Annotated in this window: 53 protein-coding genes; 20 read left to right on the top strand and 33 right to left on the bottom strand. The window is 72.3% G+C overall.

All coding sequences use genetic code 11. The features are described from left to right. Positions 1–674 precede the first annotated feature (674 nt). A complete protein-coding gene (locus ABZ215_RS17180) occupies positions 675–2,228 on the bottom strand; it encodes an acyl-CoA synthetase (protein ID WP_354950247.1) in 1,554 nt (517 codons plus the stop codon). 90 nt (positions 2,229–2,318) lie between these two features. Here ABZ215_RS17180 and ABZ215_RS17175 point away from each other — a divergent pair, with 90 nt between their 5' ends. Genes ABZ215_RS17175 through ABZ215_RS17165 form a run of 3 tightly spaced genes read left to right on the top strand, consistent with a single transcriptional unit; the run spans position 2,319 to position 5,497 of the window. Further along, positions 2,319–3,275 (top strand): OB-fold domain-containing protein, encoded by a 957-nt coding sequence (locus ABZ215_RS17175; protein WP_354950246.1) that lies wholly within the window; start codon positions 2,319–2,321, stop codon positions 3,273–3,275. 12 nt (positions 3,276–3,287) lie between these two features. Beyond that, complete coding sequence (locus ABZ215_RS17170) at positions 3,288–4,337, top strand: thiolase domain-containing protein (protein ID WP_354950245.1); 1,050 nt, start codon at positions 3,288–3,290, stop codon at positions 4,335–4,337. A gap of 2 nt (positions 4,338–4,339) precedes the next feature. Continuing rightward, entirely contained in the window at positions 4,340–5,497 is a 1,158-nt protein-coding gene (locus ABZ215_RS17165; protein ID WP_237338134.1) for a thiolase domain-containing protein, read from the top strand. On the opposite strand, the gene ABZ215_RS17160 is transcribed toward ABZ215_RS17165, so the two are convergent. Beyond that, complete coding sequence (locus ABZ215_RS17160; protein WP_354950244.1) at positions 5,494–6,438, bottom strand: sigma-70 family RNA polymerase sigma factor; 945 nt, start codon at positions 6,436–6,438, stop codon at positions 5,494–5,496. The genes ABZ215_RS17165 and ABZ215_RS17160 overlap by 4 nt on opposite strands. An 82-nt stretch (positions 6,439–6,520) precedes the next feature. Here ABZ215_RS17160 and ABZ215_RS17155 point away from each other — a divergent pair, with 82 nt between their 5' ends. Further along, positions 6,521–7,093 (top strand): dihydrofolate reductase family protein, encoded by a 573-nt coding sequence (locus ABZ215_RS17155; RefSeq protein WP_354950243.1) that lies wholly within the window; start codon positions 6,521–6,523, stop codon positions 7,091–7,093. Here ABZ215_RS17155 and ABZ215_RS17150 read toward each other — a convergent pair. Both ABZ215_RS17150 and ABZ215_RS17145 read right to left on the bottom strand, forming a co-directional pair. Beyond that, complete coding sequence (locus ABZ215_RS17150) at positions 7,051–8,571, bottom strand: amidase (protein WP_354950242.1); 1,521 nt, start codon at positions 8,569–8,571, stop codon at positions 7,051–7,053. The two genes, ABZ215_RS17155 and ABZ215_RS17150, sit on opposite strands and share 43 nt — an antisense overlap. Before the next feature lie 43 nt (positions 8,572–8,614). Continuing rightward, positions 8,615–9,841 carry a cytochrome P450 gene (locus ABZ215_RS17145; protein WP_237338130.1) on the bottom strand — a complete coding sequence of 409 codons (1,227 nt, stop codon included), beginning with the start codon at positions 9,839–9,841 and terminating at the stop codon, positions 8,615–8,617. Positions 9,842–10,062: 221 nt separating this feature from the next. On the opposite strand from ABZ215_RS17145, the gene ABZ215_RS17140 reads away from it, so the two are divergent. Beyond that, on the top strand, positions 10,063–11,226 hold the full coding sequence (locus tag ABZ215_RS17140) for a steroid 3-ketoacyl-CoA thiolase (RefSeq protein WP_354950241.1): 1,164 nt from the start codon (positions 10,063–10,065) through the stop codon (positions 11,224–11,226). A gap of 235 nt (positions 11,227–11,461) precedes the next feature. Here ABZ215_RS17140 and ABZ215_RS17135 read toward each other — a convergent pair whose 3' ends face one another. Beyond that, the gene (locus tag ABZ215_RS17135; RefSeq protein WP_354950240.1) at positions 11,462–11,905 is read right to left on the bottom strand and encodes a pyridoxamine 5'-phosphate oxidase family protein; all 444 of its coding nucleotides are present in this window, start codon (positions 11,903–11,905) and stop codon (positions 11,462–11,464) included. Between the two features lie 72 nt (positions 11,906–11,977). Between ABZ215_RS17135 and ABZ215_RS17130 the strand changes: the two genes are divergently transcribed. Further along, positions 11,978–12,703 (top strand): class I SAM-dependent methyltransferase, encoded by a 726-nt coding sequence (locus ABZ215_RS17130; RefSeq protein WP_354950239.1) that lies wholly within the window; start codon positions 11,978–11,980, stop codon positions 12,701–12,703. Here the strand turns inward: ABZ215_RS17130 and ABZ215_RS17125 are convergent. Next, a complete protein-coding gene (locus ABZ215_RS17125) occupies positions 12,700–13,557 on the bottom strand; it encodes a TIGR03620 family F420-dependent LLM class oxidoreductase (RefSeq protein WP_354950238.1) in 858 nt (285 codons plus the stop codon). The genes ABZ215_RS17130 and ABZ215_RS17125 overlap by 4 nt on opposite strands. Positions 13,558–13,647: 90 nt before the next feature. On the opposite strand from ABZ215_RS17125, the gene ABZ215_RS17120 reads away from it, so the two are divergent. After that, positions 13,648–14,508 carry a LysR family transcriptional regulator gene (locus ABZ215_RS17120; protein WP_354950237.1) on the top strand — a complete coding sequence of 287 codons (861 nt, stop codon included), beginning with the start codon at positions 13,648–13,650 and terminating at the stop codon, positions 14,506–14,508. 11 nt (positions 14,509–14,519) lie between these two features. Here the strand turns inward: ABZ215_RS17120 and ABZ215_RS17115 are convergent, their stop codons facing one another. Next, the gene (locus tag ABZ215_RS17115; RefSeq protein ID WP_020418768.1) at positions 14,520–14,918 is read right to left on the bottom strand and encodes a helix-turn-helix domain-containing protein; all 399 of its coding nucleotides are present in this window, start codon (positions 14,916–14,918) and stop codon (positions 14,520–14,522) included. 121 nt (positions 14,919–15,039) lie between these two features. Between ABZ215_RS17115 and ABZ215_RS17110 the strand changes: the two genes are divergently transcribed. Beyond that, the gene (locus tag ABZ215_RS17110) at positions 15,040–15,891 is read left to right on the top strand and encodes an SDR family oxidoreductase (RefSeq protein WP_354950236.1); all 852 of its coding nucleotides are present in this window, start codon (positions 15,040–15,042) and stop codon (positions 15,889–15,891) included. Between the two features lie 49 nt (positions 15,892–15,940). Here ABZ215_RS17110 and ABZ215_RS17105 read toward each other — a convergent pair whose 3' ends face one another. Continuing rightward, positions 15,941–16,591, bottom strand: a complete 651-nt coding sequence (locus ABZ215_RS17105) for a hypothetical protein (protein WP_354950235.1) — start codon at positions 16,589–16,591, stop codon at positions 15,941–15,943. Positions 16,592–16,664: 73 nt separating this feature from the next. Here ABZ215_RS17105 and ABZ215_RS17100 point away from each other — a divergent pair, with 73 nt between their 5' ends. Further along, positions 16,665–17,468: an alpha/beta fold hydrolase gene (locus ABZ215_RS17100; protein WP_020418771.1), complete on the top strand. Its 804-nt coding sequence runs from the start codon at positions 16,665–16,667 to the stop codon at positions 17,466–17,468. A 203-nt stretch (positions 17,469–17,671) separates the two neighbouring features. On the opposite strand, the gene ABZ215_RS17095 is transcribed toward ABZ215_RS17100, so the two are convergent. Together ABZ215_RS17095 and ABZ215_RS17090 are read right to left on the bottom strand one after the other, a co-directional pair. Beyond that, positions 17,672–18,892 carry an amidohydrolase family protein gene (locus tag ABZ215_RS17095; RefSeq protein ID WP_354950234.1) on the bottom strand — a complete coding sequence of 407 codons (1,221 nt, stop codon included), beginning with the start codon at positions 18,890–18,892 and terminating at the stop codon, positions 17,672–17,674. Then, on the bottom strand, positions 18,889–20,088 hold the full coding sequence (locus ABZ215_RS17090) for a M20 family metallopeptidase (protein WP_354950233.1): 1,200 nt from the start codon (positions 20,086–20,088) through the stop codon (positions 18,889–18,891). The genes ABZ215_RS17095 and ABZ215_RS17090 overlap by 4 nt, the downstream gene beginning before the upstream one ends. Before the next feature lie 134 nt (positions 20,089–20,222). On the opposite strand from ABZ215_RS17090, the gene ABZ215_RS17085 reads away from it, so the two are divergent. Then, positions 20,223–21,596, top strand: a complete 1,374-nt coding sequence (locus tag ABZ215_RS17085; RefSeq protein ID WP_354950232.1) for an MFS transporter — start codon at positions 20,223–20,225, stop codon at positions 21,594–21,596. Here the strand turns inward: ABZ215_RS17085 and hsaB are convergent. The 5 genes from hsaB to ABZ215_RS17060 form a co-directional block, all read right to left on the bottom strand. Continuing rightward, entirely contained in the window at positions 21,565–22,095 is a 531-nt protein-coding gene (gene hsaB, locus ABZ215_RS17080) for a 3-hydroxy-9,10-secoandrosta-1,3,5(10)-triene-9,17-dione monooxygenase reductase subunit (protein ID WP_020418775.1), read from the bottom strand. The genes ABZ215_RS17085 and hsaB overlap by 32 nt on opposite strands. After that, entirely contained in the window at positions 22,092–22,994 is a 903-nt protein-coding gene (gene hsaC / locus ABZ215_RS17075; RefSeq protein WP_354950231.1) for an iron-dependent extradiol dioxygenase HsaC, read from the bottom strand. The genes hsaB and hsaC overlap by 4 nt, the downstream gene beginning before the upstream one ends. A gap of 1 nt (position 22,995) precedes the next feature. Further along, positions 22,996–23,841, bottom strand: a complete 846-nt coding sequence (gene hsaD, locus ABZ215_RS17070) for a 4,5:9,10-diseco-3-hydroxy-5,9,17-trioxoandrosta-1(10),2-diene-4-oate hydrolase (RefSeq protein ID WP_237338119.1) — start codon at positions 23,839–23,841, stop codon at positions 22,996–22,998. A gap of 1 nt (position 23,842) precedes the next feature. Continuing rightward, the gene (gene hsaA / locus ABZ215_RS17065) at positions 23,843–25,021 is read right to left on the bottom strand and encodes a 3-hydroxy-9,10-secoandrosta-1,3,5(10)-triene-9,17-dione monooxygenase oxygenase subunit (protein ID WP_237338118.1); all 1,179 of its coding nucleotides are present in this window, start codon (positions 25,019–25,021) and stop codon (positions 23,843–23,845) included. 69 nt (positions 25,022–25,090) lie between these two features. Beyond that, positions 25,091–26,674 (bottom strand): FAD-binding protein, encoded by a 1,584-nt coding sequence (locus ABZ215_RS17060; protein ID WP_354950230.1) that lies wholly within the window; start codon positions 26,672–26,674, stop codon positions 25,091–25,093. Between the two features lie 99 nt (positions 26,675–26,773). On the opposite strand from ABZ215_RS17060, the gene kstD reads away from it, so the two are divergent. Genes kstD through ABZ215_RS17035 form a run of 5 tightly spaced genes read left to right on the top strand, consistent with a single transcriptional unit; the run spans position 26,774 to position 31,715 of the window. Further along, positions 26,774–28,438 (top strand): 3-oxosteroid 1-dehydrogenase, encoded by a 1,665-nt coding sequence (kstD, locus tag ABZ215_RS17055; RefSeq protein WP_354950229.1) that lies wholly within the window; start codon positions 26,774–26,776, stop codon positions 28,436–28,438. Then, the gene (locus tag ABZ215_RS17050) at positions 28,438–29,571 is read left to right on the top strand and encodes a Rieske 2Fe-2S domain-containing protein (protein WP_354950257.1); all 1,134 of its coding nucleotides are present in this window, start codon (positions 28,438–28,440) and stop codon (positions 29,569–29,571) included. The genes kstD and ABZ215_RS17050 overlap by 1 nt, the downstream gene beginning before the upstream one ends. After that, complete coding sequence (locus ABZ215_RS17045; protein WP_020418782.1) at positions 29,568–29,834, top strand: hypothetical protein; 267 nt, start codon at positions 29,568–29,570, stop codon at positions 29,832–29,834. Before ABZ215_RS17050 ends, ABZ215_RS17045 begins: the two co-directional genes overlap by 4 nt. Then, complete coding sequence (locus ABZ215_RS17040) at positions 29,824–30,846, top strand: ferredoxin--NADP reductase (RefSeq protein ID WP_354950228.1); 1,023 nt, start codon at positions 29,824–29,826, stop codon at positions 30,844–30,846. The genes ABZ215_RS17045 and ABZ215_RS17040 overlap by 11 nt, the downstream gene beginning before the upstream one ends. 11 nt (positions 30,847–30,857) lie before the next feature. After that, a complete protein-coding gene (locus ABZ215_RS17035; RefSeq protein WP_354950227.1) occupies positions 30,858–31,715 on the top strand; it encodes a MaoC/PaaZ C-terminal domain-containing protein in 858 nt (285 codons plus the stop codon). Here the strand turns inward: ABZ215_RS17035 and ABZ215_RS17030 are convergent. After that, positions 31,702–32,271: a DUF5134 domain-containing protein gene (locus tag ABZ215_RS17030; protein WP_354950256.1), complete on the bottom strand. Its 570-nt coding sequence runs from the start codon at positions 32,269–32,271 to the stop codon at positions 31,702–31,704. The genes ABZ215_RS17035 and ABZ215_RS17030 overlap by 14 nt on opposite strands. Before the next feature lie 87 nt (positions 32,272–32,358). Between ABZ215_RS17030 and ABZ215_RS17025 the strand changes: the two genes are divergently transcribed. Continuing rightward, a complete protein-coding gene (locus ABZ215_RS17025; protein ID WP_354950226.1) occupies positions 32,359–32,766 on the top strand; it encodes a hypothetical protein in 408 nt (135 codons plus the stop codon). 80 nt (positions 32,767–32,846) lie between these two features. Further along, positions 32,847–33,074: a hypothetical protein gene (locus ABZ215_RS17020; RefSeq protein ID WP_354950225.1), complete on the top strand. Its 228-nt coding sequence runs from the start codon at positions 32,847–32,849 to the stop codon at positions 33,072–33,074. Between the two features lie 172 nt (positions 33,075–33,246). Here ABZ215_RS17020 and ABZ215_RS17015 read toward each other — a convergent pair whose 3' ends face one another. Genes ABZ215_RS17015 through ABZ215_RS16990 form a run of 6 tightly spaced genes read right to left on the bottom strand, consistent with a single transcriptional unit; the run spans position 33,247 to position 39,278 of the window. Then, entirely contained in the window at positions 33,247–34,416 is a 1,170-nt protein-coding gene (locus ABZ215_RS17015) for a lipid-transfer protein (protein WP_354950224.1), read from the bottom strand. Then, on the bottom strand, positions 34,413–34,799 hold the full coding sequence (locus tag ABZ215_RS17010; RefSeq protein WP_027935023.1) for a MaoC family dehydratase: 387 nt from the start codon (positions 34,797–34,799) through the stop codon (positions 34,413–34,415). The genes ABZ215_RS17015 and ABZ215_RS17010 overlap by 4 nt, the downstream gene beginning before the upstream one ends. Continuing rightward, on the bottom strand, positions 34,796–35,662 hold the full coding sequence (locus ABZ215_RS17005) for an OB-fold domain-containing protein (RefSeq protein WP_354950223.1): 867 nt from the start codon (positions 35,660–35,662) through the stop codon (positions 34,796–34,798). The genes ABZ215_RS17010 and ABZ215_RS17005 overlap by 4 nt, the downstream gene beginning before the upstream one ends. Beyond that, positions 35,659–36,801 (bottom strand): acyl-CoA dehydrogenase family protein, encoded by a 1,143-nt coding sequence (locus ABZ215_RS17000; protein ID WP_354711754.1) that lies wholly within the window; start codon positions 36,799–36,801, stop codon positions 35,659–35,661. Before ABZ215_RS17000 ends, ABZ215_RS17005 begins: the two co-directional genes overlap by 4 nt. Further along, positions 36,801–37,823, bottom strand: a complete 1,023-nt coding sequence (locus ABZ215_RS16995; RefSeq protein WP_354711753.1) for an acyl-CoA dehydrogenase family protein — start codon at positions 37,821–37,823, stop codon at positions 36,801–36,803. Before ABZ215_RS16995 ends, ABZ215_RS17000 begins: the two co-directional genes overlap by 1 nt. A gap of 57 nt (positions 37,824–37,880) precedes the next feature. Beyond that, on the bottom strand, positions 37,881–39,278 hold the full coding sequence (locus ABZ215_RS16990; RefSeq protein WP_027935986.1) for a wax ester/triacylglycerol synthase family O-acyltransferase: 1,398 nt from the start codon (positions 39,276–39,278) through the stop codon (positions 37,881–37,883). A 38-nt stretch (positions 39,279–39,316) separates the two neighbouring features. On the opposite strand from ABZ215_RS16990, the gene ABZ215_RS16985 reads away from it, so the two are divergent. After that, the gene (locus ABZ215_RS16985; protein WP_237338108.1) at positions 39,317–40,561 is read left to right on the top strand and encodes an alpha/beta hydrolase; all 1,245 of its coding nucleotides are present in this window, start codon (positions 39,317–39,319) and stop codon (positions 40,559–40,561) included. A gap of 159 nt (positions 40,562–40,720) precedes the next feature. On the opposite strand, the gene ABZ215_RS16980 is transcribed toward ABZ215_RS16985, so the two are convergent. Together ABZ215_RS16980 and ABZ215_RS16975 are read right to left on the bottom strand one after the other, a co-directional pair. After that, the gene (locus tag ABZ215_RS16980) at positions 40,721–43,378 is read right to left on the bottom strand and encodes a DEAD/DEAH box helicase (protein ID WP_354950222.1); all 2,658 of its coding nucleotides are present in this window, start codon (positions 43,376–43,378) and stop codon (positions 40,721–40,723) included. 23 nt (positions 43,379–43,401) lie between these two features. Next, on the bottom strand, positions 43,402–45,396 hold the full coding sequence (locus ABZ215_RS16975) for an acyl-CoA dehydrogenase (RefSeq protein ID WP_354950221.1): 1,995 nt from the start codon (positions 45,394–45,396) through the stop codon (positions 43,402–43,404). A gap of 117 nt (positions 45,397–45,513) precedes the next feature. Between ABZ215_RS16975 and kstR the strand changes: the two genes are divergently transcribed. Together kstR and ABZ215_RS16965 are read left to right on the top strand one after the other, a co-directional pair. Further along, complete coding sequence (kstR, locus tag ABZ215_RS16970) at positions 45,514–46,152, top strand: cholesterol catabolism transcriptional regulator KstR (RefSeq protein ID WP_354950220.1); 639 nt, start codon at positions 45,514–45,516, stop codon at positions 46,150–46,152. Between the two features lie 128 nt (positions 46,153–46,280). Further along, positions 46,281–47,228, top strand: coding sequence for a hypothetical protein (locus ABZ215_RS16965; RefSeq protein WP_354950219.1), 948 nt, complete (start codon positions 46,281–46,283; stop codon positions 47,226–47,228). On the opposite strand, the gene ABZ215_RS16960 is transcribed toward ABZ215_RS16965, so the two are convergent. The 9 genes from ABZ215_RS16960 to ABZ215_RS16920 all read right to left on the bottom strand — a co-directional run. Then, entirely contained in the window at positions 47,221–48,030 is an 810-nt protein-coding gene (locus ABZ215_RS16960) for an LLM class F420-dependent oxidoreductase (RefSeq protein WP_237338104.1), read from the bottom strand. The genes ABZ215_RS16965 and ABZ215_RS16960 overlap by 8 nt on opposite strands. Then, a complete protein-coding gene (locus ABZ215_RS16955; RefSeq protein ID WP_020418800.1) occupies positions 48,027–48,857 on the bottom strand; it encodes an LLM class F420-dependent oxidoreductase in 831 nt (276 codons plus the stop codon). The genes ABZ215_RS16960 and ABZ215_RS16955 overlap by 4 nt, the downstream gene beginning before the upstream one ends. 61 nt (positions 48,858–48,918) lie before the next feature. After that, positions 48,919–50,592 carry a phosphoenolpyruvate--protein phosphotransferase gene (gene ptsP, locus ABZ215_RS16950; protein ID WP_354950218.1) on the bottom strand — a complete coding sequence of 558 codons (1,674 nt, stop codon included), beginning with the start codon at positions 50,590–50,592 and terminating at the stop codon, positions 48,919–48,921. Continuing rightward, the gene (locus tag ABZ215_RS16945) at positions 50,585–50,851 is read right to left on the bottom strand and encodes an HPr family phosphocarrier protein (protein ID WP_017983790.1); all 267 of its coding nucleotides are present in this window, start codon (positions 50,849–50,851) and stop codon (positions 50,585–50,587) included. Before ABZ215_RS16945 ends, ptsP begins: the two co-directional genes overlap by 8 nt. A gap of 18 nt (positions 50,852–50,869) precedes the next feature. Beyond that, positions 50,870–52,354 (bottom strand): fructose-specific PTS transporter subunit EIIC, encoded by a 1,485-nt coding sequence (locus ABZ215_RS16940; RefSeq protein ID WP_354950217.1) that lies wholly within the window; start codon positions 52,352–52,354, stop codon positions 50,870–50,872. Beyond that, complete coding sequence (locus ABZ215_RS16935; RefSeq protein WP_020418803.1) at positions 52,351–52,803, bottom strand: fructose PTS transporter subunit IIA; 453 nt, start codon at positions 52,801–52,803, stop codon at positions 52,351–52,353. Before ABZ215_RS16935 ends, ABZ215_RS16940 begins: the two co-directional genes overlap by 4 nt. A gap of 5 nt (positions 52,804–52,808) precedes the next feature. Continuing rightward, the gene (gene pfkB / locus ABZ215_RS16930; RefSeq protein WP_020418804.1) at positions 52,809–53,750 is read right to left on the bottom strand and encodes a 1-phosphofructokinase; all 942 of its coding nucleotides are present in this window, start codon (positions 53,748–53,750) and stop codon (positions 52,809–52,811) included. 109 nt (positions 53,751–53,859) lie between these two features. Continuing rightward, a complete protein-coding gene (locus tag ABZ215_RS16925; RefSeq protein ID WP_354950216.1) occupies positions 53,860–54,621 on the bottom strand; it encodes a DeoR/GlpR family DNA-binding transcription regulator in 762 nt (253 codons plus the stop codon). 122 nt (positions 54,622–54,743) lie between these two features. After that, the coding region (locus ABZ215_RS16920; RefSeq protein ID WP_354950215.1) for a methylmalonyl-CoA mutase family protein at positions 54,744–55,285 on the bottom strand (542 nt) is incomplete at its 5' end.

Genomic DNA, 55,285 nt, shown 5'->3' with positions numbered 1-55,285 from the left:
CGCTGACCTGGGAGAAGCACCCGCGCGCCGACGGTTCGTGGTGGGCGTCGGTGCGCTTCGCACGCTCCGGCGAGGTGGTGACGGACGAACGCAGCCAGCGAGACCTGCGGCCACGCCCAGCCTGAGCGGGTGCCGGGTCGCGCGCAGCCTGAGCGGGCCCGCATTACGCCCAGCGTGAGCGGGCGCGCGCAGCCTGAGCGGGTGTCCGCATCGCGCCCAGCGTGAGCGGGCGCGCGCATCACGCCCAGCCTGAGCGGGCGCCCGCATCGTGCCCAGCCTGAGCGGTGTCCGCCTCACGCCCAGCCTGAGCGGGTGTCCGCATCGCGCCAGCCTGCGCCGGCAAACGCATCGTGCCCAGCCTGAGCGCCCGATCACCCCACGCTGGGGGTAGGTCGGCGGGGAGCCACGCGCACGGAACCGCGCCCCGCGGGCAGCCCGCAGGGCACTGGCAGTCCGCGGGGCGCTGGCAGTCCGCAGGGCGCTGGCAGTCCGCAGGGCGCGGGAAGCCCCAGGGCGCTGACAGCACGCGGCGCGCGGCTGCCCGCAGGGTGCGGGCAGCCCACGGGGCGCGCCCATTTCCGGAACACCGAGCCGAGCCGTGCCCGGCCGTCCGCCCGCCCGCTACGGCCCGCCCGCCCGCTGCGGCCCGCCCGCCCGCGCGGGCCGCAGGAGGGTCAGATCTTCCGGTCCGTCCAATAAGGATCCCGCAGCTTGCGCTTGTACAGCTTCCCGTTGGGATCCCGCGGCAGCTCCTCGGCGAAGTCCACACTCCGCGGCCACTTGAACTTCGCCAGCCGGCCGCGCACCCAGTCCAGCAGCTCCTCCGCCAGCTCGGGCCCCGGCTGAACTCCAGGCGCCGGCTGGACGACCGCCTTGATCTCCTCGCCCCAGTCCTCGTGCGGGATGCCGAACACCGCCACGTCCGCGACCTTCGGGTGCATCACCAGTTCGTTCTCGATCTCGGCCGGGTAGATGTTCACCCCACCCGAGATGATCATGTCGTTCTTGCGGTCGTGCAGGAACAGGTAGCCGTCCTCGTCCAGGTAACCCACGTCGCCGAGGGTGAACAGGTTCCCGACCCGCGCCTTGCGCGTCTTCTCGGCGTCCTTGTGGTACTCGAACGTCGACGAGCCCATCCGCATATAAACCGTGCCGGGCTGGCCCGCGGGCAGCTCGTTGCCGTCGTCGTCCAGGATCTTGATCACCGAACCCGGCCACGGCAGCCCCACCGAGCCGGGTTTGCGCAGCCACTCCTCGCCGGTGATCATCGTGCCGCCGCCCTCGGTCGCGGCGTAGTAGTCGGTCACCACCGGGCCCCACCACTCCAGCATCCGCCGCTTCACCTCGGGCGGGCACGGCGCCGCGCCGTGGATCATGTTCCGCAGCGTCGACAGGTCGAACCGCGACCGCACCTCCTCCGGCAGCGCGAGCAGGCGCCGGAACTGCGTGGGCACCATGTGGCTGTGCGTGACGCGGTACCGCTCGATCAGCCGCAGCATCTCCTCCGGGTCCCACCGGTCCATCAGCACGACCGTGTGCCCCAGCTGGATCGAGATCGACGCGAAGTTCAGCACCGCCGTGTGGTAGAGCGGCGAACCGCACAGGTGGACGTGGTCGTCGAACGGCTTCAGCCCGAAGATCCCGAAGAACCATGTGGACGCCGCCGGCACGCTGTCCGGATCTGCCCCGCTCAGCGGCCGCCGCACACCCTTGGGCCGTCCCGTCGTGCCGGAGGTGTAGAGCATCGGCGACCCTGCCGTCCGCCCCTCCGGGCGCCCGCTCCCCCCGGCGCCCAGCTCGGCCACGGCGCGGAACCCCTCGATGCGCCCCACCGCGAACCGGCCGGAAGCGGGCACCCCGGCTTCGTCCGCCGCGGCGATCGCCACGTCGGCGAACCGCTCGTGCGCGAGGAACGCCTTCGCCCCCGAATCGGACAGGATGTAGGCCACCTCGGGCCCGACCAAGTGCCAGTTGACCATCACCACGTACAGCCCGGTCTGCAGCGCGGCGAAGTACGCGGCCAGCAGCTCGTCGCTGTTGGGCTGCAGCACCACCACGACGTCGCCGGTCTCCAGGCCCAGCTCGCGCAGGCCGCGCGCGTAGGCGTTGGCCTTGTCGGCGAGCGCGCCGTAACCGACCTCGCTGCCGTCGGGGTTCACGATCGCCGTCCGGTCCGGCTGCCCGGCCGCGATGTTCCACAGGCCGATCGTCTCCAGTGCAGTGGTCATGCACCCGAATCTAGAACTTGTTCCACTTACCGCGCAACCTTCCGGCAGAGCGTCTTGCCGCCAGATCGAGAACGTGTTTCACTTCGATTCGTGAGTACACCGCTGTCCGCGCCGCTGGATCTCGCCTTCGACTACACCCGCTCCCTCGGGCCCGTGCTCGGCCGGTTCGCCGCCGGACTGCGCGAACGCCGCATCGAGGGCGTGCGCGGCTCGGACGGCCGCGTGCACGTGCCGCCGGTGGAGTACGACCCGGTCACCGCCGCGGCGCTCACCGAGTTCGTGCCGGTGTCCGACGAGGGCACCGTGCTGAGCTGGTCCTGGATCCCCGAACCGCTGGCGGGCCAGCCGCTGACCACGCCGTTCGCCTGGGCGCTGGTCCGGCTGGACGGCGCCGACACCGCGATGCTGCACGCCGTGCACGTGAACAGCCCCGCCGACATGCGCACCGGCATGCGGGTGCGCGTGCGCTGGGCCGACGAACCCGCCGGCCACATCCGGGACATCGCCTACTTCCTGCCCGTCGGCGCCGGCGACGGCCCCTCCCCCGCGCCACCGCCGAAGTCCGAACAGGACGGTGTGATGGTCACGCCGATCGAGCTGCACTACCAGCACTCGGCGTCGCCGGAGGAGAGCCGTTACCTGCGCGGCCTCGCCGAGGGCAAGCTCATCGGCCAGCGCTGCCCGAAGTGCGAGAAGGTCTACATCCCGCCACGCGGCGCCTGCCCGACCGACGGGGTGCCCACAGTGGACGAAGTGGAGCTGCCGGACACCGGGATCGTCACCACGTTCTGCATCGTCAACGTGCCGTTCCTCGGCCAGCGCATCAAGCCGCCCTACGTCGCGGCCTACATCCTGCTCGACGGCGCCGACATCGCGTTCCTGCACCTCGTCCTCGGCTGCGACGCCGCCGATGTCCGGATGGGCATGCGGGTGAAGGCGAACTGGAAACCACGTGACGAGTGGTGGACGAGCCTGGAGAACATCAGCCACTTCGAGCCGACCGGCGAGCCGGACGCGCCCTACGAATCCTTCGCCCACCACCTGTAGAGGGGAACTGCCATGCGAGACGTCGCGGTGGTCGGGTTCGCCCAGGCCCCGAACGTGCGCTCCACACCGGGCACCACGAACGGCGTGGAGATGCTCGTGCCCATCTTCGCCCAGGTCTACGAGCAGACCGGGCTGTCCAAGTCGGACATCGGGTTCTGGTGCTCCGGCTCGTCGGACTACCTGGCGGGCCGGGCGTTCTCGTTCATCTCCGCGATCGACGCGATCGGCGCGTTCCCGCCGATCCACGAGTCGCACGTGGAGATGGACGCGGCCTGGGCGCTGTACGAGGCGTGGCTGAAGATCCGCACCGGCGAGGTCGACACCGCGCTGGTCTACGGCTTCGGCAAGTCCTCCGCCGGGCAGCTGCGCCGGGTGCTGGCGCTGCAGCTCGACCCGTACACCGTCGCGCCGCTGTGGCCGGACTCGGTGAGCATCGCGGGCCTGCAGGCGCGACTCGGGCTGGAGGCCGGCCTGTGGAGCGAGAAGGACCTGGCCGAGGTGGCCGCGCGCAGCCGCGCCGACGCCACCCGCAACCCGCACGCCCAGTTCTCCGGCGCCAGCGAGATCGCCGACCTGCTGGACGCGCCCTACGTCGCGGATCCGTTGCGGGCGCACGACATCGCGCCGGTGACCGATGGCGCCGCGGTGATCGTCCTCGCCGCCGCCGAGCGGGCGCACGAGTTCGCCGAGCGGCCCGCGGTCATCACCGGCATCGAGCACCGGGTGGACACGCCCGTGCTCGGCGCGCGTGACCTGACCCGGTCGCCGTCCACCGAAGCGGCCGGGCAGGCGGTCGGCACCGGTGACGTGGAGGTCGCCGAACTGCACGCGCCGTTCACCCACCAGGAGCTGATCCTGCGGACCGCGCTCGGGCTCGGCGACGACGTCCGCGTCAACCCCTCGGGCGGTGTGCTCACCGGCAACCCGATGTTCGCGGCCGGGCTGGCGCGCATCGGCGAGGCCGCCACCCGGATCCTCACCGGCCAGGCCTCGAAGGTGCTCGCGCACGCGACCAGCGGCCCGGCCCTGCAGCAGAACCTCGTCGCGGTCCTGGAGGCGTGAGAATGGCGAAGCAGCTCGCCGCGGTGCTCGGCACCGGGCAGACCCACCACCGGGCCAAGCGGACCGACGTGTCCATGCCCGGCCTGCTGCGGGAGGCGATCGACCGCGCGATGGCCGACGCGCAAGTGGAGTGGCCGGACATCGACGCGGTGGTCATCGGCAAGGCGCCCGACCTGTTCGAGGGCGTGATGATGCCCGAGCTGTTCCTGGCCGACGCGCTCGGCGCGACCGGGAAACCGTTGCTGCGCGTGCACACCGCCGGTTCGGTGGGCGGGTCGACGGCGCTGGTGGCGACGAGCCTCGTTCAGTCCGGCATCCACCGGCGGGTGCTGACGGTGGCGTTCGAGAAGCAGTCCGAGTCGAACGCGATGTGGGCGCTGTCGATCGCGCCGCCGTTCACGATGCCGGTCGGCGCGGGCGCGGGCGGGTACTTCGCGCCGCACGTGCGGTCCTACATCCGGCGGTCCGGCGCACCCGAGCACGTCGGGGCGATCGTCGCGGCGAAGGACCGGCAGAACGGGGCGCTGAACCCGTACGCGCACCTCAAGCAGCCGGACATCACGGTGGAGAAGGTACGGGCCTCGCAGGTGCTGTGGGACCCGATCCGCTACGACGAGACCTGCCCGTCCTCGGACGGCGCGTGCGCGATGGTGATCGGCGACGAGGCCGCCGGCGACGCGGTGCAGGGCGCGGCGTGGGTGCACGCCACCGCGATGCGCACCGAGCCGACCACGTTCGCCGGCCGCGACCAGGTGAACCCGCAGGCGGGCCGGGAGGCCGCCGCGGCGCTGTGGCGCGAGGCGGGGATCACCGATCCACTGTCCGAAATAGACGCAGCCGAGATCTACGTGCCGTTCTCCTGGTTCGAGCCGATGTGGCTGGAGAACCTCGGTTTCATGCCCGAAGGCGAGGGGTGGAAGCTGACCGAGGCCGGGGAGACCGCGCTGACCGGGCGGTTGCCGGTGAACCCGTCGGGCGGGGTGCTGTCGTCGAACCCGATCGGGGCGTCCGGGATGCTGCGGTTCTCCGAGGCGGCGAAGCAGGTGATGGGCCGGGCGGGCGACTACCAGGTCGATGGTGCGCGCCGCGCGCTGGGCCACGCGTACGGCGGGGGCTCCCAGTACTTCGCGATGTGGGTGGTGGGCTCGGAGAAGCCCTAGACGGCGGTGGGCAGATCGAAGGCCGCGAACACCGCCGGGTCCTGGAAGACGACCGTGCGGGTGATCCGCTCGCCGGCGACGGTGAACACCTGCAGTGTGTGCAGGCGGTGCCCGCCCGCGGGATCCGGGGCGTAGGCGGCCGCGGCCGGCTGGCCGTTCGCCCCGGTCGGGACCATCCGCCAGCCCACGCCGCGCATCGCGAACACCCGCCGGATGAACGCGGCGTAGTCGTCGCGGCCGCGGTACCACAGGGGCACCGGCGGCATCTCCAGCACGGCATCGTGGGTGAGCAGCTCGACCAGCGCGTCCACGTCGGCCGCCTCGAACGCTCGGACGTAAGCCTCCACGGTGCGGCGCGCAGCGGGGTCGCCGGACGGGGCGACGTCTTCGAGGGCCGCGACGGACAACCCCGCCCGCGCCCGCTGCAGGGCGCTGTTCACCGAAGCGACCGACGTGTCCAGCAGTCCGGCCACCTCGGCGGCGCTGAAAGCCAGGACCTCGCGCAGCACCCAGACGGCCCGCTGCCGCGGCGGCAGCGTCTGCATGGCCGCGACCAGCGCCAGCCGCATGCTGTCCCGCCGCACGGCCTGGTCCGCCGGATCGCCGAGCCGGGCGTCGGGGAAGGGCTGCAACCAGGGCACGTCGAAGGCCGGCCGCAGCGGCTCCTCCGGGTCGGTGCTGGGCGCGCCCAGCCCGGACGGGAGCGGCCGGCGCGCCCTGCCCGCCAGCGCGGTCAGGCACGCGTTGGTCGCGATGCGGTACAGCCAGGTGCGGATCGACGCCCGCCGCTCGTCGTAGCGCTCGCGGGACTGCCACGCCCGCAACATGGTCTCCTGCACCAGGTCCTCGGCCTCGTGGACCGACGCGAGCATCCGGTAGCAGTACGCCAGCAGCTCCGCCCGGTGCGGTTCGGTCAGCGCTGCGAAATCCACCCTGGCCATCGCGATGAGTATGGCGGCACCCACCGGTATGTACCTCCGCCGGGCCACACCGGGGCCGGCGGAGGACAACCGAGGAGTCCACATGGGCACGTTGATCGTCATCGAGTTCGTCACGCTGGACGGCGTCGTCGAGGACCCGGACGGATCCGGCGGCACACCGGGCGGCGGCTGGGCGTTCCGGCACGGCCCGGAGGCGGTGGCCGGCGACAAGTTCGGGCTCGGCGCGCTGCTCGACACCGGCGTGCTGCTGCTGGGCCGCGTCACGTGGGAGCTGTTCGCGAAGCTCTGGCCGGGCCGGACCGACGAGTTCTCGGCGAAGATGAACGCCATCCCGAAGCTCGTCGTGTCCCGCTCGCTGACCAGCGCGGACGCGTGGCAGAACTCGTCCGTGCTCGACGGGGACCTGGCCTCGGCGGTGCGCGGGACGGACCGGGACCTCATCGTCACCGGCAGCATCGGCGTCGTGCACGCCCTCGCCGCCGAGAACCTCGTCGACGAGTACCGGCTCCTGGTGTTCCCGACGGCGCTCGGCACCGGGCGGCGGCTGTTCACCGCGCCCGCGGATCTGCGGCTCCACGCGGTCCGGCAGCAGGGCGCCGCGGCGCTCCTGACCTACCGGGCGGCGACCGGGAAACCGCCCACCTCCCGCTCATAAGCAGCCGCCACCCGGAGGCACATCGCGTCGTCGAAGCGGCGTCCCGCGATCATCAAGCCCGTCGGCAAGCCGTCCACCGGCGCGGCGGGCACCGAGATCGCCGGGTGGCCGCTCGCGTCGAAGGGTGCCGTGTTGCCGACCATCCCCAGCGCGTTGACCATCCGCTCCTCGCGCGTCGCGTCCGGGCCGGGCAGGGGCTTCGCCACGTACGGGACCGTCGGCAGCACCAGCACGTCCACCTCGGTCAGCGCCGCGTCGTAGCCGGCGCGCAGCTCCCACGCCAGCTCGCGCGCCATCGCGTAGTGGCGCATGTCGTAGCGTTCCGCGGCGTACGCGCCGGTGAGGATCATGGTCTTGAGCGTGTCCGACATGTCGTCGGCGTGCACGCGCCGCCCCTGCGCGAAGTGCACCATCAGCTCCGGGTCGTACCGGCCGGGCACGTTCATGCCGTAGCCGTTGCCGTCGATCATCTGGCGCGCTGTGCCGTCCGTGCCGATCACGGTCCACACGTCCAGCCCGTCGCGGTGCCACGGCACGCTGACCTCGGACACCACGGCGCCCGCCGCCGCGAGCCGGTCGGCCGCGGCGCGGACCGCGTCGTCGACGCCCGGTTCGGACATCGGCAGGCCGAACCCCTCGGTGAGCACGCCGACCCGCACGCCGCGGATGTCCTGCTCGACCGCGGCCAGGTAGTCCGGCGGCTCCGGCGTGCGGAACTGGCGCGGGTCGAACCCGTCGTCACCGGCGAGGACGCTCAGCAGCAGCGCGGCGTCCCGGACCGTGCGGGTCATCGGGCCGAGGTGGTCGATCGTGGTTTCGATGGGGAACGCGCCGGTGTAGGGCACGAGCCCGTGCGTCGGCTTGTGCCCGACCACGCCGCAGAACGCCGCCGGCATCCGCACCGAACCGCCCTGGTCGCCGCCGATCGCGAAATCGGCTTCACCGGCGGCGAGCAGGGCCGCGTTGCCGGACGACGAGCCGCCGGCGTGCCGGGTGGGGTCCCACGGGTTGCGCACCGGACCGGAGGCGGACGTGAAGCTGGACCCGGAGTAGCACAGGTCCTCGCACACCGCCTTGCCGACGATCGTGCCGCCCGCCGCGAGCACCCGGCTCACGACGGTCGCGTCCCGCCGCGGCACGAATCCCTCCACCGCACGGGATCCGTTCATCATCGGCACCCCGGCGACCGCGATGTTGTCCTTGATCACGACCTCGCGGCCGCTCAGCGGACCGTCGCCGGTCGGCGTGATCCGGGTGCGCACGTACCACGCGCCCAGCGGGTTGTCCTCCGGCCACTCGTAATCGCGGTGCGGGGCGCTGGGCGCCGAGCGGGTGTACAGGCGCTCGACGGCCTCGTGGGCGGCGAGGTTGGCCTCCACGAGACCGGCGAAGGACTTGCGGTCGGCTTCGCCGAGGCGGAAGCCGTGACGGGCGGCGAGCTCGGCGAGTTCTTCCGGGGTGGGCGGGACGACGGGCACCGGGCACCTCCTGGCGACGAGGACCAGAGGTGCAGCGTAACCCCTATTCGTAGGCGACCCGGTAGTGCTTGATGCCGTTGAGCCAGCCCGACCGCAGCCGCTCCGGCGCCGCGATTTCGCGGATACCAGGCATTTCGTCGGCGATGGCGTTGAAGATCAGGTCGATCTCCAGGCGCGCGAGATTCGCCCCGATGCAGTAGTGCGAGCCGGTGCCGCCGAAGCCGACGTGCGGGTTCGGATCCCGCAGCACGTCGAACTTCTCGGGCTCGTCGAACACCTCGGGGTCGAAGTTGGCCGAGCTGTAGAACATGCCGACCCGGTCGCCCTTGCGGATGTGCTGGCCGCCCAGCTCGGTGTCGGCGGTCGCGGTGCGCTGGAAGGCGATCACCGGGGTGGCCCAGCGGACGATCTCGTCCGGCGCCGTCTTCGGTCGCTGCTCGCGGTAGAGCTCCCACTGGTCGGGGTGGTCGAGCATGGCCTTCATGCCGTGGGTGATGGCGTTGCGGGTGGTCTCGTTGCCCGCCACGGACAGCAGGATGACGAAGAACCCGAACTCCTCCGAGCTGAGCGACTCACCGTCCACATCGGCCTGGACGAGCTTGGTGACGATGTCGTCCATCGGGCACTTCCGGCGTTCCTCGGCCATGTTCCACGCGTAGCCGACGAGTTCGGCGGAGGCGGCGATCGGCTCGACGTCGTACTCCGGGTCGTCGTAGCCGATCATCTGGTTTGACCAGTCGAAGATCTTGCGGCGGTCCTCCTGCGGGATGCCGATGAGCTCGGCGATGGCCTGCAGTGGCAGCTCGCACGCGACGTCCTCGACGAAGTCGCCGGAGCCCTTCTTCTTCGCCTCGTGCACGATGCGCGCGGCGCGGTCGCGGAGGGTGTCCTCCAGGCGCGCGATGGCCCGGGGCGTGAAGCCCTTCGACACGATGCGGCGCAGCTTGGTGTGCTGGGGCGCGTCCATGTTGAGCAGGACGAGGCGGTTCGCGTCGAGACCCTCGTCGGTCATGTTCTCGTCGAACCGGATGATCGCGAGCTTCTCCTGCGAGGAGTACAGCTCGCTGTCCCTCGACACGGTCTTGACGTCCTCGTGCCGGGTGACGACCCAGAACCCGTCGTCGCGGAAGCCCGCCCGGTTGTGCGGCTGCGCGTTCCACCAGACCGGCGCGGTCTTGCGGAGCTCGGCGAACTCCTCCAGCGGAAGCCTTGCCGCGATCAGGTCGGGGTCGGTGAAATCGAAGCCGGCGGGGATCAGGGGCGTGGCCACGGCTACCTCCCGAGGTGCCTCACGTCGTCGTGGAACACGTTCTAAACCCGATTAGAGCATACGGTGTTAACTAAGTCGAGAGTTTCAGTGAAACCCGTTTACTCGATCTTGAAAGCCCTGGTGGTCCGATTGGTCACCAAATGGCGGTTGACCTGCGTCACACTTGCTCAATATTGAAACGAGTTCTACTTTGAGCGAGAGCCGAGTGGAGGAGAGCTGCCGTGGGTGAACCCGTCATCGTCGAGGCCGTGCGGACCCCGATCGGGAAGCGGCGTGGCTGGCTGGCCGGGTTGCACGCGGCCGAGCTGCTGGGCGTGGCGCAGCGGGCGCTGGTCGAGCGGGCCGGGCTGGACGCCGCGATCGTGGAACAGGTTATCGGCGGTTGCGTCACGCAGGCGGGTGAGCAGTCGGGCAACGTGACGCGCACGGCGTGGCTGCACGCCGGCCTGCCGGAGACGACCGGCGCGACGACGATCGACGCGCAGTGCGGGTCGGCCCAGCAGGCCGCGCACCTGGTGGCCGGGTTGATCGCGGCAGACGCGATCGACGTCGGCATCGCGTGCGGGGTGGAGGCGATGAGCCGCATCCCGCTGGGCGCGAACCGCGGCGTGGACGCGGGCGCGCCGAAGCCCGCCTCGTGGGCGATCGACATGCCCAACCAGTACGGCGCGGCCGAGCGGATCGCCGAGCGGCGCGGCATCACCCGGGAGGACGTCGACCGGTTCGGGGTGGCGTCGCAGACCAAGGCGGCGACGGCGTGGGCGCAGGGCCGGTTCGACCGCGAGGTGGCGCCGGTGAAGGCGCCGGTGCTCGACGCGGAGGGCAGGCCAACCGGGGAGACCCGGCTGGTCACCCGCGACCAGGGCCTGCGCGACACCACGCTGGAGGGGCTGGCCCGGTTGAAGCCGGTGCTCGACGGTGGCGTGCACACCGCCGGCACGTCGTCCCAGATCTCCGACGGCGCGGCGGCCGTGCTGATCATGGACTCCGCGCGGGCGGCGGCGCTGGGCCTGCGTCCCCGGGCGCGGATCCGCGCGCAGGCACTGGTCGGCGCCGAGCCGTACTACCACCTGGACGGCCCGGTGCAGGCGACGACGCGGGTGCTGTCGCGCGCCGGGATGGCGGTCGGTGATCTCGATGTGTTCGAGGTCAACGAAGCGTTCGCCTCGGTGGTGCTGTCGTGGCAGCAGGTGCACGAGCCGGATCCCGAGCGGGTGAACGTCAACGGCGGCGCCATCGCGCTGGGGCACCCGGTGGGCAGCACCGGCGCGCGCCTGTTGACGACGGCCCTGCACGAGCTGGAACGCCGCGACGGCACGACCGCGCTGGTGACGATGTGCGCGGGCGGAGCGCTGTCGACGGCGACCATCCTGGAACGGCTGTAGGGCGCCTCGAGCCGAACCGACGGAGTGGTCGCCATGACAACCAACCCGGGGCCGCTGTAGCGCGGGCACGGGCTCCAGAGGCAACGCTCGCCCTGACCCGCATCCCGCGGCATTCGCACGTCCCCGGCGCGGGAAAGGCCAACAGTGCACCACCGGCCCGGCCGCCCACGGCCCGCCGACGGGCATTCCGCCAACCCTCACGTCGGCCGCGTGCGGGGTGTCCTCGTACCTGATCTCACGTGCGCTCGAAACGCACCACCTCCCGGCCCGGCCACCAGGTGGTCGCCACCAGCTTGTCGCCCTCGACCGTCGTCAGCACCGCCTGCCGGAGGTCCAGCCGGAAGAGGTGGCTTGGTTGCATGTCGCCCTGGATGGCGTCCAGGACGGCCTTCTCGGTGACCTCGATCGCGACCCCGGACAGCTTCGCGTCGCCCTCGGCGGACGGGAAGGCGTGCAGCGCGAACCGGCCGTCGCGCTGCAGGTCGCGTGCCTTGCGCGCACCCCACATCGACCCGATGTACAACTCGGGCTCCCGGAGGTCGACCTCGGAGCCGCTCACCCGGGGCGACCCGTCCCGTCGCAGAGTCGCCAGCACGTGCGTCTCCGCAGCCGTCAACCGCTCACGCACCGCCGCCGCCAGCGCCGGTGCCTGCTCTTCGAATTCCCGCCAGTTCGCCACGTCCGCAGTGTGACAGGGGGCACCGACAAAAACGGGACGCGCGGGGACCGCCGCCCGGCTAAGGTGCGTGCCGTGCCCGACGCCATCTTCGCCCACCCGCGCCTCGCCCAGGTCTACGACACCTTCGACGGCGAGCGCGACGACCTCGACCTGTACCTGTCGATCGCCGACGAGCTCAAGGCCGAACGCGTGCTGGACGTCGGTTGCGGCACGGGCAGCCTGGCCGTGCTCCTCGCCGCGAAGGGACGCACCGTCGTCGGCGTCGACCCGGCGGAGGCGTCGCTGGCGGTCGCCCGGACGAAGGACCCGGACGGGAACATCACCTGGATCCACGGCGACGCCACGGATCTGCCCCCGGCGGCCGGTGATCTCGCTGCCATGACGGGGAACGTCGCGCAGGTGTTCCTCACCGACGAAGACTGGGGCCGGACCCTCGCGGGCATCCGGACCGCGCTGCGCCCCGGCGGCCACTTCGTGTTCGAGACGCGCCGCCCGGAGCGGCGCGCCTGGGAGGACTGGGCCGCGGCGACCGCCCCGCTGGTGCTCGACGTGCCCGGCACCGGCCGCGTGGAGCGCCGCATGGAGGTCACGGACGTCAGCCTGCCGCTGGTGTCGTTCCGCTTCACGTACCGGTTCCTGGCCGACGGCGAAGTGGTCACATCGGACTCGACGCTGCGGTTCCGCGAGCGCGACGAGGTCGAGGAAAGCCTCGCCGCACACGGGTTCCGCGTGGCCGACGTGCGGGACGCCCCGGACCGGCCCGGCATGGAGTTCGTGTTCCTCGCCCAGCGGGACTAGCTCGGGCACCGCGGCCCCGGTTCACCACTGAGCTGCACCGCCTCCGCGATTTCGACGAGCGTGGCGATCGGGTCGTCGCCGAGGGGGTAGACGCCGACGTGGTCCGCGCCCGCCGCTCGATGGGCCAGCAGCCGCGTCGCCGTCGTGGCCGGGTCGCCGTGTGCGACGAGTGCGTCGATGAGCCGATCGCTGCCCGCGCCGGACAGATCGTCTTCGGTGAAGCCGAGACGCCGGAGGTTGCTCGCGTAGTTGTGCACCCCCAGCGCGGTTCCGGGCGGCGCGGACCGGGCGACGCTGCGGGCCCGGTTCACGTCCGGCTCGACGAGGGCGAAATGCCCGGGCAACAGCACCTTCCCGGGGCCGAGGATCGAGCGGGCTCGCCGGGTGTGCTCCGGGGTGACCATGCCGGGAATGGCTCCGGCGGTGCGCTCCCCTGCCATGCGCAGCATCCGCGGCCCGAGCGCGGCCACCACGATGCGGCCGGACGGCACGCCCGCACTGGCGAGCCGGTCCAGGTAGGACACCAGTGTGTCGTACGGGGAGGCGTATTCGGCGTGCACTTCGCGGTGGCCGATTCCGACGCCGAGCAGGAAGCGCCCGGGGTGCCTGGCTTCGATCCGGTGGTAGGAGGCCGCCACGGTGTCCGCGTCGGCGGTCCAGACGTTCACCACGCTCGTGCCGACGGTCAGCCGGCTGGTCGCGTCGAGCAGCTCCTCCGCGAGGGTGAGGTCCGCCGGAGGCGAGGCGTCCAGCCAGAGCGTGCCGTAGCCGGCGCGCTCCACCTCGACGGCGCGGTCCGGGTTCACTTCGTACTCGCGCAGGTGCGCGCCGAGCAGGCCGAGATCGATGTCCATGTCCCGACTCCACCACCAGGGCTCGCCGGGAACCAGAACCAAGGCTGCCGCACAGCGATAACCTCGAAGCATCGTCGCAGAGGAGACCGGGTGGAACTACGGGCGTTGCGGTACTTCGTCACAGTCGCCGACGAGCTGCACTTCGGCCGGGCCGCCGAGCGGCTGCACATCGCCCAGCCGGCGGTCAGCAGGCAGATCGCGGCACTGGAGCGCGAGCTGGGGGTCCGCCTCTTCGACCGCTCACCGCGCCTGGTCCGGCTGACCGAAGCGGGACACCGGGTGCTCGCCGTCGCGCGGGAGGCGCTCGCGGCCGCCGATCGGGTTCGGGTCGCGGCGCGCGAGCGGGCGGGTGTCATGCGCATCGGGACCGGCGCGGGGCAGTTCACCGCGCGGCTGGAACGCGGGATCGACGCGTTGCGGGAGAAGGCCCCGGGATTCGACGTTGTGCTCGTCGACCTGCCCCTGACCGCACGCTTGAACGCTCTGCGGCAGGGGGAGATCGACCTGGCCCTGGCGAGGGAAGTGCGTTCGGCGCCCGGACTGCGGGTGTTGCCGAGCTGGACCGAGTCCCTGTTCGCGGTCGTGTCCACCCGGCACCCCGCCGCCGGGCGCGGGGCCGTCGGCGTTGCGGAACTGGCCGCCGGTCCCTTGAAGACCTCCCAGGACCACGATCTGTCGGTGCTCGGCGCGCTGCCGGACGTCGGACTCCAGGGACCACCGGCGCACCGCGCGGGGACGGTGCAGGACACGATCGTCGAGGTCGGCTCCGATCCACGCAGCTGGACCGTGTTGCCCGCCGACCAGGTGACCGAGATCCGCTCCACCCGGGTGCGCGCGATCCCGCTCGAGCCGCAAACGACGATCACGGGCAGCGTCGTCGTGCCGGACGACCTCCCGTGCTCCTGCGCGGCGGCCCACGTGACGGCCTTCGGCGACGCCACGGCCGCCTGATCCCAGGACGTCTAGCGCGCGACCGCCGACTTCGCCTCGTCGTAGGCCCGGCGCGCGGCCTCGACCTCCGGCACCCGGCCCTCGACCAGCTCGATCAGCTCCCGCAGGCGGCCGGCCACCTCGGCGCCCAGCGGCGTCAGGCTGTACTCGACGCGCGGCGGGATCGTCGGCTCGGCCTCGCGGTGCACGAAACCGTCGCGTTCGAGCGCCTGCAGCGTCTGGGCCAGCATCTTCTCGCTGACGCCGTCCACCTTGCGGCGCAAGGCGTTGAACCGGAACGGCCCCTCGGCGAGCGCGGCCAGCGCGAGCGTGCCCCAGCGCCCCGTCACGTGCTCCAGCACCCCGCGCGAGGTGCACGCGCGCGCGAAGACGTCGGCGACCAGCTGGTCGTGCTCGGCGTCGCAACTCATGGCACCGAGGATACCTGGTGGCCCCCACGATGCCTGGTGACGGTACTCACCCATAGTTGGCACTTTCCAGAAGTTAGTACTAACTTTACTGGGGAGCAGTCGTCCGAGGAGGAGCGAAAACATGACCATCGTCGTCACCGGTGCCACCGGCCAGCTGGGCCGCCACGTCGTCGCCGGGTTGCGGGAGCAGCTGCCCGCCGGCCGGATCGTCGCCGCGGTGCGCAGCCCGGAGAAGGCCGCGGACCTGGGCGTCGAAGTTCGGGAGGCCGACTACGACCGGCCGGAGACGCTCGCGGCGGCGTTCGCAGGCGCGACCAAGGTCCTGCTGATCTCGGGCAACGCCGTGGGCCACCGGGTTCCGCAGCACCAGGCCGTGGTGGACGCCGCGAAGGCCGCCGGTGTCACGCACCTGGTCTACACGAGCGCGCCGCACGCGGACGACACGCCGCTGGTGCTGGCGCCCGAGCACAAGGCGACCGAGGAGATCATCCGTGCGTCCGGCGTGCCGTTCACGATCCTGCGCAACAACTGGTACACCGAGAACTACGTGCAGAACGCCCAGCAGGCCATCACGACCGGCGTGCTGATCGGCAGCGCCGGCGCGGGCCGCGTCGCGAGCGCCACGCGGGCCGACTTCGCCGCGGGCGCCGTTGCGGTCCTCACCGGCGAGGGGCACGAGGGCAAGGTGTACGAACTGGGCGGCGACGTGGCGTGGACGTTCGACGACCTCGCCGCCGAGATCTCCGCCATCGCGGGCAAGGAGATCCGATACCGCAACCTGACCGCCGACGAGCACCGCGCGGCGCTGATCGAGGCCGGGCTGCCCGCGGAGACGGCCGGGTTCGTGGTGGCGCTAGACCAGAACATCGCCGAGGGCACGCTCGCGGAGGTGACCGGCGAGCTTTCGGCGCTGATCGGACGCCCGACGACCCCGCTGGGTGACGGTCTTGCCGCCGCGCTGAAGGAAGCCTGAGGAACGTCCACTGTGGAGGCTCCGGGATGGCGGAGCCCGTCGGAGGCCTCTAGGCCTGGGGAGGCGTGACGTGTGAACCGGTCACGGTGCCGTCCGGCTGGACGCTGATTACCCTGCGTTCGACGGGTTCTGCCTCCGAAACGCGGCGCCCGGTGGGCTCCAGGTCGGGCTCGTCGAAGCAGATGAGTGTGTCCCAGCCGCTCGGGCGGACCGCGTACCCCCACGGGGCGGCGTCGGTCGCCGGTGTGCTGCTGCCACGGACCTCCGCCTCCTCTCCCACCAGACCGTCATCCCGTGCCGCGGGGCAGTCGAGGATCCGCACCAGATCGCCGGGTACGAAGCGGGGCGGCACGGCCGCTTCGGCGGGGCTGACGGTCACCCACTCGAGTTCCGGCTGCAGGAGGGAAACCCGGCCGTGGTCCGGCCGCACCCAGGCCGGCCCGACCGGGCTGCCACGCCATCCCTCGGGCGCGAGCGCTCGGAGCGCCGCGATGCAGTCGCCGACCCGGCCGGCCGGCTCGAGCGTCGCGCGGAACTCCAGCAGTGTCTCGTCCTTGTAGTACCGGCCCAGACTGGAAACATCCACTGCGCCGAACACGGCCAGCGCTCGGCCGAGCTGCTGTCCGACCTCGCCGGTCGGCGACGCGGCCCGGACCATGATCCGGAGAAAGGCCCGCCGGTAGCCGGGAAGGGAAGTCATCTCGGTTCCTCTCCACGGACGGCGACCACCGACCGTTGTCCGTCCATCGCGCCCGTTGTGCTTGACTGCGCCCATGATCTCGGAGAGCGGCGCGTGCCCGGTGCCGGACGGGGAATTGCACGTCGAGCGGAGCGGGGCCGGCCCGGCGCTGCTCCTGGTGCCCGGGGGAACCGGGGCGGCCGCCTCCTACCGGGCCCTCGCCGAGCAGCTCGCGAGCCACTACACCGTTCTCGGGTACGACCGGCGTGGGCACTTCGGCAGCACGGACTCCACGGACGGGCCGCTGACCGTCGCGCGGCACGCTGACGACGCGCGCGCCGTCGTCGAGCACTTCGGCTACAGCAAGGCTCTCGTCTTCGGCAGCAGCGCAGGCGGCCAGATCGGGCTGGAGCTCGCCGTCCGGCACCCGGACGTCGTCAGCGGGCTGGTCGTCCACGAGCCGCCTGCCGTGAACCTCCTGCCGGACGCCGACGAGTGGCTGGAGTTCGCCGAGGAGCAGGCCGCACTCAGCGCGGACGGCGACGTCTTCGCGGCGTTCCAGGGGTTCCTCGGTTCCATCGCGGGCGCCGGGCTGCCCCCGCTGAAAACCGTGCGCCTGCCGCACGAACACGAGTGGCGCCTGCTGTTCGACCGCGAACTCGTCGGCTTCTACCGCTACCTGCCGGACATCGACGCTCTCCGCCGCGGCCCGGTGCCGATCGTGCTCACCGCGGGCGAAGGCAGCCGCGGCTACTACCACTACCGCCCGGCCCGCGCGCTCGCCCTCGAACTGGGCCTGCCGTTCGTCGAACTGCCCGGGGCGCACCTCGCCCCCCAGCGCAACGCGAAAGCGTTCGCCGAGGCTCTGAACACCGTTCTCGCCGACCTGGTCCTCTGACCACCACGCCCGAAACCTGTCGAGTTCCTGTGAAAGCGGTCCGCGCGCCGAAACGCGCGCTATCCTGACTGCACACGGCCGGTGTCATCCTCCCCAGTTTCACACCGGCCGGTGCTCCGGCGCTTACCTCCCCCTCGGGCGCTGGAGCGAGGCCCCCGGGCCGCGCCTTCCTCCCCCAGTTTCGGCGCGGCCCGGGGGTCTTCTCACTTCTGCGAGCCGGGCGCGACCACGCGCACGCCGTCCTGCCACACCTCGCGGATCCGCCCCGGCAACGCGGCCAGGTCGTAGGCGTCGCCGGACACGACCACCAGGTCCGCGCGGAAACCCGGCGCCAGCCTGCCCAGCGAGTCGCCGAACCCGAGCAGCTCCGCGGCCGACGACGTGGACGCGGCGAGCACCTCGCCGGGGCTCATGCCTGCCGCCTGCATCAACGGCAGCTCTTCGAGGTTCGTGCCGTGCGGGCCGACGCCGCTGTCGGTGCCCATCGCGATCTTCACCCCGGCTTCGACCGCGCGGCGCATCGACGACGCGTGCACCTCCGCCACGTCCTCGGCCTTGCGGATCATCTCGTCGGTCAGCGCCGCGCCAGCCCTGGCCGCGCGGATGACCGCGATCGGCGCGATCAGCGTCGGCACCAGCCACGTGCCGTGCGCGAGCATCAGTTCGATGGCCTCGTCGTCGAGGTAGATGCCGTGCTCGATGGACCGGATCCCGGCCCGCACCGCGTTCTTGATGCCCTCGGTGCCCTGCGCGTGCGCCATCACCGCCTTGCCCTGCATGGCGGCCTCGGCGACCAGGACGTCCAGCTCGGCCGGGGTGAACTGAGTGTGCCGCGGGTCGTCGCCGGGCGAGAGCACCCCGCCGGTCGTGCACACCTTGAGCACGTCGGCGCCCGCGCGCAGCAGCTCCCGCGCCGCCTTGCGCATCTCGTCCGGCCCGTCGACGACCGTGTGCGGGCGGCCCGGGTGCGGCAGCGTCAGCGGAACGCAGTGCCCCGAGGGCATCCAGTCGTCGCCGTGCCCGCCGGTCTGGCTGATGATGCCGATCGAGATCTCCAGCCGCGGGCCGCTGATCAGCCCGTCCGCCTGTGCCTTCTTGATGCCGAGGTCGGCGCCGCCCGCGTCGCGCACGGTGGTGATGCCCAGTTCGAGCGTGCTGCGCAGGTTCCGCGCCGCCTCGTAGAACTGGTAGGAAAACGGTTTCTGGAACAGCTTGATCAGGCTGATGTCGGACACCGTGACGTGCACGTGGCAGTCGAACAGCCCGGGCAGCAGCGTGGTGCCCGCGCAGTCGACGACCTCGTCGCCGTCCAGGCCGGTGCCGATCGCGGCGATGCGGCCGTCCTCGACCACCACGTCCGCGTCGAACGGGTCGCTGCCGGTGCCGTCGAAGACGCGGCCGCCTGCGAACAGGATCCGGGTCATGCGCGCGCTCCGCTCAACCGCCGCGCGGCCAGCGACGCGAGCAGCGCCGCGCCGTCGGCGACCACGCTGTCGTCGAACGATGCCTCCGGGGAATGGTTGTACGGCGCGGAGTCGGGGTCGTCGGCGAAGGTCGCCCCGAGGAACACGAACGCGCCGGGGACCCGGTCGAGCACGCGGGAGAAGTCCTCCGAACCGGTGACCGGATCCGGCGCCTCCGTGAACCGCTCCTCACCGAACACCTCGCGCACGGTCTCGGCGACGAACTCGTGGCCTGCCGGGTCGTTGACGGTGACCGGGTACTCGGGCGAGTAGGTGACCTCGGCTTCCAGGCCGTGGGCGGCCGCGATGTCCCGGCACAGCGGGACGGCCAGCTCCGCGACCCGCTCCCGCGCCTCCTTCGAGAAGCTGCGGATGGTGGCCTCGAAGCGGGCTTCCGGCGGGATGATGTTGCGCTGGGTGCCCGCGTGGAAGGTGCCGACGGTGACCACGACCGGGTCGAACACGCTGAACCGGCGGGTGACCATCGTCTGCAGCGCCGTCACCATCTCGCACGCGGCGGGCACCGGGTCGAGCGCCACGTGCGGCCGGGACCCGTGCCCGCCTGCGCCGAGGACGCGGACGAACAACCCGTCGGCGGCGGCCATGATCGGGCCGGGGCGGGACACGAACCGGCCGCGCGGGATCATCGCCGACACCACGTGCAGCCCGTAGGCCTCGGCGACCGGGCGGCCCGCGGCCTCCAGGACGCCCTCGGCGATCATGTGCCCGGCGCCGTCGTGGCCCTCCTCGCCGGGCTGGAACATGAACACCACGTCCCCGGCCAGGCGGTCGCGGTGCGCGGACAGCAGCCGCGCGGCGCCGACGAGACCGGCGGTGTGCAGGTCGTGCCCGCACGCGTGCATGCGCCCCTCGTGCCGCGAACTGAAGGCGGCGCCGGTGTTCTCGGTGACCGGCAGCGCGTCCATGTCGCCGCGCAGGAGCACGACATCGCCGTCGCCGCCCTGTCCGCGCAGCACCGCGGTGACCGACGAGAGCCCGGTGCCGGTGCTGATCTCCAGGGGCAGCCCGTCGAGGGCCTGGAGAACCGTCTCCTGGGTGCGGGGCAGGTCGAGGCCGAGTTCGGGCACCTGGTGGAGCGCGCGCCGCAGTGCCACGAGGTCGTCGGACATCGCGTGCGCGTCTTGCCTGAGATCCATTCCGGAAGCGTAACCGGAACGCGGGGTCTGCCCCAGCCACGCGAACACGGCCGCATCCTGGCCCGCATCCTGACACAGGGGACGAATCCGGCAACCGTTGTCAACATCGGCACACGGGGGATAACTTTCCGACCATGACCGCCCCGTCGTCGATGACCGCCCGGCTCGACCGGTTGCCCGTCACGCGCTTCCACCGCCTGCTCATCGCCGTCGTCGGGGTGGCGACCTTCTTCGACCTCTACGACCTCTTCCTCGCCAGCACCGTGAGCACCGTGCTGTCCAAGGAGTTCGGCGTGTCCGGCGCGGAAACCAAGCCGCTGCTGGCGTCGGCCTTCCTCGGCGCCTTCGTCGGCGCCGTGACGCTCGGCAGGCTCGCCGACCGCATCGGCAGGCGCCGGGCCTTCCTGCTCACCCTCAGCGTCTACTCGCTGTTCACGCTGCTCGGCGCGTTCTCCACGGACGTGTGGATGCTGGTGGTCTGCCGGTTCATCGCGGGCATCGGCATCGGCGCGGAACTGCCCCTCGCCGACGCCTACCTGGCCGACCTGCTGCCGGCGCACGCCCGTGGCAAGGCCACCGCCTGGGCCTACACCATCGGCTTCTGCGGCGTGCCCGCCGCCGGGTTCCTCGCGCGCGGCTTGGTCGGCGAGGCGCCGTTCGGCGTCGACGGCTGGCGCTGGCTCTTCGTGATCGGCGCGCTCGGCGCGGCGATCGTGTGGGTGCTTCGCACCGGTCTGCCCGAATCGCCCCGGTGGCTGATCGCGCAGGGACGGCACGCCGAGGCCGAGGAAGTCGTGCAGCGCCTGGAAAAATCCGCGCGCACCACGCTCGACGTGCGACCGGCGAGCCACGAAGAAGCCCAGCCGCAACGGTTCCGCGCGCTGTTCCGCAAGCCGTGGCGCACGCGGACCGCGATGCTGTCCGCGTTCCAGGTCCTGCAGGTCTTCGGCTACTACGGCTTCGGCTCGCTGGTGCCGATCATCCTGACCGCCAAGGGGTTCGACGTCGCCCACTCGCTGACGTTCAGCGCGCTGTCGTTCCTGGGCTACCCGATCGGCTCCGCGCTGTCGATCCCGCTGATGGACCGCTTCCAGCGCAAGTGGCTCATCGTCGCCGCCGCGGCGGGCATGGCGGTCTTCGGGCTCGCCTTCGGCTATTCCACCGGCGGTGCGGCCATCGCGATCCTCGGCTTCTGCTACACCGCGGTCAGCAACGTGTTCTCCAACGCCTACCACGCCTACCAGGCGGAGATCTTCCCGACGAGCCTGCGCGCGTCCGCCGCCGGCTCGGCCTATTCGCTGTCCCGCCTGGCGACCGCCGCGATGCCGTACCTGCTGCTGCCGCTACTGGAAGCCAAGGGCGCGACCGCGGTGTTCGTGGTCGTCGCGCTGGCGATGGTGCTGCTCATCCTGATCACCGCGGTGTTCGGCCCGCGCACCACCGGCCGGTCGGTCGACGAGATCGCCGGCGAGGCGGTCACAGCCAGTCGTCCGGGCCGGCCCAGCTGAGCACGTCCGCCTTGACCGGCGCCGCGCCGGTGTACTGGCCGCGGTAGAACAGCAGCGGCCGCCCGTTCGACGCCTCCCCCAGCGCCGTCACGCGCCCGACCACGACGAAGTGGTCGCCCGCCTCGAACACGGTCTCCACCGCGCAGTCCACCCAGGTCAGCGCGTCCTCCAGCACCGGGCAGCCGGACGGCGCGGGCTCCCACTCGACGGCCGCGAACTTGTCCGCGCCGCGCGCCCCGAACACCGCGCTGACCCGGTGCTGCCCCTCCGCCAGGACGTTGACCGCGAACCGCCCGCTGCGCTCGATCGCCGGCCACGTCCGCGATTTGCGGGCGGGGCAGAACAGCACCAGCGGCGGGTCCAGCGACAGCGCCGCGAACGACTGGCACGCGAACCCGGCTGGCTCGCCGTCGTCCATCGTGGTCACCACGGTGACCCCGGTGGCGAAGTGCCCGAGCACCTGGCGGAAGCGCGCCGGCTCGATCGCGGACGAGATCACTTCCGCATCCCGACGCTGAAGTCGTGGCCCCACAGGCTCACCGCCGTGCTCTCGCGCGCGATCCACGACTCGTCGTCGACCTGGCGGCCCTCGCACCCGAACTCGACGTCGAACCCGCCCGGCGTCTTCATGTAGAACGACAGCATCAGGTCGTTCACGTGCCGCCCCAGTGTGGCCGACATCGGCACGTTGCGCCGCTTCGCGCGGTCCAGCGCCAGCCCGACGTCGTCGGTGTTCTCCACCTCGACCATCAGGTGCACGATCCCGCTCGGCGTCGGCATCGGCAGGAACGCCAGGCTGTGGTGGCGCGGGTTGCAGCCGAAGAACCGCAGCCACGCCGGCGGCCCGTCGGCCGGGCGGCCGACCATCTGCGGCGGCAGGCGCATCGAGTCGCGCAGCCGGAAGCCGAGCACGTCGCGGTAGAACCGCAGCGCCGCGTCGTCGTCGTGGGTGGACAGCACCACGTGCCCGAGGCCCTGCTCGCCGGTGACGAACCGGTGCCCGTACGGGCTCACCACGCGCCGGTGCTCCAGCGCGACGCCGTGGAACACCTCCAGGGTGTTGCCGGACGGGTCGTCGAAGCTGATCAGCTCGGTGACGCGCCGCTCGGCCAGCACCTCGGCGCTGCCTTCCTTGTAGGGCACGCCGTTGGCGTCCAGCCGCGCCCGCACCTCGTCCAGCTCGGCGGCGGTGGCGGCCTCCCAGCCGGCCACCGCGAGCCGATCGCTCTCCCCCGGCACGATCACCAGCCGTGCCGGGAAGTCGTCCATCCGCAGGTAGAGCGCGTCCGGGTGGGAGCCCTTGCCCTCGACCATGCCGAGCACCTTGAGCCCGTACTCGCGCCAGGCGGCCATGTCGGTCGCCTCGATGCGCAGGTACGCCAGTGAGCGGATGCCCATCTCATTCACCTCGCAGGAAGTCGAGGGCCAGGCGGTTGAACTCGTCGAACTTCTCGACCTGGGCCCAGTGTCCACACCGGCCGAACACGTGCAGCTGCGCGCGCGGGATCGTCTTGAGCGCGAGCAGCGCGCCGTCGAGCGGGTTGACGCGGTCCTCGCGGCCCCAGATCAGCAACACGCGTTGCCGCAGCTTGTATGCGTCGCGCCAGAGCATGCCCTGCTCGTAGTCCGCGCCGGCGAAGGACGCGCCCATCGCGCGCATCGCCGCGAGCGACTCGGGCGTGCTCGCGTTGGCGTAGCGTTCCTCGACCAGCTCGTCGGTGATCAGCGCCGGGTCGAACACCATGAGCCGCAGGAACGCCGCGAGCTTCTCCTTGCTGGGCCCCGGCGGCGCGGCGAACCGGCCGAGCGCCTTGACCCCCTCGGTGGGGTCCGGCGCGAACAGGTTGGTGCTCAGCCCGCCCGGCCCCATCAGCACGAGCCGCCCGGCGCGGTCCGGGTGGTCCAGCGCGAGCCGGACCGCGGTGCCGCCGCCGAGCGAGTTGCCGACCAGGTGCGCCTTGCCGACCCCCAGCGCGTCGAGCAGGCCGACGACCGCCGTCGAGCTGTGGGTGAAGTACTGCGGGTGCTCGGTCGGTTTGTCCGACTTGCCGAACCCGGGCTGGTCGACCGCGAGGACCCGGTAGGACTTGGCGAACACCTCGATGTTGCGGGAGAAGTTGCTCCACGCCGAGGCGCCCGGCCCGCCGCCGTGCAGCATCACCACGGTTTCCGCGTGCTCGGCGCCGGCTTCGTGGTAGTGCAGCCGCAGGCCCCCGCCGACCTCGGCGTACTTGCCCTCGGTCACGTCACACCATCGCATTCTCAACGGGCACGCCGAATTCGCCGTTGCCGTACATGATGTAGGCGCGTTCCGGGTCGTTCGCCGCGTGCACGCGGCCGGCGTGCGCGTCGCGCCAGAACCGCTGGATCGGCGTGCCCCGCTTGAGCGCCCGGCCGCCGGAGTTCTCGAAGAGCCGGTCGACGGCGGCGATCGCGCGTTCCGTGCCGCGCACCTGGTCGCGCCGCACCCGCAGCCGCGTGGCGAACGGCAGCTTCTCGCCGCGGCACGCCAGCTGGTACAGCTCGTCGATGTTGCGGGTCAGCTGCAGCCACGCGGCGTCGATCTCGCTGGCCGCCTCGGCGACCCGCACCTTCGCGAAGGGGTCCTCTTTGGACTGCTCGCCCATGTAGGCGGCGCGCACCCGGTTGCGCTGGTGCTCCACGTGCGCCTCGTACGCGCCCTGCGCCATGCCGATGATCGGCGCGGTGATCGTCGACGGGTGCACGGATCCGTACGGCAGCTTGAACAACGGCCCCGGGTTGATCTGCTGCCCCGGGGTGCGGCACTTCGAGGTGGCCTGGAAGCTCAGCGCGCGGTGCGCCGGGACGAACGCGTCCTCGACGATGATGTCGTTACTGCCGGTGCCGCTCAGGCCGACGGTGTCCCAGACGTCCTCGATCCGGTAGTCGCTGATCGGCAGCAGGTAGGTGCAGAAGTCGACCGGCTTGCCCTCGGCGTCGAAGGCGGGCGCGCCGAGGAACACCCAGGTCGCGTGGTCGCAGCCGGAGGAGAAGCTCCACCGGCCGGTCAGCCGGTACCCGCCGTCGACGACGGTGGCCTTACCCATCGGCGCGTAGGACGACGAGATGCGCACGTCGACGTCCTCGCCCCACACGTCCTGCTGCGCCTGCGGCTCGAACAGCCCGAGATGCCACGGGTGCACCCCGAGGATCGAGGCGACCCAGCCGGTGGACCCGCACGCGCTCGCCAGCAGCTTCACCGCGGTGTAGAAGGTCACCGGGTCGGCCTCGTAGCCACCGAAGGTCTTCGGCTGCAGCAGCTTGAAGAACCCGGTCTCCTGCAGCGATTTGATCGACTCGTCCGGAATGCGCCGCGCGTCCTCGGTCTCCTGGGCCCGCTCCCGCAGGACGGGAAGCAGTTCCCGGACCCCGGCCAGCACCCCGCGACCATCCTGATCGGTCATCTGCACGCCCCGTCCGTCATGTCTTTTCTCGGTCACCAGCAAGACTAGAACACGTTCTCGTTTTTGTCATCAGTCGGGCCGTCGAGCTGCGGAAATTCCCGCTCTGCGGCCGGAAAACACGCAGTCGGCGAGCGAGAGCCCGCTCACATAGGACCTGGAACAGATTCCCACCGCGGACCGGCCCGCCGCGTACAGCCCGGCGATGCCGGCGCCGTCGGCGCCCCGCACCTGGCCGGTCGACTCGTCCACCACGAGCCCGCCGAGCGTGAGCATCGGGCACGGGAAACCCAGGCTGGGCTTGATGGAGACGTCGATCAGCGAGAACGGCGCCGTCCGCACCGGCCGCACGTACTCGGCCGGCTTGCCCGCCGGGTCCGCGGCGCCTGAATCCGCGGCTGCGTTGTAGGCCTCGACGGTGGCGGCCAGCCCGGCCGGGTCGACCCCGGCCTTGCGCGCCACCTCCTCCAGGGTCGCCGCGGACACCCGGCCGCGTTGCAGCAGGTAGCGGGCCTGCAGCCACTGGAACCACTGGCTCTCCCGCCGCGCGGTGCGGCGCGCCTCGGCGATCGTCTCGGCGTCGGCGAGCAGCCAGCCCTTGCCGTCGTGCTTGCCGATCATCACCTCGCCGACCGCGGCGCCGTAGCGGGACTCGTCGATGATCCGCCGCCCGGCCTGGTCGACCAGGACACCCTTGAGCATCGCGCTGGGCGGCGTGACGAACCGCCACGCCGAGATCCGGTGCATCTCGCCGGTCGCCGCGCCCACCGCGGTGCCGAGCCCGATGCCGGACCCGTCGTCGGCGATCGTGCCCAGCGCCAGCCCGCCGCGGTAGGCCGGGGCGTGCTCGCGCACCAGCGCGCGGTTGAAGATGAACCCGCCCGCCGCGATCACGACCCCGCGCCGGGCGGTGAGTTCCACCTCGCGCGCGTACCGGCGCTCCAACCGCTCGATCCGGTGCTGCAGCGCCTTGCGCACGCTCGGCACGTAGATCCCGGGCTTCGCGGCGTATCGCGCCATGCGTGCGTGCGCGGCGCGGACCCGGGCGGGCGCGTCGCGCATCGTGCGGACCCGGACGCCGGTCACGACGCCGTTCTCGACGATCAGCGACTCGGCCAGGGTGCCGGGCAGGACCCGCACGCCACGCTGACGCGCCGCCTGCGCGAGCCGGGCGAACAGCAGCTTGCCCGACGTGCCCGGCCCCTTCGTGCGGTGCCCGCGCGCGGCCGGTTTGGCCAGCTCGCGGAACCCGCCCGCGGACTCGCTGCCCGAGTAGTACAGGTAGTAGTCGTCGTTGGGGTAGGACGTCTTGTACGGGCACAGGCTGCCCTCGAACGGCACGCCGTTGCGCTCCAGCCACTCGATCATCGCCGGGCTGGAGTCGCAGAAGCGCCGCAGCGTCTCCTCCGACACCGCCTCGCCGACCTCGAGCCGCAGGTAGTCGTACATCGCGTCGGCCGAGTCGTCGACCCCGGCCTCCCGCTGCTGGGCGGTGCCCCCGCCCGCGTAGACGATGCCGCCGCTCAGCGCGGTCGCCCCGCCACCGCCGAAGCGGTCCAGCACGAGCACGTCCGCGCCCGCGTCGGCGGCCTCGATCGCCGCGCAGGCGCCCGCCGCCCCGAACCCGATCACGATCACATCCGCCGTCTGGTTCACACCCGCTACCCTAGAACTGAAACACGTTCTCGTCTATCGTGACGGACGAGGCGGCGAACAGGCGCGCAGCGAAGTGGAACACGTTCCAGTGGAGGTGGCATGACCGAGTTCGACGTCGTGGTGGTGGGCAGCGGCGCCGCCGGCATGACCGCCGCCCTCGCGGCCGCCGACGCCGGCCTCTCCGTCGTGGTGATCGAGAAGGCCGCCAAGTTCGGCGGGTCCACGGCCCGATCGGGTGGCGGGGTGTGGATCCCGGGCAACGAGGCGTTGCGCGCGGCCGGTGTCGAGGACACGCCGGAGGCGGCGCGGGCCTACCTCGACGCCATTGTCGGCGACGTCGTGCCGGCCGAGCTGCGTCAGGCCTTCCTCGACCACGGCCCCGAGGTGGTGTCGTTCGTGCACCGGGTCACGCCGCTGCGGCTGCAGTGGGTGCCCGGCTACTCCGACTACCACCCCGAAGCCCCCGGCGGGCGGGCCGGCGGCCGGTCGGTCGAGCCGAAGCCGTTCGACGGCAAGCTGCTCGGCGACGAACTCCACAACCTGGAACCGCCGTACAGCGGCGCGCCGCTCGGTGTGCCGATCACCCAGGCGGACTACCGCTGGCTGAGCCTGCTCGCCCGCCACCCCAAGGGCGCGCTGCGGGTCCTGCGCATCGGCGGGCGCTGGCTCGCCGGGCTGGCGCGCGGCAAGCGGCTGCTGTCGATGGGCCAGGCCCTGGCCGCCGGGCTGCGGGCCGGGCTGCTCCGCGCGGGCGTGCCGGTGTGGCTGGACACCCCGCTGACCGACCTGGTGACCGAGGACGAGCGGGTCACCGGAGTGGTGGTCCGGCGGGACGGGCGGGAGGAGACCGTGCGGGCGCGCCTGGGGGTCGTGCTCGCCGCGGGCGGGTTCGAGCACAACGAGGAGATGCGCGCGAAGTACCAGCGCAGTCCCATCGGCACCGAGTGGACCGTGGGCGCGAAGGCCAACACCGGCGACGCGATCCTGGCCGGGCTCAAGCTCGGCGCGTCGGTGGCCCTGATGGACGACGCCTGGTGGGGCCCGACGATCCCGCTGACCGGCGGGCCGTGGTTCGCGCTCGCCGAACGGTCCCGGCCGGGCTGCATCCTGGTCAACGCGCGCGGCGAGCGGTTCGTCAACGAGTCCGCGCCCTACGTCGAAGCCGTGCACGCGATGTACGGGCCGGGCGACGGGCCCGGTGAGAACATCCCCACCTGGCTGGTGTTCGACCAGCGCTACCGCGACCGGTACATGTTCACCGGGGTCGGGCCGCGGCAGAAGCTGCCCGGCCGCTGGTTCAAGGCCGGGATCGTGGCCAAGGCGGCCACGCTGGGGGAACTGGCCGCCCGCATCGAGGTGCCGACCGCGGCGCTGGAAGCCACCGTCGAGCGGTTCAACGGCTTCGCCCGGCGCGGCGTCGACGAGGACTTCCAGCGCGGGCGCAGCGCCTACGACCACTACTACGGCGACCCCCGCCACAAGCCGAACCCCAGCCTCGGCCCGCTCGACAAGGCCCCGTTCTACGCGGTCAAGATCGTGCCCGGTGACCTGGGCACGAAAGGCGGGCTGCGCACCGACACCCACGCCCGCGTGCTGCGCGAGGACGGGTCGGTGATCCCCGGGTTGTACGCGGCCGGGAACACCAGCGCCGCGGTCATGGGACACACCTACGCCGGGCCGGGCGCCACGATCGGGCCGGCGATGGTCTTCGGGTTCCTTGCCTCACGCCACCTGGCCACCCAGAATCGCACTGGAGGTCGATGATGACTGAAGTCCGCACGATCGACGCGGGTGCGCCGCCGGCGCGGTTCGCGCGCGGCTGGCACTGCCTGGGGCTGGCCGAGACGTTCCGCGACGGGAAACCGCACGCCGTCAACGCGTTCGGCACCAAGCTCGTGGTGTTCGCGGGCGAGGACGGCAAGCTCAACGTCCTCGACGCCTACTGCCGCCACATGGGCGGGGACCTGAGCCAGGGCAGCGTCAAGGGCAACGAGGTGGCCTGCCCGTTCCACGACTGGCGCTGGGGCGGCAACGGCAAGTGCGTGTCGATCCCGTACGCCAAACGGGTTCCGCTGCGTGCCCGCACGCGGTCGTGGATCACGCTGGAGGAGAACAAGCAGCTGTTCGTGTGGCACGACCCGCAGGGCAACCCGCCGCCGCCGGACGTCGTGATTCCCCGCATCGACGGCATCTTCAGCGGCGAGTGGAGCAACTGGACCTGGGACTCGGTGCTGATCGAGGGGTCCAACTGCCGCGAGATCATCGACAACATGGTCGACATGGCCCACTTCTTCTACATCCACTACGCGTTCCCGACCTACTTCAAGAACGTGTTCGAGGGCCACATCGCCACGCAGTACCTCAACACCAAGGGCCGGCCGGACGTCGGGATGGCGTCCAACAACGGCGGCGAGGACAACCTGCTGCGCTCGGAGGCCTCGTACTTCGGGCCGTCGTACATGATCAACACGCTGCTGAACACGTACAAGGGCTTCGAGATCGAGAACGTGCTGATCAACTGCCACTACCCGGTGACGCCGACCTCGTTCGTGCTGCAGTGGGGGGTCAGCGTGAAGAAGCTGCCGGGCGTGTCGGACGAGCAGGCGGACAAGATCGCCGGCAAGTTCGCCAAGAGCATCGGCGTGGGTTTCCTGCAGGACGTGGAGATCTGGAAGAACAAGACCCGCATCGACAACCCGCTGCTGTGCGAGGAGGACGGCCCGGTCTACCAGCTGCGCCGCTGGTACGAGCAGTTCTACGTGGACGTCGAGGACGTCACCGAGGACATGACGCGGCGCTTCGAGTTCGAGGTGGACACCACCAAGGCCAACGAGGTGTGGGCGCGGGAGGTGGCCGAGAACCTGGCCCGGCAGCAGGAGGCGGGGGTCGCGGGATGACCACCGCCGAGCGCACCGAGTTCCTGGCCGGCGGCCTGCGGCCGCACGCGTGCGCGTCGTGCGGCACGCGGGTGCTGGTGAAGAAGAACAGCGTGAAGCACACCAGCATCCAGTGGACGACCGACGCGGGCAGCTGCCCGGTGTTCGCGCAGGAGGTGGCCGAGGGGCGCAACACCGCGCTGCTGGACACCTGCCCGAAGCTGGTGGACAGCATCGACGCGGCGGTGCGGGACGGGGAGTTCGGGGTTCTCGATGCCGGATAGCTACACCCTGACCGTCGCCGAGGTGATCGCGGAAACGGCCGAGGCGTCGTCGATCGTGTTCGACGTGCCCGCCGAGCACACTTCGACGTTCGCGTACCGGCCGGGGCAGTTCCTGACGTTGCGCGCTGGTGAGGCGGCGCGGTGCTACTCGTTGTCCAGCGCACCGCACGAGGGCTCGCGGCTCAAGGTGACGGTGAAGCGCACCGAAGGCGGGTACGGGTCGAACTGGTTGTGTGACAACGTCTCTGCTGGTTCCACTGTGGACGTCCTGGCCCCGGCGGGGGTGTTCACGCCCGAATCGCTGGACGCCGACCTGCTGTTGATGGCCGGGGGCAGCGGCATCACGCCGGTGATGTCGATCCTGAAGTCCGCGCTGGCCTCCGGCGGCGGGCGGATCGTGCTGGTCTACGCCAACCGCGACGAGTCTTCGGTGATCTTCGCGTCCGAGCTGGCCGCGCTGGCGCGGGAGCACCCGGAGCGGCTGGTGCTGGTGCACTGGCTGGAAAGCGTGCAGGGTTTGCCGTCGGTGACGCAGCTGCGTGAGCTGGTCCGGCCGTACGCGGAGTTCGAGGCGTTCCTGTGCGGGCCCGAGGCGTTCATGGCGGCCGGGAAGCAGGCGTTGAAGGACCTCGGGGCGCCGCGCAAGCGGATCCACCTGGAGCGGTTCGTGTCGCTGGGCGGGAACCCGTTCGAGGACGCCGAAGACGAGGCAGCCGCAGTGCCTTCTCAGGAGGCCGGGACGACGGCCTTGTCGGTGGATCTGGACGGGTCGCAGCACTCGTTCACCTGGCCGCGGCAGGAGAAGCTGCTGGACTTCCTGCTGGCCCGCGGGCTGGACGCGCCGTACTCGTGCCGCGAGGGCCAGTGCAGCGCGTGCGCGTGCCGGATCGTCGCCGGCGAGGTGAAGATGCTGAACAACGAGGTCCTGGATTCCGAGGACATCGCCGACGGCATCGTGCTGGCGTGCCAGTCGGTACCGTTGACCGACGAGGTGTCGGTCACCTACGAGTAGGAGTTGCCGCGTTGCCCATCGATCCCGACGTCGCCATCGGTGCCGAGCTCGACGAGCTGACGTTCGCCTGGACGCCTTCCGACGTGCTGCTCTACCACTTGGCGCTGGGCGCGGGCGCCCGGACGGCCGACCCGCGGGAGCTGCGCTACACCTACGAACGGGACCTGCGGGTGCTGCCGACCTTCGCGACGGTGGCGGCGAACCTGCGCATCTACGAGCCGCCCGCGGTCTCGTTCCCGGGCATCGAGGTCGACCTGGCGAAGGTGGTGCACGGGACGCAGGCGGTGACCGTGCACCGGCCGATCCCGGTCGAGGGCAAGGCGGTCGCGCGGACGCGGATCGTGGACGTGCTGGACAAGGGCACGGCGGCGGTGATCGTCAACGAGACGTCGGTGGTGTCGACGGACGGGGCGCCGTTGTGGACGGCGCGGTCGAGCATCTTCGCCCGCGGCGAGGGCGGGTTCGGCGGTTCGCGGGGTTCTTCTGCGCGGGTGGAACCGCCGGAGCGCGAGCCGGACGCGGTGATCGACACGCCGACCTTGCCGCAGCAGGCGCTGATCTACCGCCTGTGCGGCGACCGGAACCCGCTGCACATCGACCCGGAGTTCGCCCGGTCGGCGGGGTTCGAGGCGCCGATCCTGCACGGGCTGTGCACGTACGGGATGGTCGCCAAGGCCGTCACGGACGCCCTGCTGGACGCCGACGTCACGCGGGTGGGTTCGTTCTCCGCGCGGTTCGCGGGGATCGTGCTGCCCGGGGAGACGCTGCGGACGCGCGTGTGGCGTACGGACAAGGGCCTGGCGCTGACGACGACGGCCGTGGAGCGGGACGCGCCGGTACTGGCGGACGCGCTGCTCACAAGCCGCTGACCAGCATGTACGCCATGCCGACGCCCATCAGGGCGCGGCAGACCTGGCGGACCGCGCGGTGGTCGCGCAGGCTTTCGGTGCGGGCCCAGCGCGCGCCGAGGATGCCGGAGCGGACGCTGTCGACGGCGAAGTAGCCGATGGCGGCCAGCGCCAGCACGGGCCAGGCCAGCTGGCCGGGCGTCATCGCCATCCAGGGGCCGTCACCGTGGCCTGGCATCGCGGTGATCATGTACAGCATCGCCGCGGCGGACACCAGGTGGTGCACGGCGCAGCACCGCCGCCCCCGCAACGCGGCGACGAGGAACCACCCGGCCGTGAGGACCAGGATGGCCTGCCACCCGGCCGCCGGGATGGGCCCTCCGAGCGGTGAGACCATCGCGAGCATCGCCAGGACCATCAGCAACTCGGCGACGTCCTGCTGGCGGGTGTCCGGGGTGGTCGTGAGGGCGTCCAGGCGCACCAGCCGGACCACGCTGGGCACGGCGAGCAGCGCGAATGCCACCGTCAGGCTCCACGCAACCAGGACCGGTATCTGCACGTCCTCAAGTTCGCTTATGAACGCCAGGTGCGCTAGAGGTCATCGAGGTGAATTCCACACCGCGAGACGGCGCAACCGGTGACGGCCCGGCCGGACGGGAGGCCAGTGGAGGACGACGCCGCAACCGAAATCCTGCGAGGCTGCCTGCACACGTTCCTCTACGCCGTGACCGGATTCGCCTGGTTCTTCGCGGCCCACCAGGCCGTGTGGTGGTACTCGCGAGCGTGCGGCCCCAGCGGCATGGCCCCATTCCCCGGCATCCTGGTTGCGTTGATCATCGACCTGGTGGTCTTGGCCCTGGCCGCCCGTTTGGTGCACCGGCTGCACCGGCGGTTGTGGCCGCGCCTGCGCTGGTGGACACCCGTGCTGCTGATGGGAGTGGTCCTGCTGGTCACCTGGCTCTACTGGGTGGTCAACATCCCCATGTTCGTCGATCCCTACAGCCCCAAGATGTCCTGCTGGTCCGAGCACCCGGACGGCTGGCCGGCCTGGGTCCCGGTTCCCTTCCACTGAAACGAGACGGCGCCACTGCTGGGCGACGCGCAAGGGGGAGACCAGGTGGAACCGGAAGCGCAGGAGGGCGCCTTCGCACGGTGCTCTATGCCCTCATCGGGTTCGCGTGGTTCTACGCGGCGCAGAACGCCGTGTGGTGGTACTCGCGGGCATGCCACATCCCCAACGGCCCCGGCCCGGACCTTCGCATCTTGGCGATGCTGCTCGCCGACTGGCCGGCCATGGTGCTGGCCGTGTACGGGGTGCACCGCCTGCACCAGCGGTTGTGGCCACGCTGGCCCGCCTGGATTCCGGTCCCCGGGTACTGAAAATCGCCGGTGTTTCGGCCCCTCTGTGACGGGAACCACACAGAGTAGGCGACGTCAGGAAAGGACGAAGGACGATGCCGGCCACCGAACCGATCACCGACCAATCCGTCATCGAGGACACCACGTTCGACACCACCGACCTGGTGGACGACGAGAGCCACCTCATCCGCGGCTACGACTGAGCCAGCACCAGCCCGCTGGTCGGCACGCCAGTACCGGCCGTCACCAGCACGTGCGACACCGACGGCACCTGGTTGCACGACGTGCCGCGGATCTGGCGGACCCCCTCGGCGATGCCGTTCATCCCGTGGATGTACGCCTCGCCGAGCTGCCCGCCGTGCGGGTTCAGCGGCAGCGAGCCGTCCAGTTCGAGCGCTCCGGACGCCACGAAACCGGGCGCCTCGCCGCGGCCGCAGAACCCCAGCTCCTCCAGCTGCATCAGCACGTACGGCGTGAAGTGGTCGTAGAGCACCGCGACGTCCATGTCGGAGGGGCCCAGCCCGGCCTGCGCCCACAGCTGCCGCGCGACCACGCCCATCTCCGGCAGGCCCGCGAGCTCGTCCCGGTAGTAGCTGGTCATGATGTACTGGTCCGGCCCGCTCCCCTGCGCCGCCGCGGCGATCACCGCTGGGGGGTGGCGCAGGTCGCGGGCCCGCGCGGCACTCGTGATCACCAGCGCGACCCCGCCGTCGGACTCCTGGCAGCAGTCCAGCAACCGCAGCGGTTCGGCGATCCACCGCGACGCCTGGTGCTCCGCCAGCGTGATCGGCTTGCCGTGGAACCACGCCGCCGGGTTCGTCGCCGCGTGCTTGCGGTCCAGCACCGCCACCCGGCCGAAGTCCTCGGTCGACGCGCGGTACTCGTGCAAGTAACGCTGCGCCACCATGGCCACCGTGGCCGCCGGCGTGGCCAGTCCCATCGGGTAGTGGAACGCGTTGTCCACCCCGGAGGAGTTCACCTGCCCCGCCGCCGCGGACGACACCTGCCCGAACCGGTGCCCGGACCGCTCGTTGAACGCCCGGTACGCCACCACCACCTCGGCCACCCCGGTCGCGACCGCCAACGCCGCCTGCTGGACCGTCGCCGCCGCCGCGCCGCCGCCGTAGTGCACCCGGCTGAAGAACGTCAGCTCCGGGATGCCCAGCTCCCGCGCCACCGCGATCTCGGCGTTGCCGTCCATCGTGAACGACACCAGGCCGTCCACATCGGACGGGCACAGTCCGGCGTCGTCCAGTGCCGCGCGCACCGCCTCGGCCGCCAGCCGCAGCTCGCTGCGTCCCGAGTCCTTCGAGAACTCCGTCGCGCCGATCCCGGCGATCGCCGCCTTGCCCGACAGTGTCATGCCGCCAGCTCCACGGTCACCGTCCCGCTCACGTGCGCCCCCAGCTGCCCGGTCCCGGTCACCTCGACGACCGCGACTCGCCCCTCAACCGAGGCGACCCGGCCGGTGAACACCAGCCGGTCCCCCGCATAGCACGGCACGCCCAGCTTGATCTTGATCGACCGGACCAGCGCGTCCGGCCCCGCCCAGTCCGTCACGAACCGCTGCACCAGCCCGGTGTCGGTGAGGATGTTGAGGAAGATGTCCTTCGACCCGCGCGCGACCGCGGCGTCCCGGTCGTGGTGCACGTCCTGGAAGTCCCGCGTCGCCAGCGCGGTGCTGATCACGAACGTCGGCGTGACGTCGAAGACCAGCTCGGGCAGCTCGGTTCCGGCGGCGGTCATCGCACCACCCGCCAGGCCGGCAACGTCAGATCGTCGTCCACCTTCAGGAACGTCGCGGTCACCGGCAGTCCGATGTGGACCTCCACGGGATCGGCCCCGACCAGTTCGCCCAGCATCCGCACCCCCTCCTCCAGCTCGACCAGCGCGATCACGAACGGCAGCTGCTTGCCCGGCACCGCGGGCCGGTGGTGCACCACGTAGCTGTAGACCGTGCCGCGCCCGCTCGCCACCACCCAGTCCGGCTTCGCGTCCAGGTCGCCGTCCGGCGGCATCGGCCCCGGCGGGTGCCGCAGCACGTCGCCCCAGCGCTGGATCCGCAGCTCGCCGGCCTTCGTGCCCTCCCAGAAGAACTCGGTGTCCCGGCTGATCACCGGCCGCAGCGCGCCCCGCGCGGAGGGCGGCGGGGCGAACTTCAGCACCCGGAACAGCATGTCGGCGACCAGTTCGTCGCCGACGTACCAGGACGTGCGGGTGGTGACGAACCAGCCCTCGCCCAGCGCGGTCCGCTTCGGCCCCACGATCGACTCCAGCGCCGTCGACGCCGACACGTGCTCGCCGACCCGCAGGTAGCGGTGGTAGGTCTGCTCGGAGTTCGTCGCGACCACCGACGTGTAGCCGGCCTCGTCGAGCACGGCCATCATCGCGCCCAGCGGGTCGTCCGCCGCGCGCTGCCCGTGCAGGCCGTTCATCGTCCACACCTGCACCATGGCCGGCGGCGCGACGCCCTCGGCGTAGCGCGGGTTGGCGTCGCCGATCGCCTCGACCCAGTTGTTGATCATCGCCTGGTTCACCGGATCACGGGCCGGGCGGCGCGACGACTCGCCCTGCGCGCGGATCCGGGCGGCCGCCTCTTCGACGCTCATCGCGGCACCCTCGGCAATCCCAGTCCGGCCGTCGCGATCAGCTCGCGCTGGATCTCGTTCACGCCACCCCCGAAAGTGAGCACGATGTTGCGCCGCGCCAGCACGTCCAGCCACTCGGCGAGCGCGGCGGTGCCCGGATCGGACAGATCCCCGTGCCGGGCCACGATCTCCTCCACCAGCCGCGCCACCCGCTGGATGCGGTCCGAGCCGAACACCTTGGTCGCCGAGGCGTCCGCGACGTCCAGCTCCGCGGCCGCGACCTGCCAGTTGAGCAGCTCGTTGATCCGCACCACGGCGAGCGTCTCGCCCAGCGCCCGGCGCACGTCGGGCTCGCCGAGCAGATCGCGCTCCACGGCCCAGGCCCGCACCCGGTCGTAGAGCCCGCCGATCCGCCCGGCCGGGCCGAGCATGACGCGCTCGTGGTTGAGCTGCGTGGTGATCAGCTTCCAGCCCTGGTTCTCCTCGCCCACCCGCATCGACACCGGGACCCGGACATCGGAGTAGTACGTGGCGTTGACGTGGTGCGCGCCGTCGCAGGTGATGATCGGCGTCCACGAGTAGCCGGGGTCGCCGGTGTCGACGATCAGGATCGAGATGCCCTTGTGCTTGGGCGCGTCCGGATCGGTGCGCACCGCAAGCCAGACGTAGTCGGCGTCGTGCCCGCCGGTCGTGAAGATCTTCTGCCCGTTGACCAGGTAGGAATCGCCGTCGCGGACCGCGGTGGTGCGCAGGGACGCGAGGTCGGTGCCCGCGTCGGGCTCGGTGTAGCCGATCGCGAAGTGCACCTCCCCGGCGAGGATCTTCGGCAGGAAGAACGCCTTCTGCTCGGGCGTGCCGTACTCCTGCAGGGTGGGCCCGACGGTCTGCAGCGTCACCGACGGCAGCTGCACGTCGGCGCGCGCGGCCTCGTCGGCGAAGATGTGCTGCTCCAGGTCGCCGAACCCGCCGCCGCCGTACTCCTCGGGCCAACCGACTGCGAGCCGCCCGTCGCTGCCCATGCGGCGCACGATGCGGCGGTAGACCTCGCCGTGCCGCTCGCGCAGCAGCGCCTGCCGCTCCTCCGGTGTGATCAGCCCGGCGAAGTACTCGCGCAGCTCATCCCGCAGTTTCCGTTGCGGCGCGGTCAGTTCGATGTGCATCAGGCCTCCACCAGGTCGCCGAGCCGGTCCAGCCGCTCGCTCGCGCCGCCGGTCAGCGCGGCGAGCTCCTTGACCAGCCCGTAGTGGCGGTGCAGCGGGTAGGTGATGTCGACGCCGAGACCGCCGTGCAGGTGGTGGCACACCGCGAGCGCCTTGGGCGCCTCCTCGGCGAGCCAGTACGCGGCGACCGCCAGGTCCTCGTCCGCGTCGAGCCCCTCGGCGAGCCGCCACACCGCGGACAACGCGGCCAGGTGCAGCGTGCGGGAGGCGATGTAGACGTCCGCGATCTGCTGCGCCACCGCCTGGAACGTCGCAAGTGGACGGCCGAACTGCTCGCGCTGCCGCACGTGCCCGGTGGTCAGCGCCAGCGCTCCGGCCACCGCGCCGTCGCCGAGCGCGACCGCGCCGGCGAGCGCGAACCGGCGCAGGTCCGCGAGCGAGCCGTCGCGCAGCAGGTCCGCCTCACCCACCCGGACGCCGGACAGGCGCAACGACGTGCCGTGCACCTCCGCGCCCTCGGCCCGCGGATCGACGAGGAACACGCCCGGTCCCCACGGCAGCGTCGCGGGCACGAGCACGCATCCGGCCTGCGCCAGCGACGGCACCAGGGTCTTCGTGCCGGTCAGCGCCCAGCCGCCGTCCACGGCGACGGCCTCGGTCGAGGGCTCCGCGGCGAACGGCCTGGACGGCTCGTGCGGCGCGGCGGTGACGACGACCTCGCCCGACGCGATCTCCGGCAGCCACCGCGCGCGCTGCTCCGGGCTGCCCATCCGGTTCAGCGGCAGCACCCCCAGCGCGAGTGCGGCGAGCGCGGGCACCTGCGCGCCCGCCCGGCCGACCTCGGTCAGCACCACCGCGACCTCGGCCGGGCCGAGCCCGTCCCCGCCCAGGTCCTCGGGCAGGGCGAGCGCGAGCAGCCCGGCCTTCGCGAGCGCCTGCCAGGCGTGCTCGGGGTCCCTGGCGAGGACGTCCGCGGTCAGCGCGGCGATCTCGGCCCGGGTCGCGTCCAGGGTGAAGTCCACACCGGCTCCTCGGCTACAAGACTGAAACCTGTTCTAGTCTTAGCCGAGGAGCCACGTTCAGGCAAGGGCCGAGGCCGCGTCCAGCAGTTCCTTCATCTCGTCCCGCATCGCGTCGGCCAGCGCCCACAGATCTGGAACGAGTTCTCGCGCCGCGAGGAGCCCGATGTCGACCTTGCCGGCGTAGGACAGCACGGTCACGTTCAGCCCGGCGCCGTGGAACACCGGGCCGAGCGGGTAGAAGGCCGTCACCCGCGCGCCGACGAAGTACAGCGGCACCGGCGGGCCGGGCACGTTGGAGACGACCAGGTTGTGCACCACCGGGTGCTTGTCGGCCAGCCGCAGCGCCGCGTAGGCCCGCACCGCGAGCCCGAACAGGCCGGGCGCGGCGAACTGGGCCCAGTCCTGCAGCATGTCCGCGTCGATCTCGTGGTGGTGCTCCTTGGCCTGCCGGTTGCTCTCCGCGACCGCGTAGACCCGGGCGGCGGCCTCCGGCAGGTGGGTGGGCAGGGTCGCGAAGAACGCGGACACCTTGTTGTTGCTGTCGCCCTCCTGGCTGGTGCGGTCCAGCGTCGACACCGGGACGGTCGCCACCAGCGGGTCCTTCGGCAGCTCGCCGCGCGCGTCCAGGTAGCGGCGCAGCGCGCCCGCGCACAACGCCAGGACGACGTCGTTCACCTTCACCCCGAAGGCGTTCTTCACGGTCTTGACGTCGTCCAGCTCGACCGTGCTGTAGGCGATGGCGCGGACGCTGGAGATGGTGGAGTTGAACGAGGTGCGCGGCGCGGTGAACGGCACCGGCATGCCCTGGCGGCGCAGGGCGCGGCCGACCCAGCGGGGCGCCATGCTCGCCAGGCCGGGCAGCAGCTTCGCCAGCTCCACCGGCCGCCGCGCCAGCTCGCCGACGCTGGTCTTGAGCAGTTCGAGGTGCGAGGGCGGCGCGAGGTTGGGTTCGGGCTCGGGCAGTGGCGGAAGTTCACCCGGTTCGGTGCCTGCCAGGTAGGCGATCAGGTTCGCGCCGCCGACGCCGTCGACGGTCGCGTGGTGCATCTTGAACATCACCGCGACACCGTCGCCGGGCAGCCCCTCGATCACGTACAGCTCCCACAGCGGGCGGCCGCGGTTGAGCGGCTGGCCGGCGAAGTGGGCGCACAGCTCGGCCAGCGTCTCGCGGTCGCCCGGCGCGGGCACGGCGACGCGGTGCAGGTGGTGGTCGATGTCGAACGCCTCGTCCTCCACCCACACCGGGTGCAGGAAGTTCAGCGGCGAATTGTGCAGTTTCCGGCGGAACTCCGGGATCGCGGCGATGCGCTCGGCGAGCCGCCGCTTGAACTCGGGGAAGCGATATCCGCCCGGTATGGTCGATCCGTCCAGGGTGAGCAGCCCGCACACGTGCAGCACCTGCGAAGACGTTTCCAGGTACAGGAAACTGGCGTCGAGTCCAGACAGCGGTCGCACCCTCCCAGGGTAGGCGAAACTGACTACGATCACGGGGTATGCGACCCCGATTCCTCACCCGCCGGGCGGTCCAGCTCGCCCTGACCGCGAACGCCCTTCGCCCGGTGCCGGGGGTGCGCGCCTCGGTGCCCGCGTTCTTCGCGGGGTGGCTGACCAGCGAGCTGGCGCCGCACCTGCTCGCGCTGACCGCGGCCGACACGGCGGCGCACCTGGCGCGGCACGGGGCGCGGTCCGTGCAAGACCGGGTCGGCCTCGGCCTGGCCGCGGCGTCGGCCGCCGGGCTGGGGTCGCTGATCGTCACGTCGCAGCGGGCGCGGGGCGCGGTCGAGGACGCGCTGGCCGAGGCGCTCGGGCCGAAGTACGTGGCGGACCTGTCGCGGCCGCCGGACGCGAAGGACCTGGCGACGCCGTGGGGTCAGCTGGTGCTGCCGTTCCGGATGCGCAACCCGGACGTGCGGCGGGACCGCAACCTGGCGTACGCGCCGGGCGGCAAGCGGTTCCTGATGGACATCTACCGGCCGCGGGAGCCGGTCGAGGGGCGGCCGGTGCTGCTGCAGATCCACGGTGGCGCGTGGATGATCGACAGCAAGGACCACCAGGGCATCCCGTTGATGCTGCACATGGCGCAGCGCGGGTGGGTGTGCGTTGCGGTGAACTACCCGCTGTCGCCCAAGGCGCACTGGCCGGACCACATCGTCGGCGTGAAGCGGGCGGTGGCGTGGATTCGCGAGCACATCCATGAGTACGGGGGTGACTCGTCGTTCCTGGCCGCGACGGGTGGTTCGGCGGGCGGTCACCTGGCGGCGCTGCTGGCGCTGACCCCGAACGACGCCGGCCTGCAGCCGGGTTTCGCCGACGCCGACACGTCCGTGCAGGCGTGCGCCCCGCATTACGGCGTGTACGACTTCGCCGCGACGAGCGGTTCGACGGCGAGCAAGCAGCGGCTGCACGGGCTGCTGGCGCGGTACGTGGTGGGCAAGGACCCGGTGCGGTTTCTGGACGACTACATCGCCGCGTCGCCGCTGGACCGGATCACCGAGAAGGCGCCGCCGTTCTTCGTGATCCACGGCGCGCACGACTCGCTGGTGCCGGTCCGCGAGGCGCGGGAGTTCGTCCGCCGCCTGCGGGAGACGTCCGAGCAGCCGGTGGCGTACGCCGAACTGCCGGGCGCGCAGCACGCGTTCGACGTGTTCCCGTCGATCCGGTCGGCGCACGTGGTGCGCGGCGTGGAGCGCTTCTTGGACTGGACGTACCTCCGCTGGCTGCGCGACCAGCGCGGGTGATGCCCCAGCCCCGCGAAATCTCGCCCGGCGTCGGCCAACGGCGAATCGGCGCGAGTGGCCGGCCCACCGCCTCGCGCGGGCCCCACATGACGAGCCCATGCCCTCGCTCACCTGCTCTCCGGCTCCCTCTGGTGTGCGCCCCTCCCCCGCGATCGCCCGTCATCCTGGCTGTCCCAGTTGCACGAGCGCCGTGAGCTCGTCGTCGGTCAGGTCGGTGATCCAGTCCTCCCCCGCGCCGACTACGGCTTCGGCCAGGCCGCGTTTCTCGGCGAGCACCGTGGCGATCCGTTCCTCCAGCGTGCCCTCCGCGATGAGCCGGTGGACCTGCACCGGCCGGTCCTGTCCGATCCGGTGCGCGCGGTCGGTCGCCTGGTCCTCGACCGCCGGGTTCCACCACCGGTCGTAGTGGATGACGTGGGTGGCACGGGTGAGGTTCAGCCCCACGCCCCCGGCCTTGAGCGACAGCAGGAACACCGGCGAGTCACCGCGCTGGAACCGTGCCACCATCTCGTCCCGCTGCCGCGCCGGGTCGGCGCCGGACAGCAGCTGCACCGGCAGCCCCCGCTCGGTCAGCCGCGTTTCCAGCAGCCGGCACAGTTGCACGTACTGGCTGAACACCAGCACGCTCTCGCCCTCGTCCAGGATCACGTCCAGCAGCTCCTCGAACGCGGCGAGCTTGCCCGACCGCCCGGCGACCGGCCCGCTCTCCTTGAGGTACTGCGCCGGGTGGTTGCAGATCTGCTTCAGCTCCGTGAGCAGCTTGAGCACCTGCCCGCGCCGCTGCACGCCCCGCGACTCGCGGATCTTCGCCAGGTTCTCCCGCACCACCGCCTCGTACAGGGTGGCCTGCTCGGCGGTCAGCGGCACGTACCGGTCGGTCTCGGTCTTGCTGGGCAGTTCCGGCGCGATGTCCGGGTCGGTCTTGCGCCGCCGCAACAGGAACGGCCGCACCGTCGCCGCGAGGCGCTCGACGCTGCCGGCGTCGCGGTCGCGTTCGACCGGGCGCGCGATCGTGCGGCGGAAGTGGTCGAGCGTGCCGAGCAGGCCGGGCGTCGTCCAGTCCAGGATGGACCACAGCTCGGTGAGCCGGTTCTCCACCGGCGTCCCGGTCAGCGCGACCCGCGCCGCGGCCGGGATCCGGCGCAGTTCCTTGGCCGTCACCGACAGGGGGTTCTTGACGTGCTGCGCCTCGTCCGCCGCGACCAGCCCCCAGTCCACTTCGGACAGCGTGGCCCGGTCGCGGCGCAGCACCCCGTACGTGGCGAGCACGACCTCGTCGGGCTCCAGGTCGTCCAGGTGCCGGCGCCCGCCGTGGAAGCGCCGCACCGGCACCTTCGGCGCGAACCGGGCGAACTCGCGCTCCCAGTTGCCCAGCAGCGAGGTCGGGCACAGCACCAGTGTCGGCCCGGCCCGCAGCGTCCGGCGGTGCAGGTGCAACGCGATGAGCTGGATCGTCTTGCCGAGGCCCATGTCGTCGGCGAGGATCCCGCCGAGCCCCAGCTCGGCCATGCGGGCCAGCCAGGACAACCCCGCGCGCTGGTAGGGCCGCAGCGTGGCCTGCAGGTCGGTGGCCGGCTCGACCGGACCGGCGGGGGCACGCAACCGCTCCACGAGACCGTCGAGCGCGGGCGGGGCGGCGAAGGCCAGCTGCTCGTCGTCGACCTCCAGCTCGCCGGTGAGGGCCGCGGCCAGTGCCTGCGCGCCCGTCACGCTGCGGCTCGCCCGGCGCAGGCGGGCGGACAGGAACGGATCGGCGCGCACCCACTGCCCGCGCAGCCGCACCAGCGGCCGCTTGGCCTCGGCCAGCGCGGCGACCTCGGCCTCGGTGAGGGTTTCGCCGCCCAGGCTGAGCTGCCAGCGGAACCGCAGCAGGTCGGTCAGCCGGAACACGCCGCCGCCCTCGCTACCCGGCGACGGCGTGACGCTCGCCTTGGCCCGCACCGGTTCGCCTGCCATGCCGCGCGGCCACAGCACCTCGACGCCGGCGGCGGCGAGCGCCGCGGACCCGCCGTCGAGCAGTTCGACGACTTCGTCATCGTCCAGGACCAGCTCGCCGGGAACCGCCGCTCCGAGCACGCGGCCGAGCGGGGCCCACGCGCGGGCGCCCCGCCGGAGACCGACGAGCAGCTGGGCCTCGACCTGCTCGCCGAAACGGGACCGGACAGCGCTCGGCGCGTTCCACAACGACGCCGCGTCGACGACCAGGCTGGGGTCGGCGGAACTGCGCAGGGCGACGACTCCGGCGAACGCGAAGCCGTCGTCGGTCTCGCGCACCTCGACGCGGAGCTGGAGCTGCGCGCCGAGCCCCTCGGCGGGACCGCGGACGAGCACGTCGGCGGTGGCGTCCCACAGCGCGCGGACGAGCGTTTCCGGCGAGTGCAGCCGGATGCGTTTGAGGCCGGACAGCGGGAGGGCGTGCGCCTCGGGCGGCAGCGCGGCGGCCAGGTCGCGCAGGAGGTCCTCGTCGGCGGCGTCGAGCGGACCGGCGCGCCAGGAGTCCACTTCGGACGATGACCCGGCGGATCGGAACCGGCCGCGCTCGACGAGGTCCACCCCCGCGGAGACGGCGGCGGACCAGGCGGCCAGCGACGGGCCGGCATCGGTGACGGCGAGCAGGCGCGGGATGGCGTCGGCCAGCGGGAGGACGTGCGCGTCCACCTTGGCGCGGCGGAAGGACTTCCCGGCGCCGGCGGGCAGCACGAGCTCGACCGGCGTCGGCCCCGGCTCGTCGCCCCAGACGGCGAGCACGCCGTCCCGGGGCGGGTCCGAGGGCACGAAGATCGCCCTGGTCGTCTCGGTCCATTCCACGGTGATCACCCTAGGCGGGACCACCGACAGTTTCAGGAGCGCGGCAGCCCCAGCAGGCGTTCCGCCGCCACCGACAGCAGGATCTGCGTCGTGCCGCCGGCGATGCTCAGGCAGCGCGTCAGCAGGAACTCGTGTTGCGCCGCCGCCGTCTCGTCGGTCACCAGGACACCCGGCGGCCCCAGCAGCTCCAGCGCCGTCTCCGCCGCGGCCTGCCGGTGCCGCACGCCGATCAGCTTCCGCACGCTCGACTCGGCCCCCGGGTCCTGCCCGGCCAGGCGCCGCAGCGTCGCCCGCAGGTCGAGCAGAGCGCACGCCGAACCCTCGGCCACCAGCGCACCGAGCCGTTCCAGCACCGCCGGATCCGGCTCACGCACCGCCGCCAGCAGCGACTCCACCGCCTCCCCCACCGACGAGCCGCCGCTCATCGCCACGCGTTCGTTCGCCAGCGTCGTCCTGGCCAGGCGCCAGCCGCCGTTCACCTCGCCGACCACGTTCGCCGACGGCACGAACACGTCGTCGAGGAAGACCTCGTTGAACCGCTCCACCCCGGTGATCTCGCGCAGCGGGCGGACGTCGATCCCGGGTGACGACATGTCGACCAGGAAGTAGGTGATGCCTTGGTGCTTGGGCGCGTCGGGATCGGTGCGCGCGAGGCAGATGGCCCAGTCCGCCTCCCGCGCGAGCGACGTCCAGACCTTCTGCCCGGACAACACGAACCCACCGTCCACTTCGGTCGCCCGCGTCCGCAGCGAAGCCAGGTCGGAGCCTGCCCCTGGCTCGCTGAACAACTGGCACCAGGTCAGCTCACCACGCAGTGTCGGCATCACCAACCGCTGCCGCTGCTCGTCCGTGCCGTGCTCCAGGATGGTCGGCACCGCCCAGGCGCCGATCACCAGATCGGGCCGCGTCACCCCCGCGCGCGCCAGTTCGGCATCGATGACCAGCTGCTGCGCCGGCGTCGCGTCCAGCCCGTAGGGCGCGGGCCAGTGCGGCATCAGGTAGCCACTCGTCGCCAGCCGCTCGCGACGTTCCCCCTCGGGCAGCGCGGCGATCTCCGCCACCGTCGCCCGCACGGCCGGGTCGAAGTGCTCCGACAGGTCGACCCCCAGCTCCCGCCGCACCCCGGCCAGGGCGAGCGAAGCCGCCGAACGGCGCCACCCGGCCGAACCGCCCAGCCACAGCCGCAACGCCACCGCGCGGCGCAGGTACCGGTGCGCGTCGTGCTCCCAGGTGAACCCGATCCCACCGAGGACCTGGATGCAGTCCTTGGCGGTGTCCACCGCCGCGTCCAGCGCCCCGGCGGCCGCCACCGCCGCCGCGAACTCGTGCTGCTCCGGCGACTCGCCGGCAGCCCGGGCCGCGTCCCACGCCAGCGCCCCGGCCAGCTCGGCCCGGCACAGCATCTCCGCGCACAGGTGCTTGACCGCCTGGAACGACCCGATCGGCCGGCCGAACTGCTCGCGCACCTTCGCGTGCTCCGACGCCGTCGCCACGCACCAGCGCGCGATCCCGGCCGCCTCCGCCGCGGCCAGCGTCGCCGCGAAAACCCGCAGCTCGGCACCCTCGAACACGGTGCCGTCACCGTCTGGCACCCGCCCGAACGAGCGGGACAGGTCGAACGACTCGACGGCTTCCGCACCCCGCTCCCGCACGCTCCACGTGTCGCCGTCGGCCACCAGCAGGTGGGTGGCGTCCGCGTCGAGCACCGGCCCGTCCGGCGACAACGCCACGCCCGCGCTCGCGGAGCCGTCCGCGAACGCCGGGAGCAGCTCCTTCGTCGCCGGAGACCCGCCGCGTCGCCCCAGCACCAGCGCCGCCAGCACGGTCCCGAGCACCGGCCCCAGCACGAGCGCGGCCGCCGCCTCCTCGACGGCCACCGCGGCGTCGGCGACCGTCCCGCCCGCGCCGCCCAGGTCCTCCGGCACCCCGATGCCGAACACGCCGATGGCGGTCAGGTCGTCCCGGCTCCTGGCGCCGGAGCGGATCGTCCCGGCGAGCGCGCGCTGCTCCGCGGTGAGGACTGACATGCGGCTCACTATAGAACGTGTTTCAGTTTTGTGGCCAGATCCACTCGATGCGCGAGATCAGGAGGCGGGCCGGTAAGCTGTGGAGTGAAACTGAAACAAGTTCCGGAGCAGGTGCCGATGGCCGCCAAAGCGAAGACGTCCACCCAACCGAAGAACGGGATGAGCGCGTTGTCCAGCGACGAGCTCGGTTCCGCCGCGCAGCGGGACCGGCGACGGCGCATCATCGACGCGACCCTGGCGCTGGCGTCCAAGGGCGGGTACGACGCCGTCCAGATGCGGGCCGTGGCCGAGAAGGCCGACGTCGCGCTGGGCACCCTCTACCGCTACTTCCCGTCGAAGATCCACCTGCTGGTCTCCGGCCTGGCCAGGGAGTTCGAGCGCGCGCACGAGAAGCTGCAGCGGTCGAGCATCCCGGGCGACACGCCGAGCGAGCGGCTCATCTTCGTGCTCAGCCGCAACACCCGGCTGATGCAGCGCGACCCGCACCTGACCGAGGCGATGGTCCGGGCGTTCATGTTCGCCGACACCACGGCCGCCGCCGAGGTCGAGCAGGTCGGCAGGCTGCTGGAGAGCATGTTCGCGCGCGCCATGGGCATCGAGGAGCCGACCGAGCACGACCGCGCGGTCTTCCACCTCATCGCCGACGTGTGGATGGCGAACCTGGTCGCGTGGGTCACCCGCCGCGCGTCCGCCGCCGACGTCGCCAACCGGCTGGAGCTGTCGGTGCACCTGCTGCTGGACAACAACACGCGCTGACACCGATCGGTCGCGATCCGTCGCGGTAGTTGGGAACTCCCTGGCAGCCCGCTGTGAATTCCCTGTAGATCACCGGAATCCGGGATCCGGCTGCAACAAGTCGCGATCATGGCCGCGTTTCTGTGGTCATGAGAAGCAGGACGGCCGGCAAGGTCGTGCTCCCGGCCGCGGTGTTCGGCGCCGTGACCATGCTGATCTTCACGGTCCAGCACCAGCCGCGGGCGTCCTCGGCGAGCCCGGTCGTGCAGGTGAGCGCCCCGGTGACGTCGATGACCACCCCGGAGCCGTCGGCACCGCCGGCCACCCAGGCCGACCCGGCGCCCGCCGGGGACATCCCGCCGGAGTCGGAGCCGGCGGAGGACGACACCGTCGCCAGGCGGGTCCAGGACCTCGCGCAGGCGAGGGTGGCGAGCGCAGAGGTCGGGGTCGAGGTGTACGACCGGCAGACCGGCGTCGTCCTGACGCAGCTCAACGCCGACCGGCAGTTCTACTCGATGTCCGTGGTCAAGCTGCTGATCGCGCTGGACGTGCTGCGGGCGAGCGGGTGGGCCCTGCCGGCGGGCAGCACGCAGACCCAGCTGACCAGGATGATCACCGCCAGCGACGACGGCATCGCCAGCAGCCTGTGGGTCGCCCACGGCGGCACCGGCATCGTGACCCGCATGGCCAAGCTGATCGGGCTGACCGGCACCGAGCCGCCGTCGTCGGCAGGCCAGTGGGGATCGACGAAGATCACCGCCGCGGACGTGGTCAAGGTCTACAACTACATCGAGGACGAGCTGCCGCAGGCCAGCCGCGACCTGCTCTACGACGCGATGTACCACGCCTCCGAACACGGCTCGGACGGCACGGACCAGTACTTCGGGATCCCGGACGGGCTTCCCGGCACGACGTGGGCGATCAAGCAGGGCTGGGGCACCAGCGGTTCGGAGGCGGTGTACAACACGACGGGCCTGCTCGGCGCCGACGCCAGGTACGTCGTGGTCGTCCTGATCGCGGCGCCGTCCCGCTACTACCGCACCCTGCCGATGGCGCTCACCGCCGGCACCGCAGCCCTGCTGCCGCTGGTCAGCTGACGCGCGGCACGAGCGCGGCCAGCGCGTCCAGCCTGCGCAGGGTGTCGCCCTCCGACGCGGCGGGCAGGCCCAGCGTGACGCGCTCGGCTCCGGCCTCGGCGTAGGCGTCGAGCAGCGCCGGGTCCGGTGGCGCGGACGTCGCGGTCACCGGAACCGATCCGGCCTGCGCCACCTGCGCCGCGGCCGCTTCCGGATCGCGCAGGGCGTTGGGCAGCCAGCCCGCTTCCAGCCGCTTCGCGCGGTCCAGCGCCGCGGTGCTGTTGCCGCCGATGTAGACCGGCACCTCACGCGCGGGCTTGGGCCACTGGAACACCGGGTCGAAATCCACGTGCACGCCGTGGAACTCGGCCTCGTCGTTCGTCCACAATGTCCGGAGTGCCTGGATCTGCTCGTCCAGCAGCGCGCCGCGGGTGCGCGGGTCCGTGCCGTGGTTGCGCATCTCCTCGCGGTTCCAGCCGACGCCCACCCCGAACAGGAAACGCCCGCCGGACAACAGGTCGAGGCTCGCCACGGACTTCGCGGTGTGCAGGACGTCCCGCTGGATCAGCAGCGTGATGCCGGTGCCCAGCTTGAGCGTCGTGGTCGCGGCGGCCGCCGCGGTCAGCGCGACGAACGGGTCGAGCGCGCGGTAGTAGGCCCGCGCCATCTCGCCGCCGGCCGGGTACGCGGTCTCCCGGCTGACCGGGATGTGCGAGTGCTCCGCGACGAACAAGGCGTCGAACCCGCGGTCCTCGACCGCCTTCGCCAGGACGTCCGGCCGGGCGGTCTCGTCGGTGACGAACGTCGAAATCCCCAGTTTCACCGGTAGCCCTCCGCGAGGGCGGCGAGCTCGTCCAGCTTGGTGAGCGTCTCCGATTCGGGGCGGGTGCCGAGCATGAACGTCACGCGCTCCACCCCGGCCTCGGCGTACCCGGCCAGCGCCTCCTCGCTGCGGCCGGCGCCGAAGACGGTGAACGGGACGTCGGGGCGGCCCTGCTCGGCCAGCCAGGCGCGGACGCGCTTGATCTCCTCCGGTGGCGTGTGCGACCGCGGCATCCAGCCGTCGGCGTGGTTGAGGAGCCGGGTGAGCGCGGCCTCGCTCTCACCGCCGACGTAGATCGGCGGGTGCGGGCGCTGCACCGGCTTGGGCCACTGCCAGATCGGGTCGAAGTCGACGTGCTTGCCGTGGAACTCGGCCTCGTCCTGCGTCCAGATCGCCTTGAGCGCTTGGATCTGCTCGTCGATCAGGGCGCCGCGGGTGCGCGGCTCGGTGCCGTGGTTGCGCATCTCCTCGCGGTTCCAGCCCACGCCGACACCGAAGGCGACGCGGCCGCCGGAGAGCAGGTCGAGGCTCGCGACCTCCTTGGCGGTGTGGATGACGTCGCGCTGCACCAGCAGGGCGACACCGGTGAAGAGCAGCAGGTCGCGGGTCTCCGCCGCGGCCGCGGTCAGCGCCACGAACGGGTCCAGCGTGCGGTAGTAGACGCGCGGCAGCTCACCGCCGCCCGGGTAGGGGCTTTCCCGGCTGACCGGGATGTGCGAATGCTCGGCGAGCAGCAGTGAATCGAACCCGCGCTCCTCCAGCGCGCGGCCGAGCGCGCCCGGCCGGATGCCTTCGTCGGTGACGAACGTCGAGATCCCGAACTTCATGCTCCGACGTAACTCCCGGACCGGGGCGCGCTATTCCCGCTCGCGTCGTGTGCCGCGGACCTCACCCGGCCCCGGCCGCGGCGGCGACCCGCTCCCTGGCGCTCGCCGCGTCCGGGGCGGACAGGGCGAGCTGCGCGAGCTCCGCGCATTCGGCGGCGGTGTGGGCCGCGAGGGCGAGGCGGACGGCGGGCAGCGCGGACGGCGCCATCGACAGGCTCGTCACCCCGAGACCCACCAGCACCAGCGCCAGCAACGGATCGCTCGCCGCCTCACCGCAGACACCGACCGGTTTGCCCGCCGCGGTGCCCGCCGCACCCGTCAGCCGGACCAGCTCCAGCAGCGCGGGCTGCCACGGGTCGAGCAGGCCGGCCAGGTCACCGGCCATCCGGTCGGCGGCGAACGTGTACTGGCCGAGGTCGTTGGTGCCGATGCTGACGAAGTCGCAGGCGCCCAGGATCGCGTCTGCCCGCAGCGCGGCCGCGGGCACCTCGACCATCGTCCCGGCAATCGACAGCCCGTGCGCGCGGGCGGCGGCGGCGAACTCCGCGGCCTCGGCCGGTGTGGACACCATCGGCGCCATCACCCACACGTCGGCCGTGCTGGCGTCGCGGGCAGCGGCGATCGCGGTCAGCTGGTCCGCCAGCATCCGCGGGTGGCGCCGGGCCAGGCGCAGGCCGCGCACACCGAGCGCCGGGTTGGGCTCGTCGCCGTGGTCGACGAACGCGAGCGGTTTGTCCGCGCCCGCGTCGAGCGTGCGCACCACCACCTTGCGGCCGCCGAACGCCTGGAACACCTCGGCGTAGCTCCGGCGCTGCTCCTCGACCGACGGCTCGTCGGCCCGGTCCAGGTACAGGAACTCGGTGCGCAGCAGGCCCACGCCCTCCGAGTCGACGGCTGCCGCGGTCGCGAGGTCACGGGCCGCCCCGACGTTCACCAGCAACGCCACCGGAACGCCGTCCGCGGTCCGACCCGGGCCGCTGGAGGCCGCCAGCGCGGCAGCGTGCTCGGCCGCCTCGGCCTCCGCCGCCTCGACGAGCGAGTCCGGCGGGTCGACGACCACCTCCCCCGTCGCGCCGCGGACGAGCACCGGCGTCCCGTCGGTCAGCGACGCCGCACCGGCACAAGCCACGACCGCGGGGATGCCCAGCGATTTCGCCAGGATCGCCGTGTGGCTGGTGGGCCCGCCCAGCTCGGTGACGATCGCGCGCACCCGGTCCGCGTCGAGCACCGCGGTGTCGGCCGGCGCGAGGTCCCGTGCGACCAGGACGAACGGATGACCGGGGTCGGGCACGCCGGGCATCGGGACGCCGAGGATCCGCGCCACGGTGCGGTCCCGCAGGTCGTCGACGTCGGCGGCCCGCTCGGCGAGGTAACCGCCGGCCGCGGTGAGCGCGTCGCGGAACCCGGCGAACGCGTCGGCGACCGCGTGCGCCAAGCCCCGTCCGTCCTCCAGACGCGCCCGGATCCGGTCCACCAGCGCGGGATCGGCGACCATCATCGACTGCGCCAGCAGGACGTCCGCGGCCGCACCACCGGCCTGGGCCGAGCGTTCGTCGAGGAACGCGGCCACCTCGGCCAGCGCCGCACGCGCCCGCTCCACGGCGGCGGGCACGTCGGCTTCCGGCACGTCCGCCTCCGGCAGCCGCGGAGGTTCGGCGAGCCGGGCGACCGGACCGTGCGCGACGCCCGGGCTGACGCCGATCCCGGTCACCGGGCGGAGGACGACCTCACCCATCGTGGTTCGCCGCCACGATCGCGGCCAGCTCGTCGAGCGCCTGCTCGGCCTGCGGACCGTCGGCGCTGAGCACGACCTCGTCCCCGCCCCGGGCGCCGAGGCCGAGCACGGACAGGATGCTGCGGGCGTCGACGGGGTCGGCGCCGTCCTTGCCGATGCTCACCGGCACCGGCTGCGCGGCGGCGGCCTTGACGAACAGGGCGGCGGGACGGGCGTGCAGGCCAACGGTGGACCCGACGACGACACGGCGTTCCGGCATGGCAGTTCTCCTCGGGCGTCAGGCCGCGACGGCCTGGGTGGACGTTTCGGGGGTGGCCGCGGCCGGCGCGCGGTCGCGGCCGATGCTCTTGGCGAGCAGCACGCAGCCGCAGGTGACGACCGTGCCGATCGCGACGGCGAGCAGGAACAGCAGCGGGTTGCCGATGAGTCCGACCACCCAGATGCCGCCGTGCGGGGCAGGCGAGGTGGCGCCGAAGGCCGCGACCAGCGCGCCGGTGGTGGCGCTGCCGACCATCAGCGACGGGATGATCCGGAACGGGTCGCCCGCGGCGAACGGGATCGCGCCCTCGGTGATGAACGACAGCCCGAGCAGCCAGCCGGCCTGGCCCGCCTGCCGCTCCGCCGGGGTGAACCGGTTGCGGCGTACCAGGGTGGCCAGCGCCAGCCCCAGCGGCGGCGTCATGCCTGCCGCCATCACCGCGGCCATGATCACGTAGTTGCCGCTGGCGAGCGCGGCCAGGCCGAAGGTGTAGGCCACCTTGTTCACCGGGCCGCCCATGTCGAAGGCCATCATCAGCCCGAGCAGGGCGCCGAGCACCCACGCGCTGCCGCCGGACAGGCCGGACAGCCAGTCGCTCAGGCCGGTCTGCGCGGCCGCGATCGGCTCGCCCACCACGACGACCATGAGGAACCCGACGACCAGCGTGGACACCAGCGGGATCACCACGACGGGCATCACCCCGGCCACCCCGCGCGGCACCTTCAGCTTCTTCAGGCCCAGCGTGACCGCGCCGGCCAGCAGACCGGACACGAGACCGCCGAGGAACCCGGCGCCGGTCGCGGTGGCGAGCAGGCCGCCCACGATGCCGGGCGCGATGCCCGGCCGGTCGGCCATGCCGAACGCGATGAACCCGGACAGGATCGGCACGAGCATCTCGAACGCCAGCGACCCGATCTTGAACAGCACACCGGCGATCCCGGCCTGGCTCATCAGGTCGGACACGTTCTCGATGCCCGGGTAGGTGACGCCCTGGAAGTCGCCGCCGCCGACCTTGGCCGCGACCTCCGGGCCGCCGATCAGGAACGACAGTGCGATGAGGATCCCGCCCGCCGCGACGAAGGGGATCATGTAGGACACGCCGGTCATCAGCCACTGGCGCAACCGGGTGCCGAACCCCGCGGAAGCGTCCACCTTGGACGCCAGCTCGGGCGCGGACGGCGCGGCTGGGGCCGTGCCCTCCTCGGCCGCCTTGACGGCCTGCGCGATCAAGCCGGCGCCGTCGTTGATGGCGGCCTTGACCCCGGCCGTGACCGTGGGCTTGCCGGCGAACCGCTCCCGGTCCCGGACGTCGACGTCGGCGGCGAAGACCACGGCGTCGGCCTCGGCGATCCGGGCGGCGTCGAGCGGCGCGGATCCGGCCGCGCCCTGGGTTTCGACGAGCATCTCGTGCCCGGCGGCCTTCGCGGCCTGCTCCAGGGCCTCGGCCGCCATGTAGGTGTGCGCGATCCCGGTCGGGCACGACGTGACTGCCACGAACTTCATCGTCCGAGCACCTCCTGGCGGACGAGCTGGACGACGGCGTCCGCGTCGGGCGCGTCGAGCAGCGACTGGCGGAACGACTGGTGCACGAGGCGCCGGGCGAGCTGGGCGAGGATGGTCATGTGCTCCTCGCCGCCGCCTTCCGGGGCGGCGATGAGGAAGATCAGGCGGGCGGGGCCGTCGGAGGCGCCGAAGTCGACCCCGGCGGCGGACCGGCCGAACGCCAGCGTCGGTTCGGTGACGAACGCCGAGCGGGCGTGCGGGATGCCGATACCCCCTTCGATGCCGGTCGGCATCTGCTCCTCGCGCTTGCGGATGTCGGCGAGGAAGCCGTCCAGGTCGGTGACCCGGCCCGCGGCGACGAGCCGTCGCGCGAGCCCGGCGGTGACCTCGGCGCGGTCGGCGCCGGGGACGTCGAGGTCGACCAGATCGGCGGTGATGAGTTCGGCCATCGGTATCACTCCTTGAGTTCTCGGTCGGCGTCGACCGAAGGGTGGATCGTGACGCCGATGCGGGCGACATCGGCGGGTGCGGGCATCCGGCTGCCGGGCAGCGCCGCGGCGGCGGCGCCCCAGGCCAGTGCCCTGGCGAGGGCGTCCCGGCCGGCGCCGCCCGCGGCGAGGAACCCCGCGAGCAGCGCGTCACCGGCGCCGACGGTGCTGCGCGCGACCGGCACGGGCGCCTCCCCGTGCAGGGCGGCACCGTCGTCGACGAGCACCGCGCCGTCGGGCCCGAGGCTGGCCAGGACGGTCCGGGCGCCGCGCGACCGCAGCACCCCGGCCGCCACGACGGCGTCGCCGAGCGTGCGCACCGGCATCCCGGCGCACGCGGCCAGCTCCTCCCGGTTGGGTTTGACCAGGTCCGGCCCCTCGGCGAGGGACCGGTCGAGCGCCGAGCCGGACGAGTCGACCGCGACGCGCAACCCGGCCTCGTGACCGCGCCGGACCAACCGGGCGTAGGTGTCCCGCGGCGCGCCCGGCGGGAGGCTGCCGCAACCGGCGAGCCAGACCGTGCCGTCCTCGCACGCGCTGAGGGCCGCGTGCAGCAACGCTTCCGCGTCACCGTCGGAGCACAGCGGGCCGGGCAGGTTGAGCTTGGTGACCACGCCGTCCGGCTCGGCGAGGGTGATGTTCGTGCGGGTGTCGCCGCCGATGGGCACCTGCCGGACCGCGACCCCCTGCTCGTCGAGCAGTTCGGTGAGCCGCCGCCCGTCGGCGCCGCCGGCGAACAGCACGGCCGCGGTCTTGCGACCGTGCGCGGCCAGCGCCCGCGCGACGTTGACGCCCTTGCCGCCGGGGTCCAACCTGGACGGTCCGGCGCGCAGGACTTCCCCGCGCCGCAGGGCATCCACCTCGACGGTGTGGTCGAGGCTGGGGTTGGGGGTGACGGTGACGATCACGCCGCCACCATCCCGAGGCCGGCCGGAGCGGCGCGCAGGACTTCCCCGCGCCGCAGCGCATCCGCGTCGACTGCGTGCTCGAGGTCGGGGCTGGGAATCAAGGTGACGATCACGCCAGCACCACCTCGGGACCCGCCGCGCGCAGCTCCTCCGCAAGGCCGTCGTCCAGCCCGGTGTCGGTCACGAACTTGTCCACGTCGGACAGCTCGCCGAAGCGGGCGAGGCAGTCGTTGCCGACCTTGGTGTGGTCGGCGAGCACGACCGTGCGGCGGGCGGCGCGGATCATCGCGCGCTTGACCGCCGCCTCCCCGATGTCGGGCGTGGTGAGCCCGCGCTCGGCGGAGATGCCGTTGGTGCCGACGAACGCGACGTCGACGAAGGTGTCGGCGAGCGCGCGCAGCGTCCAGTCCTCCACCGCGGCGAGCGTGCGGCCGCGGACCCGGCCGCCCAGCAGCAGCACGGTGAGCTGCGGGCGGAGGGCCAACTGCGGGACGACCGACACGGCGTTGGTCACCACCGTCAGCTCCCGATCGGACGGCAGGATCTCGGCGAGCCGGGCCGTGGTGGTGCCCGCGTCGAGCAGGATCGCGCCCTCCTCGGGCACCTCGGCGAGAGCGGCCTTGGCGATGCGCTCCTTCTCGGCCGTCATCACCGCGTCGCGGTCGGCCAGGCCGGGCTCGAAGCCGAGCCGCTCGACCGGGATGGCCCCGCCGTGCACCCGGCGCAGCACCCCCTGGCGCTCCAGCACCGTCAGATCACGCCGCACGGTCTCCGTGGTGACCGCGAAGTTCGCGGCGAGCCACGACACGTCGACGCGGCCCAGGCTGCGGGCCCGCTCGACGATCTGCTGCTGACGCTCCTCTGCGTACATGTGGCTTCCTTGCCGTCGCCGTGTTGCTTTGTTTGGTTATATGTGGTTTCGAGTGGGATTGTCAAGGCATGAAAAAACTCCCCGCCGCGGGGGCACCGCGGCGGGGAGTTCTGCCCAGTTGACTAGATGTTGCGCCGGTACTGGCCGCCGACCTCGAAGAACGCCTCCGTGATCTGGCCCAGCGAGCACACCCGCGCGGCGTCCATCAGCACCCCGAACAGGTTCTCGCCGCGGGTGGCGGCTTCGCGGAGCGCCTTGAGGGCCTGCTCGGCGTCGTGGCTCTGCCGCTGCTGGAAGTCGGCCAGCCGCGTCAGCTGCGACTGCTTCTCCTCCTCCGTCGCGCGCGCCAGCTCGACCTCGACCTCGTCCTCCTCCGGGTGGGGGTTGCGGAACGTGTTCACCCCGACGATCGGCAGCGTGCCCTCGTGCTTGAGCCGCTCGTACAACATCGACTCGTCCTGGATGCGGCCGCGCTGGTAGCCGGTCTCCATCGCGCCCAGCACGCCGCCGCGCTCGGCGATCCGGTCGAACTCGGTGAGCACGGCCTCCTCGACCAGGTCGGTCAGCTCGTCGATGATGAACGAGCCCTGCAACGGCTGGACAGCCGACCAGGTGGCCCGGCGCGCCCACCTCGACCCCGCGACGCTGCTGCGCGAGTTCGACG

This window comes from Amycolatopsis sp. NPDC006131 (assembly GCF_040614175.1).
Lineage (GTDB): Bacteria > Actinomycetota > Actinomycetes > Mycobacteriales > Pseudonocardiaceae > Amycolatopsis_E > Amycolatopsis_E tucumanensis.
Note: the sequence above shows the minus strand (reverse complement) of the source record. Positions and strands in the feature narration are given on the sequence as shown.

What these genes read in the sequence shown, in the direction of transcription:
- ABZ215_RS17180 (WP_354950247.1), bottom strand. Translation starts at nt 2,228, where the DNA reads ATGACCACTGCACTGGAGACGATCGGCCTGTGGAACATCGCGGCCGGG.
- ABZ215_RS17170 (WP_354950245.1), top strand. Translation starts at nt 3,288, where the DNA reads ATGCGAGACGTCGCGGTGGTCGGGTTCGCCCAGGCCCCGAACGTGCGC.
- ABZ215_RS17165 (WP_237338134.1), top strand. Translation starts at nt 4,340, where the DNA reads ATGGCGAAGCAGCTCGCCGCGGTGCTCGGCACCGGGCAGACCCACCAC.
- ABZ215_RS17160 (WP_354950244.1), bottom strand. Translation starts at nt 6,438, where the DNA reads ATGGCCAGGGTGGATTTCGCAGCGCTGACCGAACCGCACCGGGCGGAG.
- ABZ215_RS17155 (WP_354950243.1), top strand. Translation starts at nt 6,521, where the DNA reads ATGGGCACGTTGATCGTCATCGAGTTCGTCACGCTGGACGGCGTCGTC.
- ABZ215_RS17125 (WP_354950238.1), bottom strand. Translation starts at nt 13,557, where the DNA reads ATGGACATCGATCTCGGCCTGCTCGGCGCGCACCTGCGCGAGTACGAA.
- ABZ215_RS17115 (WP_020418768.1), bottom strand. Translation starts at nt 14,918, where the DNA reads ATGAGTTGCGACGCCGAGCACGACCAGCTGGTCGCCGACGTCTTCGCG.
- ABZ215_RS17110 (WP_354950236.1), top strand. Translation starts at nt 15,040, where the DNA reads ATGACCATCGTCGTCACCGGTGCCACCGGCCAGCTGGGCCGCCACGTC.
- ABZ215_RS17105 (WP_354950235.1), bottom strand. Translation starts at nt 16,591, where the DNA reads ATGACTTCCCTTCCCGGCTACCGGCGGGCCTTTCTCCGGATCATGGTC.
- ABZ215_RS17100 (WP_020418771.1), top strand. Translation starts at nt 16,665, where the DNA reads ATGATCTCGGAGAGCGGCGCGTGCCCGGTGCCGGACGGGGAATTGCAC.
- ABZ215_RS17095 (WP_354950234.1), bottom strand. Translation starts at nt 18,892, where the DNA reads ATGACCCGGATCCTGTTCGCAGGCGGCCGCGTCTTCGACGGCACCGGC.
- ABZ215_RS17090 (WP_354950233.1), bottom strand. Translation starts at nt 20,088, where the DNA reads ATGGATCTCAGGCAAGACGCGCACGCGATGTCCGACGACCTCGTGGCA.
- ABZ215_RS17085 (WP_354950232.1), top strand. Translation starts at nt 20,223, where the DNA reads ATGACCGCCCCGTCGTCGATGACCGCCCGGCTCGACCGGTTGCCCGTC.
- hsaC (WP_354950231.1), bottom strand. Translation starts at nt 22,994, where the DNA reads ATGGGCATCCGCTCACTGGCGTACCTGCGCATCGAGGCGACCGACATG.
- hsaA (WP_237338118.1), bottom strand. Translation starts at nt 25,021, where the DNA reads ATGACCGATCAGGATGGTCGCGGGGTGCTGGCCGGGGTCCGGGAACTG.
- kstD (WP_354950229.1), top strand. Translation starts at nt 26,774, where the DNA reads ATGACCGAGTTCGACGTCGTGGTGGTGGGCAGCGGCGCCGCCGGCATG.
- ABZ215_RS17050 (WP_354950257.1), top strand. Translation starts at nt 28,438, where the DNA reads ATGACTGAAGTCCGCACGATCGACGCGGGTGCGCCGCCGGCGCGGTTC.
- ABZ215_RS17045 (WP_020418782.1), top strand. Translation starts at nt 29,568, where the DNA reads ATGACCACCGCCGAGCGCACCGAGTTCCTGGCCGGCGGCCTGCGGCCG.
- ABZ215_RS17040 (WP_354950228.1), top strand. Translation starts at nt 29,824, where the DNA reads ATGCCGGATAGCTACACCCTGACCGTCGCCGAGGTGATCGCGGAAACG.
- ABZ215_RS17015 (WP_354950224.1), bottom strand. Translation starts at nt 34,416, where the DNA reads ATGACACTGTCGGGCAAGGCGGCGATCGCCGGGATCGGCGCGACGGAG.
- ABZ215_RS17010 (WP_027935023.1), bottom strand. Translation starts at nt 34,799, where the DNA reads ATGACCGCCGCCGGAACCGAGCTGCCCGAGCTGGTCTTCGACGTCACG.
- ABZ215_RS17005 (WP_354950223.1), bottom strand. Translation starts at nt 35,662, where the DNA reads ATGAGCGTCGAAGAGGCGGCCGCCCGGATCCGCGCGCAGGGCGAGTCG.
- ABZ215_RS17000 (WP_354711754.1), bottom strand. Translation starts at nt 36,801, where the DNA reads ATGCACATCGAACTGACCGCGCCGCAACGGAAACTGCGGGATGAGCTG.
- ABZ215_RS16985 (WP_237338108.1), top strand. Translation starts at nt 39,317, where the DNA reads ATGCGACCCCGATTCCTCACCCGCCGGGCGGTCCAGCTCGCCCTGACC.
- ABZ215_RS16975 (WP_354950221.1), bottom strand. Translation starts at nt 45,396, where the DNA reads ATGTCAGTCCTCACCGCGGAGCAGCGCGCGCTCGCCGGGACGATCCGC.
- kstR (WP_354950220.1), top strand. Translation starts at nt 45,514, where the DNA reads ATGGCCGCCAAAGCGAAGACGTCCACCCAACCGAAGAACGGGATGAGC.
- ABZ215_RS16965 (WP_354950219.1), top strand. Translation starts at nt 46,281, where the DNA reads ATGAGAAGCAGGACGGCCGGCAAGGTCGTGCTCCCGGCCGCGGTGTTC.
- ABZ215_RS16955 (WP_020418800.1), bottom strand. Translation starts at nt 48,857, where the DNA reads ATGAAGTTCGGGATCTCGACGTTCGTCACCGACGAAGGCATCCGGCCG.
- ptsP (WP_354950218.1), bottom strand. Translation starts at nt 50,592, where the DNA reads ATGGGTGAGGTCGTCCTCCGCCCGGTGACCGGGATCGGCGTCAGCCCG.
- ABZ215_RS16945 (WP_017983790.1), bottom strand. Translation starts at nt 50,851, where the DNA reads ATGCCGGAACGCCGTGTCGTCGTCGGGTCCACCGTTGGCCTGCACGCC.
- ABZ215_RS16940 (WP_354950217.1), bottom strand. Translation starts at nt 52,354, where the DNA reads ATGAAGTTCGTGGCAGTCACGTCGTGCCCGACCGGGATCGCGCACACC.
- ABZ215_RS16935 (WP_020418803.1), bottom strand. Translation starts at nt 52,803, where the DNA reads ATGGCCGAACTCATCACCGCCGATCTGGTCGACCTCGACGTCCCCGGC.
- ABZ215_RS16925 (WP_354950216.1), bottom strand. Translation starts at nt 54,621, where the DNA reads ATGTACGCAGAGGAGCGTCAGCAGCAGATCGTCGAGCGGGCCCGCAGC.